The organism is Aureimonas fodinaquatilis (genome assembly GCF_008369445.1).
Lineage (GTDB): Bacteria > Pseudomonadota > Alphaproteobacteria > Rhizobiales > Rhizobiaceae > Aureimonas > Aureimonas fodinaquatilis.
Genome location: NZ_VTWH01000002.1, coordinates 458,866 through 516,536, shown reverse-complemented (window position 1 = coordinate 516,536; position 57,671 = coordinate 458,866). Strand labels below are relative to the sequence as shown.

The window sequence follows — 57,671 nt, the reverse complement described above, 5'->3', positions numbered from 1 at the left end:
GCTGGATGCAGACGGCATAACCTCATTTGCCAGCCATTCTGCAGATTTGTTTCAACTGGCAGCAAGAAGCGCTGACAACCTTGTTATAACGCCGCATGACGGCGAATTTGCCAGATTGTTTCCATCGCTGGCAAAAGAAGCTGCGCTTGGCAAAGTGGAGCGGGCCCGCCTTGCTGCTCAAAAACTGGCTGGTGTGGTTGTGCTGAAGGGGGCCGATACGGTTATTGCTGCGCCGGATGGCCGTGCAGCTATCAACACATCTGGAACACCAGCATTGGCAACCGCTGGAACGGGCGATGTTCTCAGCGGTATTATTGCGGCGCAACTGGCCAACGGAGTTCCGGCATTCGAGGCCGCCTGTGCCGCAGTGTGGCTGCACGGGGTTGCGGGCCGCGAGTTTGGCCCCGGCCTTATCGCGGAGGATATGCCGGGATTGCTACCCGCAGCGCTGCGCAAGCTTTATTCACTCTGCGGCTTCAGCTTTCCCGATGGATCGGCGTGACAAAAGATCCTTCATGAACTTGCCTGTCCACGAACGCTGTTCCTTGACGATCTGCTCCGGTGTGCCGGTGGCCACGATCTCGCCGCCGCCGTCACCGCCCTCCGGTCCGATATCAATGACCCAGTCTGCGGTCTTGATGACTTCCAGATTGTGCTCGATGACAACCACCGTATTGCCCTGGTCCACCAGCTCGTGCAGCACTTCCAGCAGCTTTGCCACATCGTGAAAATGCAGGCCGGTTGTCGGTTCATCCAGAATATAGAGCGTTCGGCCTGTTGCCCGGCGGGACAGTTCCTTGGCAAGCTTGACGCGCTGCGCCTCACCACCTGAAAGCGTGGTAGCCTGCTGACCAACCTTGATATAGCCAAGCCCGACTTCCTTCAGCGTCGCAAGCTTGTCCCGCACAGCAGGCACGGCGGCAAAAAACTCCACGCCTTCTTCCACTGTCATATCCAGCACATCAGCAATCGACTTTTCCTTGAAAGTCACATCCAATGTTTCGCGGTTGTACCGCTTGCCGTGGCAGACATCGCAGGTCACGTAGACGTCGGGCAGAAAGTGCATTTCAATTTTGATAACGCCGTCGCCCTGACATGCCTCACACCGCCCGCCCTTGACGTTGAAGGAAAAGCGGCCCGGCTGATAGCCGCGTGCCTTGGCCTCCGGCAAAGCCGCAAACCAGTCACGGATTGGCGTGAAAGCGCCGGTATAGGTAGCGGGGTTCGAGCGCGGAGTACGGCCGATAGGCGACTGGTCGATATCAATCACCTTGTCCAAAAGCTCCAGACCCTCAATCCGGTCATGTTCCGCCGGTACATCGCGCGCATTGGAAATTCTGCGTGCCGCGGCTTTAAACAGAGTCTCGATCAGGAATGTGGATTTTCCGCCGCCGGAAACACCGGTAACGCAGGTCAAAAGACCCATCGGCACCTCTGCCGAAACATTTTTCAGATTGTTGCCACGCGCGCCCACAACCTTGATTGCCTTGCCCTTTTGCGCCTTGCGCCGTTTGGCCGGAACCGGAACGCCAAGATCGCCGGAAAGATAGCGTCCGGTGAGTGAAGCCGGGCTGGCCATGATTTCAGAAGGTGTGCCGGAGGCAATAACCTGCCCACCGTGAATGCCCGCCGCCGGTCCGATATCGACAACAAAGTCTGCCGTCATGATCGCATCTTCATCATGCTCCACGACAATGACGGTGTTGCCGATGTCCCGAAGATGTTTCAGCGTTACCAGCAATCGCTCATTGTCACGCTGGTGAAGACCAATGGATGGTTCGTCCAGCACGTAGAGGACGCCAGTCAGGCCGGAGCCGATTTGCGATGCCAGACGGATGCGCTGACTTTCACCACCGGAAAGCGTGCCGGATGCACGAGATAACGTCAGATAATCCAGCCCGACATCGACCAGAAATTTCAATCGCTCACAAATCTCTTTCAAAATCCGTACCGCAATTTCATTCTGTTTCTGGCTCATCTGCCCAGGCAGATCAGCAAACCATTCGGCTGCATTTCTGATGGAAAGCGCGGTAACCTCGCCAATATGCTGCCCGGCAATTTTGACTGCCAGAGCTTCCGGCTTCAACCTGAAGCCGTTGCATGCCGGGCAGGGCGTGGAGGACATATAGCGCTCGATCTCTTCCCGCGACCAGGCAGAGTCTGTTTCCTTCCACCGCCGTTCGAGGTTTGGAACAATGCCCTCAAAGGTTTTGTTAGCTGCATAAGACCGCAGGCCATCGCTGTATTTGAACTCTATTTTGGTGCGTCCGGTGCCATGCAGAATGGCGTCCTGTGACTCCTGCGTCAGCGCCGACCATTTGTCGGTGAGCTTGAACGAATATTGCCTGGCCAGTGCTTCCAGGGTTTGTGTGTAATAAGGTGAGGTGGACTTTGCCCAGGGCGCAATTGCCCCGGCTTTCAAAGTGCGGTTTTCATCCGGCACAATCAATTTTGGATCAATAGCCCTTTGTGTGCCAAGGCCGTCGCAAGTGGGGCAGGCGCCAAACGGATTGTTGAAGGAAAACAGCCGTGGCTCGATCTCCGGAATGGTGAAGCCGGAAACCGGGCAGGCAAAACGTTCAGAGAAAATGATCTGGCGTGGCTTGCCGCCTTCATCTTTCTCGTCAGCAAACTCTGCAACGGCCAGGCCATCGGCCAGTTTCAATGATGTTTCGAGTGAATCCGCCAGCCGTGCCTGGATATCGTCCCGCACGACGATACGATCCACCACAACATCAATGTCGTGCTTGTATTTCTTGTCGAGCGCCGGCGCATCGGCAATGTCATAAAATTCGCCATCTATGCGAACGCGCTGAAAGCCTTTTTTCTGAAGGTCTGCCAGTTCTTTGCGATATTCGCCCTTGCGCCCCCGCACCATTGGCGCCAGCAGAAAGAACCGGGTTCCTTCCGGCTGATCCATGATCCGGTCAACCATCTGGCTCACGGTCTGGCTTTCAATCGGCAGGCCCGTAACGGGTGAGTAGGGCACGCCGACGCGCGCAAACAACAGGCGCAGATAGTCGTAAATTTCCGTAACAGTGCCGACAGTGGACCGCGGGTTCTTCGAGGTTGTTTTCTGTTCGATGGAGATAGCCGGCGATAGCCCGTCTATCTGGTCGACATCCGGCTTCTGCATCATTTCCAGAAACTGGCGTGCATAGGCGGAAAGGCTTTCCACATAGCGCCGCTGACCCTCTGCATAAATGGTGTCAAATGCGAGCGACGATTTGCCCGATCCCGAAAGACCGGTCATCACCACAAGCTTGTCGCGGGGAATATCGATGTCGATATTTTTGAGATTATGCTCGCGCGCACCGCGAATGGAGATGACGTTCTTCATCTAGCCAGCCGTTCCAGGGAATGATTTGTTTCGGTCACATATCGTGCTTCAGTGCGGCAGAGAAAAGGTGCCTCTGCAAAAACACTTGACGTGGCCTTTTGTATGTTCTTTCTTTGTTCACGTCAACGAAGCATATGAGCGTTGATAAGGTTCGTTGAAACAACAAACCGGCTTGGCGCTCGATGCACAAGGGGCTAGTTTCGCTCCTTCAAGAACATTTGGAAATTGAGGTTGAAGCATGGCGGGCAGCGTAAACAAGGTCATTCTGGTGGGCAATCTGGGTGCCGATCCGGAGATTCGCCGCTTGAACTCCGGTGATGCGGTCGTGAACCTGCGCATTGCCACATCAGAATCATGGCGCGACCGTCAGTCCGGTGAGCGACGTGACAGGACCGAGTGGCACAATGTCGTTATTTTCAACGAAAACCTTGTGAAGGTCGCTGAGCAGTACCTGAAAAAGGGCGCCAAAGTGTACATCGAGGGGCAGTTGCAGACCCGTTCGTGGGATGACCAGTCCGGACAGAAGCGCTACACCACAGAAGTTGTTTTGCAGCGCTTCCGCGGGGAATTGCAGATGCTGGATGGCCGTGGCGAAGGTGGCTCCGGCGACAGCGCCGGTTACGACCGCGGTGGCGGCTCGTCTTCATCTGGCGGCGGCGGCGGTTATGACCGTGGCGGTCGCTCCGGTGGCTCGGGTGGCGGCGGCTATGATGATCGCAGCGGCGGCGGTAGCCGGCCTGGTAACGATATGGACGACGAAATCCCGTTCTGATTTTTTGCAGCAATCTTCAACGCCGAAGCATTCACTGCATAAGCGGTGAGCGCTTCGGCGTTACATTTTGCCGCACAGTTCAATTCAGATAAGCGATTGATGCGTTGAGCAAGGTCGCAAAGGCGACCCAGCACGCATAGGGCACAAACAGCAGCGCTGCTGCCTTGTCATGCCTGCGTGCCTGAACCATGAACAGCAGTATTGCAATCAACATGGCCACTATGATCACCAGAGCCAGCCAAGGCGACTGAAGCGCGAAAAATGCTGGTGACCACATCCAGTTCAGCACCATCTGAACGACCCAAAGCTGCATTGCCGCGCTGTTGGGGGCCATGCGCCAGATGCGCCACCCGGCAATCGCCACAAGTATATACAGAATTGTCCATACCGGGCCGAAAACCCAGGGGGGCGGGTTGAAGGCAGGCTTGACGAGATTCTGGTACCAGGTGCCTGGCGGCGTCAGATAGCCGATTGTCAGACTGATGCCGACAACGGCAAGGACGAAAATGATCATGGGGACAAGCGGGGAGTGATGACCGCTTTTGCCGGATACGATGTTGTTCATGCGCGCACCTGCCTCGTGAAGAACTCTGTGTAAAATTAGCGCGGACGTCGGGTTAAAAAAGGCAGTCGTTGCCGCTGACACTCCTGACGGCCTCAGCAAATCCGCCGACAGATTTGAGCTGTGGCAGGGCCAGTGCAAATGTCCCTATGCATGCCCCGCGCCGCGAAAATCATCCGGAAGGCGATCAGCGCATTGAACGGTAGAGCTCCCAGGCGCCATCCGCCACAAATTGCACGGCCAGAGCGGCCAGAAGAACGCCCAGAAGCCGCGTCACAACGGCCCTGCCGGTTACGCCCATGAGCCTGTCCAGTGGGCCTGCCACTGCCAGAAAAAGATATGTGGTGGCGCAGGCTACGCCAATGGTGAGCAGTAGCAGTGTTTGCCCCACAAAGCCCGGCAGATTGCCGGACAGAAGAATGACCGCAGATATGGCGCCTGGGCCGGCGATAAGAGGGATTGCCAACGGAAACGCTGCGATATGCGGAGTGTCGCTTGGCTGTGTTACCGCGCCTTCCGCACTTTTTTCCTTACGATGCTGGCGGGTGCCAAACACCAGCTCGAATGCAATGGTGAACAGGAAAAGTCCGCCGGCCACACGAAATGCTCCAAGCGAAATGCCAATTGTTTCAATGACAACCAGGCCGACCAAAGCAAATGTGCCGAGGATGAGAAAAGCGATGAAACAGGCCTGAATGGCAATTTTCTGACGGTATTTCGGGGCCATGCCAGGCGTCAGCGTTAAAAACAGCGGCACCAGGCCCAGCGGGTCGATGATGACGAACAACGCTACAAAGCCCGTCAAAAGCATATCGATCATAAAATAATCCGATTCTTTAAATGAATTTCCCGATGACTGGGCCGAATTTTGAGGCTTTGAACAAGCCGGTCATGGATAAAATGTCGAAAAAAATATCAGAAAAATCCACATCGATTTTAAGCCATTGAAATTGAATGAATTTCTGTGATTGAAGCCGGTCGGCATATTTGCAAATTGGTTGGGTCTCGGGCTATAAGCGGGCCAAGTTTTACAGACCCAAGGAACCGTGTTGGTAGACGATCTTAACGACACGCCGCAGCCGGAACGCCCGCGCGGCATCGAATCCGTTTCCATCATCGAGGAAATGCAACGCTCCTATCTCGATTACGCCATGAGCGTCATCGTCAGTCGGGCACTTCCCGATGTAAGGGACGGTCTCAAGCCGGTGCACCGCCGCGTCCTGTTTGCCATGTCCGAGATGGGACTGGCATTCAACCGGCCATTCCGCAAATCGGCAGGTGTCGTGGGTGAGGTTATGGGTAAATACCATCCTCACGGTGACTCATCCATCTACGATGCGCTTGTGCGTATGGCGCAGGACTTTTCCCTGCGCGCTCCGTTGATCAACGGCCAGGGCAATTTCGGTTCGATCGATGGCGATCCCGCCGCGGCGATGCGGTATACAGAGTGCAGACTGCAAAAGGTCTCCGAAGCGCTCTTGCAAGACATCGACAAGGAAACGGTCGATTTTCAGGAGAACTATGACGGCCGGGAAATGGAACCGGTCGTGCTTCCGGCACGCGTTCCCAACCTTCTGGTCAATGGCTCCGGCGGTATTGCCGTGGGCATGGCAACCAATATTCCGCCGCACAATCTCGGCGAAGTCGTGAATGGTTGTATCGCCATGATCGACAATCCGGCCATCACCCTGCCGGAACTGATGGAAATCATTCCTGGGCCCGATTTCCCAACCGGTGCAATTGTGCTGGGTCGGGCGGGTATTGCTTCGGCTTATACCACCGGTCGCGGTTCAATCCTCATGCGCGGCAAAGTGCATTTTGAGCAGATCCGTGGAGATCGTGAAGCGATTGTCATCACCGAAGTTCCCTACCAGGTGAACAAGGCCTCGATGATCGAGAAGATGGCCGATCTGGTGCGTGAAAAACGCGTCGAGGGCATTTCCGATATTCGCGACGAAAGTGACCGCGAAGGGTATCGCGTTGTTGTCGAGCTCAAGCGCGACGCTGCTGCCGATGTCGTGTTGAATCAGCTCTATCGGTTCACGCCGTTGCAAACCTCATTCGGTGCCAACATTGTGGCGTTGAATGGTGGCAAGCCGGAACAGTTGAACCTGATCGACATTCTGTCCGCCTTCATCGCCTTCCGCGAAGAAGTGGTGAACCGCCGTACCAAGTTCCTGCTGCGCAAAGCGCGCGAGCGGGCCCATGTATTGGTCGGTCTGGCGATTGCGGTCGCCAACATCGACGAAATCATCAAACTCATTCGAGAGGCTCCGGATCCGGCAACTGCGCGTGAGCAGCTGATGGGCCGTGAGTGGGAAGCCAAAGATGTTGCCCCGCTCATCCGTCTGATCGACGATCCGGCGCACCGCATCAGTGAGCAGAACACGTACAGGCTTTCTGAAACCCAGGCCCGCGCAATTCTGGATCTGCGCCTGCAGCGGCTTACAGCATTGGGTCGGGATGAAATCGGTGATGAGCTCAACCAGCTCGGCGCCGAGATCAAAGACTATCTGGATATTCTTTCGTCACGCGCTCGTGTGCGGGACATCATCAAGGAAGAGCTGGCTGCTGCGCGTGACGAGTTCGCAACGCCACGTCGTACCGAATTGTCGGAAGGCGCTTCCGATCTTGATGATGAAGATCTTATCCCGCGTGAAGACATGGTCGTCACCGTCAGCCATGGCGGATATATCAAGCGGGTGCCACTCACCACCTATCGGGCACAGCGGCGGGGTGGCAAGGGCCGCTCTGGCATGACGTTGAAAGGTGACGAAGACTCCGTCACCCGGCTGTTCGTGGCCAACACCCATACGCCGGTTCTGTTCTTCTCTTCCCGAGGCATAGTTTACAAGGAAAAGGTCTGGCGTTTGCCTTTGGCAACACCGCAGTCTCGCGGCAAGGCCTTGGTCAACATGCTGCCGCTTGAAAAGGGTGAGCGGATTACATCGATTCTGCCATTGCCGAACGATGAGGCTGCAGCGGAGAACCTGAATGTGATGTTTGCCACGACGCGGGGAACCGTTCGTCGCAACAAGCTGTCGGATTTTGTTCAGGTCAACCGCAATGGCAAGATTGCCATGAAGCTGGAAGAGGCCGGGGATGAAATCCTGGCCGTGGCGACCTGCTCTGAAGATGATGATGTGCTGCTGACGGCAGCATCAGGGCAGTGCATCCGGTTCCGCACCACCGACGTCCGCGTATTTGCCGGTCGCAATTCCGTAGGTGTGCGCGGCATGTCGCTTGCCGAAGGTGACAAGCTGATATCCATGGCGATCATGCGGCATGTGGAAGCCACGCCGGCCGAGCGTCTGACCTATCTGAAGATGCGCAGGGCGGTTGAAGGTGATCCGGTCAGTGAAGACGTGATTGATGAAGAAAACGCAGAAGACGCGCCACTGTCGTCAGAGCGTTATGCCTTCCTCAGCGCCAATGAGGAGTTCGTGCTGACGATCAGCGAATTTGGTTTCGGAAAGCGGTCCTCATCCTATGACTTCCGCGTTATTGGCCGCGGCGGCAAAGGCATTCGCGCCACTGATGTTTCGCGCATTGGCGATATCGGTCCGCTTATTGCGGGCTTCCCGGTGGAAGATGGCGACCAGATTTTGCTGATTTCCGACCGTGGGCAGATGATTCGCGTTCCGGTCAATGGCATTCGCATCGCCAGCCGCGCCACCAAGGGTGTGACCATTTTCAACACCGCTGAAGGTGAGCGTGTTGTGTCGGTGGAACGCATTCCTGATCAAGGTGAGGGTGAGGTTGATGAGGACGAGCTGCCAGCAGAGGGCGGCGGTTCCGAGTAAACGGCTGCAAACAGAATCAGAAAGGCCGGGCGCATGCGTCCGGCCTTTTCTTGTTAGTAGTGATGTTGTCTGCGGATGAGCTTAAAGCCCGTCAATACATAACGCGATTGCGCCGGACGGCAGCTTTGACCCGCTTTTTACCAAGCTCATTGTGAAGTGCGACCGCGGTGGCCGTCAGCAGCGTAACGACCATGGCCAAGGATAGAGCAAATGCCAACATTCCAAGCCTCCTGATTGAGCGAGAAACGTAAAGCAAACTGCTTTGTTCCACATTTACCGCTATTGGCTGCTGGCGACAGGTCGCGCTAAGCCTTTTCCTGCGCTAAACATGCCATGAATTTTCTGGCAAAGCGGTTTCTGCATTGTCTCTAATTTTAATGATACGCCTTTGGCTGAAAAGAAGGTTACGAAGCGATGAACACGCCGCGGCGAGGTTTGTATTCCGGCTCATTCGACCCGTTAACCAACGGCCATCTGGATGTGCTTGCCAGAGGCTTGCAGCTTTTTGACGAGTTGATTGTCGCCATTGGCATTCACCCCGGCAAAACCCCGATGTTCAGCCCGGTGGAGCGAACCGAGATGATTGCAGCGGCGACCCGTGAACTGGCCGGGCATGAGCGCTTACGCGTGGTTGAATTCTCGGGCCTGGTTGTGGATGTCGCACGCAGTCAGGGGGCAGGTTTTCTGCTGCGCGGTCTGCGCGACGGAACCGATCTTGACTATGAGTTTCAAATGAGCGGAATGAACCGGCAGCTTGCCCCGGCCATTGATACGATATTTTTGCCCGCAAGCACCGGGGTCAGGCCCATAACGGCCACATTGGTGCGGCAAATCGCTCAAATGGGTGGTGACATTGGCGGGTTCGTTCCGCCAGTGGTTGCCAAAGCCATTAAAGAAAAGGTCCGGCGTGCGGGTTAACCTCCTCGATGCGTCAGGTTTGGAACGGAGTTTTTTCCATGAAGCTTTTTGCTCGTCTGGGTTTGGTTGCCGGCATTATTGCCTCCACCTTCACGTTGTCTGCTGAAGCGCAGGAGGCCGACTCTGAAAACAGGCTTGTGATCAGCCTTGAAAAGGGCGATGTGACAATTCAGTTGCGTCCGGACCTTGCGCCCCGTCACGTTGAACAGATCCGCAAACTGGCGGCGGACGGCTTTTACGATGGCATTGTTTTCCACCGGGTGATTGACGGCTTCATGGCGCAGACCGGCGATCCGACAGGCACGGGCAGTGGCGGATCGACCTTGCCGGACCTGCCTTCGGAATTTTCCAACGAGACGTTCGATCGCGGCACCGTTGGCATGGCGCGCACCAATGATCCCAACTCGGCCAATTCACAATTTTTCATCATGCTTGCGGATGGGGATTTTCTGGACGGTCAGTACACCGTCATTGGCGACGTTGTTTCCGGCATGGAACTGGTGGACCAGATCAAAAAAGGCGACGCGGCGACCAATGGTGTGGTGAACAACCCCGACAAAATGCTGAAGGTGCGCCTGGGCGAATAAAACTCAGGCAGTTTGTCCGTGAAAGTCCATCGGCGAGGCGTTTCCTCGAATCGCGAAACTTGATTAAACCAGTGGTTGTATTGCCGGAAGTGACCAGCTTGCGCTGGTATCTGGTTTCCATTGCCCGAATTTGAAAGGAACTGACATGACCTTCGAAAACCCGGAGGACACGCTTGTCCTCGAAACGACCAAAGGCCGCGTTGTCATCAAGCTGCGGCCTGACCTTGCCCCCGGGCATGTTGCGCGGGTCAAGGAGCTGGCGCGTGAGGAATTTTATGATGGCGTTGTCTTCCACCGCGTAATCGATGGCTTCATGGCGCAGACGGGCGATCCCACGGGCACCGGCATGGGCGGTTCCGACAAGCCGGATCTGAAGGCGGAATTTTCTGCCGAGCCGCACAAGCGTGGCACAGTTTCCGCCGCACGCAGCGGCAACCCGAATTCTGCAAACTCGCAGTTTTTCATCTGTTTCGAAACTGCGCCATGGCTGGACAAGCAATATTCGGTCTGGGGTGAGGTCGTTGAGGGCATGGACGTGGTTGATCAGATCAAGCGCGGCGAACCGGTTCGCGATCCTGATTCCATCACGACAATGCGCGTGGCGGCAGACCTGTAAGAACGGAATACAGACATGCGGGTCGATCTTTTCGACTTCGACCTTCCGGAAGAGCGGATCGCACTGCGGCCCGCTCTTCCGCGTGAGTCGGGCAGACTTTTGCAGGTTCCCGCCAGCGGAACCTTGCAGGACCACATCATTGCCGACCTGCCGGGCCTTTTACGCCCGGGAGACTGCCTTGTGTTCAATGATACCAGGGTCATTCCCGCCCGTCTTTTCGGCATACGCCAAAGGGGCGATACACAGGCCCGCATCGAAGCTCTTCTTCATATGCGTCAGGGTGCAGACAGCTGGCGGGCATTTTTGAAGCCGGCCAAGCGGGTGCAGGTTGGCGAGTGGTTGAGCTTTAGCGAAGCACTTTCAGCGCAGGTGGTGCACAAGGGTGAAGCGGGAGAGGCAACCCTGGTTTTTGACCAGTCGGGTCCGGCGCTGGACACCGCCATTGCGATTGCAGGCACCCTGCCGCTGCCGCCTTACATAGCCTCAAAAAGGGCTGTGGATGAGCAGGACCGCAAGGACTATCAGACAATCTACTCCAAGGACGCCGGAGCGGTCGCTGCGCCAACGGCGGGCTTGCATTTCACACCTGAACTCATGGCGGCTCTGGAAGCTCACGGGCTGGAAGAACTGTTTGTCACCCTGCATGTGGGGGCGGGCACATTTTTGCCGGTCAAGGCAGATGACACGCAGGAACACCGTATGCATGGTGAAATCGGCTCGCTGGATGCCGCCACGGCCGACCGGTTGAATGCTGCGCGGGCCGAGGGCCGGCGTATTGTGGCGGTTGGAACCACTTCTTTGCGGCTCTTGGAATCCGCCGCCGATGAAAATGGCGTCATACATCCGTATCATGCTGCCACAGAGATTTTCATCACGCCCGGTTATCAGTTCCGTGCAGTGGACGTTTTGCTGACGAATTTTCACCTGCCGCGGTCCACGCTTTTTATGCTGGTTTCTGCGTTCAGCGGCCTGGAAAAAATGCATGCGGCCTATGCACATGCCATTGCGACAGGCTATCGCTTCTATTCATACGGCGATGCGTGTCTTTTGGAACGATCATGACAAGCGAATTTACCTTTGAACTTCTGGCGCGCGATGGTCTGGCCCGGCGCGGAGAAATCTCCATGCCACGCGGTGCCATCCGGACGCCCGCCTTCATGCCCGTTGGCACGGCGGGCACTGTCAAGGCGATGTATCTGGAGCAGGTGCGGGATCTGGGCTCAGACATTATTCTGGGCAATGTGTACCATCTGATGCTTCGCCCGGGCGCAGAGCGGGTTGCCCGGTTGGGCGGCCTGCATGAGTTTGCCCGCTGGCCATGGCCGATCCTTACAGATTCCGGCGGTTTTCAGGTCATGTCGCTGGCCAGTCTGCGCAAGCTTACTGAAAAGGGTGTCACATTCCGCTCGCATATTGATGGTTCGGCTTATGAACTCACCCCAGAGCGGTCCATTGAAATCCAGGGACTGCTGGACAGTGACATTCAGATGCAACTGGATGAGTGCATCCGCCTGCCTGCAGAACGCAGTGAAATCGAGCGGGCCATGGAAATGTCGCTGCGCTGGGCGGAACGCTCCGCTGTTGCCTTTGGCAGCCAACCGGGCAAGGCAATGTTCGGTATTGTACAGGGCGGCGACCAGCCGGATCTGCGCGTCCGGTCGGCAGAGCATCTGGCAGCAATGAATTTGAAGGGTTATTCGATCGGCGGTCTGGCCGTGGGCGAGCCACAGTCCGTAATGCTGGCCATGCTGGGCGAAACGCTGCCCGCGCTGCCGGTGGAAAAGCCGCGTTACCTGATGGGTGTGGGAACGCCGGATGATATTTTGAAGAGCGTGGCGCTGGGCGTCGATATGTTCGATTGCGTTATGCCAACCCGGGCCGGGCGTCATGGCCTGGCGTTTACCCGCCATGGTCGCATCAACCTGAAAAACGCCTGTCACGCGGAAGATAGCAGGCCACTGGACGAAACGTCTGAATGCCCTGCCACCCGCGACTATTCACGCGCCTATCTTCACCATCTGGTGCGCTGTGACGAGGCTTTGGGCGGCATGTTGCTGACCTGGAACAATCTGGCTTACTATCAGTCGCTCATGGCTGGCATTCGCGAGGCAATATCCGCCGGGCGATTTGCCGATTTTGCTGCGGAGACGACAGAGGGTTGGCAAAAGGGCGAGGCTTTGCGAAAGGCCGCCTGAAAAATGCAGTATGCCATGGCGAAAGATGCACTCAGCATCCATATGTTCGTCGTGGCAGAGAGTGGTAATGACCCCGGAAAGGGCGTGGCGTGGCTTTCGAGAAATCTCCCGTTTCCGCTGAAGGCGTTGAGAATCTGGTGTTTGGCGCTCCTGGAACTTTGCGTGCGGAACGTGCGGTAGCAGAATTGCGGGCAGGGCGTCCGGTTGTTCTGCACTCTGAAAAGGGTGATGTGGCCGTTCTGGCGCTGGATACTGCTACCCCGGCAATATACGAGGCATTCATGGCCGCCTCGGCTGATCGGGGCATGCTTTATCTGACGCCACCGCGAGCGAAGGTTCTTGGCCTGGACGCTCCCAGCGGTGCCTTGGTGCCTGCCGCCGGGCTGGATTATCACAGCCTGTGCCAGCTTGGTTACATGCGCAGCAGCGCTGCCCCGATGAAGTGGAGCGCAGGTACGCCACTGGCTGCGCAGAGCGCATTGCTGGCGCGCGTTGCGCTTTTGCTGCCTGCCATTCTTGTCGCGGACATTCAACCGGATGAACCGCTGTTCTCTGCCTGCATTGTGGTTATGGCCGATGATGTCGAAGAGAGTTATCGAGGGGCCGCGCAACAGTTTCAGGAAGTGGCGCGTACACCCGTTCCGCTGAAGAATGCGGGCACTTGTGAGTTTGTCATTTTCCGCGGCGGGTTTGCGCAGCGGGATCAATTGGCCATCATTGTCGGCAAGCCGGATTTCAATCAGCCTGTGCCGGTGCGCGTGCATTCATCCTGCATAACCGGTGATCTGTTCGGCTCATTGAAATGCGATTGCGGTGACCAGTTGAACAGCGGGCTGCAAATTCTGGGCGAACTGGGTGGCGGCATTCTGCTCTATCTGGATCAGGAAGGCCGGGGAACCGGTCTGGCCTCTAAAATGCGGGCCTATGGTTTGCAGCATCAAGGGCTGGATACCGTGGATGCCGACGCGCATCTGGGCTTTGGTGGCGATGAACGTCGATACGAGGCCGCGGTTGCGATGTTGCGCGGGCTTGGTGTGCACTCTGTGGAGCTGCTGACCAACAATCCGGCAAAGATTGCCTATCTGTCAGCAAGTGGAATTGAGGTTTTGGCACGCGTTCCAGTTGAAGGCAGTGTCACTACAGAAAATGAAAACTATCTGCGCACCAAAGTGGCACGCTCCGGGCATATCATGGACGTTGATACGATGATCGAGCGCAACTCCTGAAACTCAGGAGTTCCCGCAACTTGGATACTGTCCCGTTGAATTGAAATCGCTTCACAGGAATACGACAACGCTGCGAGACAAAAAGCGCAGGCGATCTGCGGATCACCTGCGCTCTGTCAATGCCTAAAGGATTGCTCAGCCTTTCCGCTTTGGCTTCTTTGCGCCTGCGCCAAACTTGCCGGCTTTTTCCTTGTCGCGGGAAAATGGCGGCTTGCTGCGTCTTGGTGCGGCTTTGTCCGCAGCACCGGGAACGCGGTCTGACTGACCGATGGTGATATCGTCGCCATCTGTGCCAACGGCGGCAGAGGCGAAGCGCTGGGCGGCCTCCTGCGAGATTTCAAACTTGGTTTCCCGTTCGAAAATGCGAATGGCACCAATATCGTCCCGGGTGATGCGTCCACGGCGGCAAAGCATCGGCAGCAGCCATTTCGGGTCTGCATTGTTGCGCTTGCCAATGTTCATGAAGAACCAGGTTGTGGCTCCGCGCGGACCCGCAGGCCGCTCACGCCGCTCTTTCTTATCCTTGCCATAGTCCGGCTTGGCGTCGCGGGCAAAGCCGGGGTCAAACACATCTTCGGGCGCGGGCAATCTGGAACGATAAATCCTGACGAGGGCCGCTGCAATCTCTTCCGCCGAGCGGCTTTCCAGCAGAAACTGAGCCGTCGCAATGTCCTGCTCTGATGCAGGCTCCAGCAAAATCGGGTCAGAAGCAAGGCGCATGTCATCCAGCTTGCGGATCTCTTCCGGAGACGGTGCAGCACCCCATTTCGCGCTGACGCTGGCCTCTGCCAGAAGTCTTTCTGCCTTGCGGCGGCGGGAAACCGGAACCAGCAGCACCGAAACTCCCTTGCGTCCGGCACGGCCCGTGCGGCCACTGCGGTGCTGAAGTGTTTCAGCGTCATTCGGCAGCTCGGCATGCACCACCAGATCCAGGCTTGGCAGGTCCAGTCCGCGTGCAGCGACATCCGTTGCCACGCAGACGCGGGCACGTCCATCGCGCAATGCCTGCATTGTATGGTTGCGCTCGTTCTGGCCAAGTTCGCCAGAAAGCGACACGGCGGAAAATCCGCGCTCTATCAGGCCAGCATGCAGATGGCGCACTGTTTCACGCGTGTTGCAAAACACAATCGCGCTGGGTGCATCGGCATGGCGCAGCAGATTAACCACTGCGTGTTCCATTTCATTGGGCGCAATGCGCACCGCCCGATATTCGATGTCCGAGTGACCACCGGTTGCAGCTTCTACCTGCAGGCGTTGAGCCTGGCGCTGATACCGCTTTGCCATGGCCAGAACTGTCTTGGGCAGGGTGGCTGAGAACAGCAGCGTGCGGCGGGATGACGGGGTTGCCTCCAGCAAGAACTCAAGGTCTTCCCTGAAGCCGAGATTCAGCATCTCATCAGCCTCATCCAGAACCAGCACCTGCAAATTTGCAATTTTCAGGCGGCCACGTTCCAGATGGTCGCGCAGACGACCCGGTGTGCCGACAACAATATGCGCGCCAGCCTGCAATGTCCGCTGTTCGGCCCGCGGGTCCATGCCACCAACGCAACTGACAACGCGTGCCCCCGCTTCAGCGTACAACCATTCAAGCTCGCTGCGCACCTGCAAGGCCAGTTCGCGGGTTGGGGCAACCACCAGCGCCAAAGGCTCACCAGCAGGCGGCAGTGTGTCGCCGCTTTTCAAAAGGTCGGATGCAAAAGCCAGCCCGTAGGCAACCGTTTTACCGGAGCCGGTTTTGGCAGAAACAATCAGGTCCTTGCCGTCCAGCGCGGGATCCTGGGTCGCCGCTTGAACAGGCGTTGCCTGAGTGTAAGAGCGTCCGGCAAGAGCCTTGGCAAGGGCAGGGTGGGTAGAACTAAAAGGCAAAGAAGAATTCCTTGAGGTGTCGCTTTTGGATAAGCGCGGTATCTTGAGTTGCGAAAGTGCCCTAAGGGCAAGTTCAGCAGAAATTGGCAGTGGTTAGCAGTCGAAGTTGCTTTAAAACAATGGGTTAGTGCAATTTCGCTCTTTCATGAAATGCGAAGCTGCTCCTACTTTCAGTTTTTACGCAAGCTCGGGCGCAACACCACTTTGTATTTTGCGCGAATTGCTCTTGGGTTCGCTTGTTCATTTTGAACAAGGCTTCCAGAATGTTTGAAGCACTCGCTACGCCCCGCCACATGTTCCGTCAAGTACGCATGGAGCATAAATAACCTCAATAGGCGTAGTCATTTCCGCTATGGTTGAAATTGCTAAGCGCAATCAAACCCGGAATATATGGAATTACTGATTTTTGTGAGAGGCAAGTGGTCGACTTTATGGAACAGCCGAACAAGGTTCTCATCGTAAGTGAACACGCGTCCATGACTTTTGGCGGCGAAGCTTCTTTGCCCTGGCACTATTTTGTGCGCTTGCGCCAGCGCGGCGTTGAAGCGTGGCTGGTTGTTCATTCCCGCACTCGCGAAGAAATTGAGCGGGTGCTGCCCGAGGCGCTGGATCACATTCACTTCATTCCCGACACCGGGCTCAACGTACTTGCCTGGAAACTTAGCCGATACATGCCCGCGCAGCTTTCCTACATCACTGTGGGCTATGCCAGTCGGCTTTCCACCCAGTTAACGGCGCGCAAAATTGTGCGCAAGCTTGTGCGTGAAAACAATATTGATGTGGTCCATCAACCCATTCCTGTTTCCCCGCGCGAGCCTTCCATCATGTCGTCTCTTGGCGCCCCGGTGGTTATTGGCCCGATGAACGGCAATATGCGGTATCCACCGGCTTTTGAAAAATCCAGCCGGAGCTTGCGCGTGCTGTCTTCGGTGCTGGGCTATGCGCGCAAATTTTCCGAGGCGATGCATTCTGTCATGCGCGGCAAGCGCGAGGCGGCGTTTCTGCTGGTTGCCAATGAACGCACGCGGCTGGGCCTGCCACATGGGTGCCGAGGTCAGGTTGTGACATTGGTGGAAAACGGCATTGATACCGGCCTGTGGAAGCCACGTTCCTATGATCAGCCCGCGGCCCAAGGCACGCGCTTTGTTTTCATGGGGCGGCTGGTAGACTGGAAGGCGGTTGATATACTTCTGGAGGCCATGCATCGTATTCGGGACGTTCCTGGCTGCCGGCTGGACATTATTGGCGACGGCGACATGCGCCCGACGCTGGAAGCACAGGCCAGGAACCTTGGTCTGACTGACCGCGTGACATTTCTTGGCTTTCAAAGCCAGGAAAAATGCGCAAGCCTTCTGGCACAGTCCGATGCGCTGGTGCTTTCCAGTCTATATGAATGCGGCGGCGCTGTTGTTCTGGAAGCTATGGCTTCCGGTCTGCCGGTTGTTGCAACTGCCTGGGGCGGGCCGGCTGACTATCTGGACCCGTCCTGCGGAATCCTTGTTGAGCCAACATCACGTGAAACATTGATTTCCGGATTTGCGGACGCCATGCGGGCATTGGCTAACGATCCCGCACTTCGACAGAGGCTGGGCACTGCCGCTTACCAGAAGGCGTTGAGCCAGTTTGACTGGGAAGAGAAGGTTGATCAGATGCAACTGGTTTATCGTGCAGCATCGCAAGGAATTGCATTGGGCGAAACGCGATTGTCTCGCAAGGCAAACGACAAGGCACAGACCGCCAATTCACACGGGTTTTCATGATGCTCAAAACCTTGCCCCGCTCCGCAATCTGCATTTACGAAGACCGCCCGGACTGCTTCACGGGCGTTAAGTTGAGTGTGCTAAGTGCGCGCTCCCATATGCCTGACGCGCAGATTTTCGTTGGCTGTCGCTCGATGCCGCAAAGTTTTGCAGACTGGCTGACGGATTTTCCTGAAGTGCGGGTCTTGTCCTTTGCGGACTATCCCGCGCAGGGGTTCAACGTGAAGCCTGTGGCCTTGCTGCGTTTGCTGGATGAAGGATATGTCGAGGTTATCTGGATCGATTCCGACATCATCTGGGCAGAGGCCTCCGATATTTTCAGCCAGCTTGATCGGCAGACATTGCTGGCAACGCAGGAAACCTATTGGGGCCAACAGCAAGGCGGTATCAAACGCACTGTGAACTGGGGTCTGAAACCCGGCCGCAGCCTGAACGCGACGGTTAACTCCGGTATCTTGCGAGTAACATCTGCGCACCGGCACTTGATGGCAAGCTGGGCAGATATGCTGCAGCATCCATTGTACCGGCAGGCACAAGCCTTGCCCGCGTCGGAACGGCCCATTCACATGCTTGGCGATCAGGAAGTGCTGACGGCACTTGTCTGCTCTGAAGAATTCTCGCAAATGCCGCTGCGTCTGCTGCAAAGGGGCAGGGAGATTGCTCAGTGTTTCGGGCCGGGCGGTTTTACCCCGGCTGAAAGGCTGCAATCTTTGGTGAGCGGCAAGCCAGCCTTTGTTCACGCCATGGGGCCAAAGCCCTGGAACAGGGATATCAGTCCGCCATCCCTTGCGCAGGCCGCAAAGAGCCGGCAATTCCGGGCCCTGTACGACCAGATCGGGCTGGAGCTTTCACCCTATGTTGCGGCGGCCAAACCATATGGGCCACTGCTGGGGGAAAACATCGACTGGCTGTCTGCTCAAACAGCGCCCGGCCGGTTGCTGACGCGTCTGACCAGCGGAAACGGAACACTACAAGGCTTTCCTGTTGCCGTTGTCGATTCCCTGGTGCGGCGTGCCAGAAAGCATCTCGGTATTGCGCGCTACCATGACAGGGCGGAATATGTTCTAGCGCAGAGTCCGTTGGAAAATCCAGCTCGCGTTGCCGAGCGCACTAGTCCTCAATAATCTTTTTGACAAATTGAGATTTCAATCCGATCTGCCCGATCCCAGGGATCTTGCAATCGATGTCGTGATCACCGGGAACCAGCCGGATACCGCGCACTTTTGTGCCAACCTTGATCACGCTGGATGAGCCTTTAAGCTTCAAATCCTTGATCAGCGAAACCGTGTCGCCATCGGCCAGCACATTGCCCACGCTGTCTCGCACTTCTGCATCGGCGTTCTGCGAAGCGTCGGCAGCAGACCATTCATGTCCGCATTCGGGGCAGGTCAGAAGGGAATCCATCGCATAGGTATGGATGGAGCGGCATTCAGGGCAAGGCGGTAAACTATCGGTCATTCGGCGCCTATAGCAGGCGGCCATTCAAACGAAAAGGGCAACTGCCGGTCGGTGCTGACTTGAACAATCTGCGGCTGCGGAGTTGTCAGCCGTTGCAAACTTCAGCGGTCACCACCTGGTCGATGATTGTCTCCAGTTGCTTCTGATCATAGGGCTTGCCCAGCCGGGGCAGATCAATCTGGTCACCAGGCGGCAGTTCTGCATAGCCGGTTGCTAAAATGATCGGCAGGCCCGGCCTGATTTCTCTGGCCGCAATGGCAAGCTGGGCACCATTCATGCGCGGCATGGAAAAATCGGTGATCATGAGGTCAACAGTCTTGCCGCTGGCCAGATGTCGCAGGGCGTCTTCACCGGAATTCGCCTCAAAAACCGTATGTCCCAAGTCTTCCAGCATGTCGACGCTGCTCATGGCAATCAGAGCATCATCATCCACCATTAAAATGTGCAATGACGACGGTGATTTTGTTGCAGTTTCAATCTCTTTCATCGAAGCATCCGCCGACATCTGTATATCTTTATCTGTTGCCGGGAAAAGCAGTTCGGCCGTTGTGCCGATGCCTACCGTGCTGGAGAGCTTGAATTCTCCGCCCAATTGTTGGACCAGGCCGTGGATCATTGAAAGGCCGAGCCCGGTGCCCTTGCCGACGCCTTTGGTCGAGAAGAATGGCTCAGTTGCCTTTTCCAAGGTCGCCTTGTCCATTCCGTGGCCGCTGTCGGTGACAGTTAATCGAACAAAGGGCTCAAGATCCCCGAAATCCGATGGCCAGGTGCCGGAATCGACCCCGATACGCAGCGTGCCACCGTTCGGCATCGCGTCGCGCGCATTGATGACAAGGTTCAGAAGCGCTAGCTCCAGCTGGTTGGCATCCAGTTCGGCAAGGGCGGGCTCGGGCGCAATATCGAAATTCAGTTCAATCGTCGTATCGATTGTTCTTTCGATCAGATGCGTTATTCCGCGAACCAACTCACCCAGATCTGTGACACTGACACTCAGGTCCTGTTTGCGAGCAAATGCCAGAAGGCGCTGGGTTAAGGAAGAGCCTCGCAATGCGCCTTGCAAAGCGCCGTCAATCAGCCGTGCCGAGCGTGGGTCATCCGATATGTGTTTTTTCAGAAGGTCAAGATTGCCCAATATTGCCATCAGCAGATTGTTGAAGTCATGGGCAATGCCGCCGGTAAGCTGGCCAATCATCTCCAGCTTTTGAGACTGGCGAAGTTTTTCTTCCGCAACTTCGCGCCGCGAAATCTGCTCCAGCGTTACGCGGTGAGCGTTTTCCAGCTCTCGCGTTCTCGCAGCCACACGCGCTTCCAAAGTCTCGTTTTGCGTGCGCAACTGGTCTTCCGCGGCCTTGCGGTCGGTTATGTCCGAAGACACTCCGACAAGGCGCACCTGACCGTTTGAGCGAACCACACGTGCGCGAACTTCGGCCCAATGATGCGACCCATCCGGCCAGATCGTGCGATATTCAATGAGATAATCTTCATTCGTAGTGAGCGTATGGTGCACGCTCGCACGCATGCGATCCAGGTCGTCGGGATGTATGGAAGACAGCAGTTCGGAATAAGAAAATGGCTCGCCGGACTTTCTGCCGAACACGGCTTTGCAAGCGTCGGAACAGGTCAGATCGAAAGTGGAAACCTCCATTTCCCAGGCGCCGAGTCGCCCGGCAAGAAGAGCTGTGCTCAGTCGCTTGCCGCTCTCTCGCAGCTCTTCAAGCACCGACCGGCTTTCATACTGGCGTTTGCGCCCCTTCAATGCGGTTTTGGCAACGCTGAGGAACGTCATCGGATGGAACGGGCGCTCCATGAAGGTGACATTGCCCAGCGTTTCGGAAATTCTCGCGGCTGCCGGGTTTTTTTCCGGCCCGCCACCGTGTTGGGTTAATAGGACAAATGGCAGGTCCGACCAGCTCTGCTGCCCGCTGACCCATTGTGCAATTGGCCGCAGGTCAGTTGACCGCAATGCCTCTTCCGTAACGACTGCGAACAGCACATCGTCATTCAGATTGGCTGCAAGGTCGGCCACATTGGAGACTGCCCTTGCTGCAATCTGCATCTCGCCAAGAAGCGTGGATGCCACTGCGGCGTCTCGCCCCGATGGGGTCAGCAACAGAGCATGGGAGCCGGGAATTGAATTTGGCATGATTATTCAGCCTGATTCAGCAGCGCATCTGCGTCCTTGCCAACAAAGACTGGCACGCCCCGTAACACTCCCTGAAACTGATCGAGCGGTTCACCGACGGTCAGGCCCTTGTCTGTTATTCGATATTCCCGGATGGTGTCCTCATGCCGGCCGGTGCGCTTCTTAATAACCGACAGCGCACGTCGCATTGTACCGACCGCTTCAAAATATCGAAGCAGGATTACGGTGTCGGCCAGATATGTAATATCCACCGGCGCTTTCATATCTCCTACGAGTCCGTGCTGAGCGACGGTGAGAAATGTCGTGGCGCCCTGGCGGTTCAAAAACTGCAGCAATTCATGCATATGGAGGATAAGCGAATTTTCCTCCGGCATTGCGGCCTGATAGCCATTCAGGCTGTCAATTACGACGGTTTTTACATCGGCTTCGGTGATCACGCGGCGCACCCGGTGAGTAAACTCACCCGGCGAAAGCTCTGCCGCGTCCAACTGTTCCAGATGCAACTGGCCTTTGTCCACGGCCGCTTGCAGATCTATGCCCATCAATCTCATTCGTTTGAAAAGCAGAACGCTTTCTTCATCGAAAATAAAGAGAGCAGCTTTCTCGCCACGGGCAATTGCTGACATGGCAAACTGAATTGTAATCAGCGATTTGCCTGCACCCGCTGGGCCGAGAACTAGCGTGCTTGAACCCTGATCCACACCGCCGCCAAGAAGGTCATCGAATTGAGAGATACCGGTCGATACTGTTTTCCGCTCAAAGTTCGAGCGGTGCTCCAGCGCTATCAGTCGCGGATAGATTTCCACACCGCCAGTCCTGATTTTCATATCGTGGTAGCCACCGCGATAAGAAGTGCCGCGATATTTGGTGATGCGAACACGGCGACGCTCCGCACCATATTCCGGAGCCAGCTCCTGAAGGTGCACCACACCGTGAACAACACTGTGAACAGTCTTGTCCATCGTATCGGCCGTCAGATCATCAAGCAGCAAAACGGTCGCGCCGTTGCGTGCAAAATAATGCTTCAGCGCAAGAATTTGTCGACGATAACGCAATGAGCTTTGCGCAAGAAGCCGAATTTCCGAGAGGCTGTCCAGCACGATACGTTTGGGCTTAAGACGTTCTACCGTATCGAAGATCAGACGAGTGGTCTCTCCCAGCTCCAAATCCGATGAATAGAGCAGACTTTGTTGCTGGTCTGCGTTAAGCAGGCTTTCGGGCGGCACGAGTTCAAATACATTAATTCCCGATCCCAGATCCCACCCATGCGAGGCGGCACCGGCGCGCAATTCCTGTTCCGTCTCCGAGAGCGTTATGTAGAGGCACGTCTCGCCGTTTTTGACACCCTCAAGCAAAAAACTTAAGGCAATGGTTGTTTTGCCGGTGCCCGGGCTACCCTCAATCAGGAATACGTGCCCTTCGGTCAGTCCGCCGTTCAAAATGTTGTCGAGACCTAAAACACCGGTTCTCGCCCGTTTAATATTTACGTCAATCAACAACATCTCCATTGAGCAATGTGCCGCGTCATAAGTGAGGCACTTCTCCACACCGCACGGTGCGCTAATTCCGTTTAAACCTGCCACTGCTTGAATTGTTCAACAGTCTTGCCTTGACTGCTTCAAAGCTTCGAGCACGTATAGGTTGTTGATCGTTGTATATGGTATTATCCCGTCTGAAGGGAACCTTCGCAACAAACAGAATTTCAATTGCCGAGTTTCGTTGGCAAAGACGCTATCGCAACGCCATGGGCGATAGTTTCGTTAAAAGAGCTTCGAACAGCCGGGCACCTGAAGCCCTAACTGGACCCGGTCTGGGAATTGGCCGCGTTGACTGGCTTGGACTCAGGCGAACCACGATGCCGCAGAATAATTGAAAGCACAACCAAGGCTGCTGTCGACATGAATTCGGATTGCCAGTTCTGAAAAGATTCAAACCAGAGTTGGGCACTGAACAGATAGGCGATGAATGACTCGAGTTGCTCGCCATTCCGCAGAGCTTCATCATTTGCTGCCACCATGCTCGCCCACCAGTGCAGCGTGAAAGAAGTGATAAACAGCAGCGTCAGGGCAATGCCGAGTGAATGGGAGTAAATCCATGACCAATAGGGATTTCGCCTGCTCGTATCCGGTGGAAGCTGATCATCTGCGCGATCTGGCGCATCCGGCGAGCGTGATTCAGATGAACCGCGCTGAAACAGACTGGCCGTCAGCACAACATAGGCAGACATCTGCAGAAATTCGCTTTCCCAGTTTTCGAACAGCGCAGACAGGAACTCTCCGCTTTTCATATATGCGAAGAAGCGGATCGAGGGGAGGCCGTGACTGTGCAACTGCTTATCATAAACGAAATAGCCACTGCCGAGCATGCCTATGAAGCTCAGCATGAACAAAGTCATCAAGGCTATGGTCAGGCCGTTGTCTCGAAAAAAGCTCTTCATTTCGGTTTCTCCCGAAACCGGGCTCAGCGCCGACCTGAGCGCGGGGATCCAATGATATTCGCTATCAACGCGGTAAGACGCGCCGCGGTTCAGCCTTTGCTGGCAGCGTACTTAAAATTACAGCGGATATGCGAGTATCTGCGCAGACTTCGAATGCGAGATCTCGCTAACGAAGATGAACATGCGAACCAATAGACTGATCGAGGATTTGTGCAGTGACCGGGAGCAGCAAAATGTCACCTGTCACTTCCGTATGGACATTTGCAAAGTGGTCGGAGCGAGAGGATTCGAACCTCCGACCCCCTGAACCCCATCCAGGTGCGCTACCAGGCTGCGCTACGCTCCGACACTGTGCAAAGCTCTAGAAAATAAGGCTGCGTTGCGCAAGTCGTTTTTTCGCTGTTCACCGCCAGCGAATAAACAGCTTAGGGTTAATTTCAGTTCTGCCTGCGAGGAGCAATCTCAAGTTTATTTGCGGTCAAGAAGTCGCAGGGTCACGTCTGGAAATCATACATATTTGCTATATCGCGCGCTAAACTGCGATTGCGATGTTTGCACGGAAAGCACAACTGAATGTGATGAGATGTGTTGAAATAATTAATAATTTTTCTTGTAGGGTCTAAAAATATACTTTATAAAATCGATACTGTATTGAATTTATCCAGTGACACAAAGTTGACATAAAAAATTGATGGAAATTTTCAAAGTTTTTTCTTGTATCAATTTTCTACCCGTGGTTAACTTTTTACCAGCAATGTAGCTCAGCTACGGGATGGAGGTCTCGGTATGGCAACTGCAAAGCAGTTTAATATCGACGAAAATCTCTCTCCGGATGCAGTATCTGTGGACATGTTTGATGTCCGCAGTGCACCTGATCTGCTCCTGCGTTTGCAGGACAACAATCAGGCGTTGGAAAACCTTCTGCGTGAACTGGAAAGAGATGAAAGTGCCATGCTCAGAGACGAGCCGGGCATTTATAACAATCCATACAAATAAAAATTCAGGCGTTTCTGAAGCCGAAATCTGCTTCAACGCCTGAAGGTGTGTCCACATTACGATGTGGCATCCTCGCCGTTAATCCGGCGAAGATGCTTTCGCTTTGTTCTGCCGATGATTGTTATTGGCTCAGCTTGGCTGCAATTTCTGCAATGTGCTTGCCTTGAAACTGTGCGCCTTCCAGTTCGGTCTGTGATGGCTGACGCGAGCCGTCGCCACCGGCGATCGTCGTTGCGCCATAGGGTGATCCACCAACAATCTCGTCAAGGCGCATCTGACCCGCAAACGCATAGGGCAGGCCCGCAATCAAAAGCCCATGATGCAGCAGCGTCTTGTGGATGGAGAGCAGCGTTGCCTCATTGCCACCGTGCTGTGTGGCAGATGATGTGAACGCCCCGCCAACTTTGCCCAGCAGTTTCCCCTGTGCCCAGATGCCACCGGTTCTGTCCCAGAATGACTGCATCTGAGATGCCGGATTGCCAAAGCGCGTGGGTGCGCCAACAATAATGGCATCATATTGCGGCAGATCGTCTGGCGTGGCCTCCGGGTATTGCGACACCGTTTTGAATCCGGCTGCGGCCACCACGTCGGCCGGAGCGGTTTCTGGCACGCGCTTGATGTCGACAGTCGCCCCCGCCGACCTTGCACCCTCTGCTACAGCTTCTGCCATGGCTTCAATGTGGCCGTAGCTCGAATAATAAAGGACAAGGACTTTCGCCATTATTGCATGCTCCTGAATGATTGCGGTGTTAAACACTCGTGAGGAGCCATGTAGCTATCCGGCACGGTGAAAATCTATGCTATTGGCTTGAACGCACTGTCTACATTTGTTGAACCATCTCATTCCGGTCCGGGTATTGAGCAGTTTTGCGGGGCGAACATGATTGAATCAGCGGCGATGCTGGCTATTGGCGATGAATTGCTGTCCGGCCGGACAAAGGACCGCAACATCGGCTACCTTGCCGATGTTCTGACGCTCGCAGGAATAGACCTTAAAGAGGTTAGAATTGTCGCCGACGAGCCCGTGGATATTGCTGCTGCAATTAACGCCCTGCGGGCCCGCTACACATATCTGTTCACATCCGGTGGCATTGGGCCCACGCATGACGACATGACCGCAGATGCGGTGGGGCAGGCGTTTGGCGTACCCGTTGGCTATCACCCCACAGCCTATGAACTACTGGAAAAACACTACCGGCAGCGCGAGATGGATTTTACACTGGCGCGCAAACGCATGGCCCGCACGCCGGAAGGCGCATTGCTGATCGACAATCCCGTGTCTACGGCACCCGGATTCAAGATGGACAATGTTTACGTCATGGCGGGCGTGCCGGCGGTTTTTCAAGCAATGGTCAACAATGTCGTGGCCAGTTTGCCGCAAGGACCACAGATTTTGAGCGCCGCGGTGTTCTGCCCGTTTGGTGAGGGGGATATTGGTGGTCCACTTGCGCAGGTTCAGGCGAAGCACAAGAGTGTCGTCATTGGTTCATATCCAAAGTTTGATGGGAAAAGCTACAGCACCGAGCTTGTGGCACGCAGTCGTAATGAACAGGAACTTGAAGCTGCTCGTCTGGATATTGAGGCGATGCTGATTGCCGTGGGCAAAGAGAAAGCCGGATCAAGTCCGGCCTGAGGGCGCGAAAGAACACTTTACCACCGCGCCACACTTGCGAATGGCAGTTTCCCGCGTTATCGCCAAAGACACTTACACGGAGCAAATTGCATGACGAGCGAGAAGTCTTTTCCAGTCTCCTGGGACCAGTTTCACAGAGACGCCCGCGCATTGGCCTGGCGTCTGGCCGGAGTACGGGAAGATTGGAAAGCAATCGTGTGCATCACACGCGGCGGGCTTGTGCCTGCTGCCATCATTGCCCGTGAGCTGGGCACAAGGTTGATTGAAACTGTGTGTGTCGCGTCATACCATGCTTATGATACGCAGGGCGAGTTGCAGGTTCTCAAAGGCATAGCGCCGGAGTTGAAGCAGCATGAGGGCGACGGAATTCTCATCATCGATGATTTGACGGACACAGGCAAGACAGCCGCACTGGTTCGCGCCATGCTGCCCAAGGCGCACTTTGCCACGGTCTATGCCAAACCAAAGGGCCGGCCGCTGGTAGACACGTTCATTACGGAAGTATCGCAGGACACATGGATATTTTTTCCATGGGATCTGGGCCTTTCGTTTCAGGCGCCGATTTCCAAGAATGTTGCAGGCTAAACTGACTCAACGCAATCGCTGCGCAAATGCTCGAGAAGCGCTTGCGCGGTCATTGCGCGGCCGAAATGCCATCCCTGCATTTGATCCACGCCCAGCGCGCGAAGAAATTCAGCCTGTTCCGCCGTTTCCACACCTTCCGCGATAATGCCGATTCCGTAGCGTTTTGCCATTTCAACCATGAGTGGAATAAGCGACGAGCGACGTTCATCCCTGCCAATCGACATGATGAAGGTGCGGTCCAGCTTGATTTTATCCAGCGTCAGCCTGCCGAAATAGTCGATGTTCGAATAGCCGGTACCAAAATCATCCAGATAGATTTTGTAACCTCGCGAGGACAGGCTGTTTGTTGCCCTGCCGCCCTTGAGCCGCGAAATCTTGCGCCGCTCTGTCAGTTCAAAGGCAATCTGGGCAGGATTGATACCATTGTCTTCAATGGCAGATTTCAGACACTCATGAAAAAACGGGTCTGTCAGGTCGTCGGCCAGGACATTCAAACTCAGGGTGAATTCCGGCGCCTGTTTCAGCCAGATGGCGAAATCCTGACTGATAGCGCGTATGGCAATTTCCGTTATATGGCGAATAACCCCGATATCTTCAGCCACGGGTATGAAGGTGTTGGGGGCAACATGGCTGCCATCCACCTGCTGCCACCGCATGAGAGCTTCCGCGCCGACAATCCGGGCGGTCTGACTGTCAACGATGGGTTGATAGTGAACTTTCAGCCCATTCAGCTTGAGGGCAGCCCGCAACCTGCGATCAACGCTGCCGCGCATCCGCAGCCAGCGAACCAACCACACCGGAGCAATGCCGGAAGCGCTGGCCAACGATTCCGGCGAAGAAGGCTCGCTGGATGAAGTGTCGAAGTCCGCCGCAGTGAGGGGGTGAATCTGAGACAAGCTGATCAAACACTAAATAAATTTAACATTTAAAATCTACATGAATTAGGGCGGATTGCAATCATCCTGCCTGATTTTTATCAGTAAGCCGTTACCGCAATATGAACCAAGTTGCTTGCTCAACGTATAATAATATATACCCGTGGCAGCGTCAGTTTTGGGACAGGGAAGTCGCAGGTAGAATGTCGCTCGCATACAGCCTGCCCAAGTACTCTCTCGGCAAATGGTTGACGTCGATCGGGGCTGAAGCTCCGATTGAGGTTCGTGTGCGCCTGATGAATGGACTGTATGGCACGATGCCCATTTTTCTAGGCGGTGTGCTGAACACGACGTTTGTTGCGGCATTTGTTGCCGTGCGCCTGGGGGGCACCCAGTTTGTAGCCTGGCTGGCGCTTGAAGTGGCAATCTGCCTCATTCGTGTCGTGCTGCTGATTCATTCCCGCAAAAGGGCGCTTGCCGGTCTGCCCACCCCCACGGATGCGGTTATTCTGTTCGCAATATTGTGGGCGGCCAGTGTCGGATATGGCGGCTTCATCTCAATGGCTTCGGGCGACTGGGTGGTCGCAACGCTGGTGATGATGTCTTCTGCGGCCATGATTGGCGGCATCTGCATTCGCAATTTTGGCACACCGCGTCTGGCCGCGGTTATGATTATCCTGGCTTTCGGGCCGGTGTGTTTTGTGTTGCCGTTTGCAGGGCAGCCGCTTCTATATCTGGGGTTGATCCAGATTCCGTTCTATATTTTCAGCATGTGCCGCTCGGCCTTTGTTCTCCAGTCAATTCTGGTGGACACAATGATTGCCGAGCGCACCAACGAGGCACTGTCGCGTCAGGACACGCTGACAAACCTTTTGAACCGTGCCGGACTGGGCGTTGAGCTGGAAAAAATGCGTTCACAACCTGAAGATGGCAGGGTGCGGGCGTTCATGTATCTCGACCTGGATGGCTTCAAGTCGATCAACGATTCATTCGGCCATGATATGGGTGATCTGACACTGGTTGCAGTGTCCAACCGGCTTCAGAACCTGGCTCTTCCGGGATATTGTGTGGCCCGAATTGGCGGCGATGAATTTGTGCTGGTCGGCAGTTTTGCCAGCCACGCTCATGCGGAGCAATATGCTGAAACGGTGCGTTCGGCCATCAGCAGGCCCTACACTCTGGCAGGGCAGGCGATCAACACCATTGGTGTCAGCATCGGTGTAGCGTTTTTCGGCACAGAAAGCGCCGATCTTAAAAAACTGCTTCGCGCCGCAGATCGGGCTCTGTATTCAGTAAAGCGGGATGGAAAAGGCAAAACAGCGATTGCTTAATGACTTGGTATCTAACAGAGTTTATTTTTGTCTAGACAAGGTAGAGATATTCATCCTAGGCACGTTTTTCTCTTTTCTGCTGATATGTGTTTGTATTAAACTGTAGGTTCAATAATATTTGCAATACCTCATCAGGAGTGGTGAAGTGGGGCATGGAAGATCGAGAAGGCAATTGCGGACATGTCATTGATTGTTGTTGTTGATGACCAGGGCAGCAACCAACGAATTTATTCGCGCCTTTCGAAGTTGGCGGGTGATGACGTTAACGTCAAAACCTTTGCGAGTCCGTTTCGTATGCTGGACTGGCTTGAAGAGGGCGAGCCGGACCTGATCATTACCGACTATAAAATGCCAGGAATGGACGGCGCCCAATTGACCAGGCGCTTGCGGGAAATGCCCAATTCCGCTGATGTGCCAATCATCGTTCTCACGGCATATGAAGATTTGAGCTTCCGCCTGATGGCGCTGGAGGCTGGCGCAACGGATTTTCTTCAGACCCCGGTCAATCACGAGGAATTTGTGAGCAGGGCTCGCAATTTTCTGCGCTTTCGCAGGCAGCAGCAAAGCGTGAAGCTGAAAGCGCAGGCGCTGGAACGCCGACTGCTGGATAGTGAATACTTCCGGCAGATTGCAGTGCGCGACAGCCGTGAGCAACTGGCGCAGGTTATTGATACGGTTCCCGCGCTGATCAGCGCCACCGACCGCGAGGAACGCTGCGTCTTCGTCAACGCCATGTTTGCGGTTTATGCCGGGCGAGATCCCGGCGCATGCGTGGGTTTGCCCGCTGCCTCGCTTTTGTCAGGCAATGACCGTGAACGTGCGGAGCAGGCGGAGCGGAGTGTTCTGACGCGTGGCTTGCCACAGCCACCTTATGAAGAGGTTATCCGCTCGCCAGATGGCAGTGAGCGGTTCTTTCTGACCACCAAGTCACCATTGCTCGATACCAATGCCAAGGTTGTCGGAGTGCTGACATCCTCGCTGGATATCAGCGAGCAGAAGATGGCGCATGAGCGCCTGCGTGAACTGGCTCTGCATGATGGTCTGACGGGTCTGCCAAACCGAACCTATCTCAGCAACCGTTTGCAGACATTGCTGATGCAGCGGGAAGTGGAAGGTCGGTTCAGCGCGTTGCATCTTCTGGACATTGACCGGTTCAAGACCGTCAATGACACGCTGGGCCATTACATTGGTGACCAGCTTTTGCAGATCATATCGCAGCGCCTCAAATTGCTGGTCAATGAAACAATTTCTCTGTCCAGACTGGGTGGCGATGAGTTTGCGTTCCTGCAGGAGAATATTTCCTGCGTGGAAGATGCCGAAACACTGGCCCGCCGGATTGTGGATGCACTTGCCGAGCCGGTTGATGTGGCGCGCCACCGCGTGAATGCCACCGCCAGCCTGGGCATTTCGCTGGTCGGCCCACATGGCAATGATGTGAATGAAATTCTGAAAAATGCTGATCTGGCGATGTATCAGGCAAAATCCGAAGGCCGCAACCGTTACAGCATTTTTACCACCAGTCTGCAGGACAGGATCAAGGAATCCTCTTTGCTGGAAGCGGCCATACGCGATGCGTTGAGCCAACAGCAATTTGTTCTTTACTACCAGCCACAGGTGGACATTGCGACGCAGCGGATTTCCGGAGTGGAAGCACTTATTCGCTGGATGCATCCGACGCGCGGTCTTTTGCCTCCTTCCGAATTTCTAAGCGTTGCCGAGGAAACCGGCCTGATTGCGCCAATTTCAGAATGGGTGCTGCGGGAAGCGTGCCGCCAGGCGCAGAACTGGCGTCAACTGGGCTTCGAAGATTTGTCCATGGCGGTGAACCTTGCTCCGGTACAATTCAACTATGACGACGTGCCAGCACTGGTTGCCACCATTCTGGCAGAGACCGGTTTGCCGCCCGCCAATCTGGAACTGGAACTGACCGAGAACACTTTCTTTGATCCTGAGCAGGACCAGCCCGGCCGTATGGAGCAGCTCCAGGAAATGGGCGTGCGCATGACCCTGGATGATTTTGGCACAGGCTATTCATCACTGCTCCGGGTGAAAATATTGCCGATCGACGCAATCAAGATCGACCGCGGTTTCCTCACCCATATACCGAGCAATGATGCCGATGCGGAAATCGTCAAAGCCATAATCCGCCTTGCTCACGGTTTGAAACTGCAGGTTGTTGCGGAAGGCGTTGAACGGCAGGAACAACTGGAATTTCTGCAGCAGCAGGGTTGCGAGTTTGCGCAGGGCTTTTTCCTGGGCAGGCCACTTGCTGCCGATGACTGCCTGAAAGCGCTGATCGCAAACAGGCGAGAGATAGCTGACAGTTTGTCGTAGCACTGAACCAATCAGGCAAATGCGCGTAGCTGTATTGCGTCCAAAATTTCAACAGAACAAAGAGATGGAACCGTTGTCGCTATTTTCGGTAAAACTGTGTAAAAATTTTGCAGCCGAAAATGTGAGCAGTCCAGCGGCCATTTCTACTATGAAGCGACCGAACGTGTGGTGAAAACATTAAAAGGATGGATGGCGTGGCTGCGAGCCCGCCCCGATCGGGAGCACGAGATCACGTTAAACCGTTTCGTCATTTCAGTGGCGATCCTGGTGTTTACGTTATTCCTCATGCCGGTCAGCGATACGGCATTTGCCGCACGGCTGATTGCGGTCATCTATCTGGTTTCAGGCACGCTCCTGCTTGTCCATCTGATCTGGCGTCCGGGCATTTCGCACGCCCGCCGTGTCATCGGCATGTTTGTCGATCTGATATTGCTGTCATGCGGTCTTTCTATCGGCGGTGAATCCGTTTCCATCCTCTATCCGTTTTATTACTGGATCGTCCTGGGTAACGGCTTTCGTTATGGCGAGTCCTATCTGTATCCGGCAACCGTTATTGCCGCGGTTGGATTTCTGGCTGTTGTGCTGGAATCGCCGTACTGGACTCACAACTACATGCTGGCCATTGGCCTTCTTGGCGGCGTGGTTGTGGTTCCGCTTTATGCGGCAACGCTGATACGCAGCCTTTCGCGTGCCAAGGAAATGGCTGAACACGCAAACCGTGCCAAATCAGCATTTCTGACCAGCGTCAGCCATGAGCTGCGCACGCCGCTGAACGCGATCATCGGTTCGGGTGATTTGCTGCGAGATACGACTTTGCGGCGTGACCAGCGGGAAATGGTCGAGATCATCCAGCTATCATCCAGCGCGCTGCTATCGCAGATCAACGACCTGATTGACCTGTCCAGCATCGAATCCGGTGAAATGAAGCTAAAGCCGGGGCGGCTTGATCTCATAGCGATGATGAGCGGAGTGCGCGATGTTGGCGCGGTGCAGGCCCGTGCCAAGGACATCCGGTTTCACCTGCACATAACACCGCGAACACCGGCATTTATTGAAGCCGATGAGCGGCGCATCCGCGAGATTCTGATCAATCTGATTGGCAATGCGATCAAGTTCACCGAGCAGGGCAGTGTCACCCTTTCTGCGGACGCATTAACCAGAGGTGGCCAGCAGTTTTTGTATCTGGAGGTCAGCGATACCGGCATTGGCATCGCAGATGAGGAAATCGACCGGATCTTTCTGCGGTTTACCCAGGCCAACAGCACCATTCTTAACCGATTTGGCGGCACAGGGCTTGGTCTGGCAATCGTGCAGGAACTGGTCAAGCTGCAGAATGGCAATATCGAGGTGCGCAGCCAGTTGGGGCAGGGCAGCAATTTTTCTCTCACCCTGCCAGTGGCGTTTCTGGAGGAGCCTGTTGATGAAGGCTCTCTGCTTTCGGAAACGAAGGCCATCATACTCGATCCGCTGAACGTCCTGCAGAACGAAACGCGTGAAAAACTTGCATCTCTCTGCGGACAGGTGGCAACATGCGCCACACCGGAACAGGTGATGACTCAGATCATCTTGCCTGCTCCGGATGAAATTCGACACCAGGTGGTTCTTCTCGCTGGTCTGGATCTGGCATGGCCCAATGGCATGTCGCCCGAAGATGCTGTTGAAACCCTGCGTGCGGCTTCGCCTGCCGGAATTTTCGGCATTGACATGGTCAGTGATGAACTTCCCTCGCACGCGGTGCGGCGTCTGGTTAAGTGCGTCATCGGCCGCGACGATCTGGAAATGGAGTTGAAGCGCGCAATGCGAATGACTGGTCGGGTACTGCAGGCAGCGGTCGCCTCACGGCCCGGAATTGTCAAACGTGAGCGCGCACTGCGCATTCTGCTGGCCGATGATAACCGGGTGAATCAAAAAGTTATTGGCCGGATCCTGGAGGCGGGAGGCCATTTTGTTACCATTGCAACAAATGGCATGGAAGCGGTTGATGCAATGGAGGCTGGCGGCATCGAGCTGGTGCTGATGGATCTGAATATGCCCGGCATGGATGGGCTGGAAGCAACCAAGCTTTATCGCATGATGGCTCTGGGTCAGGCGCATTTGCCCATTATTGGCCTTACGGCGGATGCAACAGCCTCGGCTGCTGAAAATGCCCTTGGGGCGGGAATGGATGCCTGTCTGACCAAGCCGGTCAATGGCCCGATTCTATTGGACCATATAGATGAGCTTTATGAGAAACATGCGCCGGCGGCGACTGCAGGTCAGCAACGCGCCGTTGCCGGTGCTGCCCCGAGCTGGCCTGTCGCTGCGGCGCCGCCGCCACCTCCACCGCCGATCCAATCCAATGATGGTGGTGGGCATGTGGATACCGCAATGTTGAAAAATCTGGAAACGCTCGGCGGACCATCTTTTGTTGCCGCAGTCATTTCTGACTTTTTGACCGATGGCAGCGCATTGCTTCTGGAAATGCGCGAGGTGGTCGAAGCCGGCGATGTTGCTGGCTACGCCGAGAAGGCGCACGCTCTGCAAAGCGGTGCCGGCAATATTGGCGTTCTCAAGGTTGCTGAGGATTGCAGAAACTGGCGGCCGAAATCAGCCGAGGATCTGATGGCAAGGGGACCGGCCGTTGTTGAAGGAATCGAGCGGGATTTTGAAACGGCCCGCTCGATTTTGCTTCGTCAACATGCACGTCGTCCACTTCTTATATCCGATCGGGAAGTTGATCGCTGAGCTTCCCGAAACATTGAAAGTGACTGCTTGCTGTTAGTGACCGCGGATTACTCTGCGGCCATAAGGGCTTCGTCGGTTTCCTGCTGGTTGATGTTGCAGCGACGGTCCTGTGCTGCGGCCAGACGTTCCATCTTGCGCAGATCGGTGGCGGTCAGGCGCATGGCGGCATCAACCCAGATGTCGGTTACATTGCGCAATTCCTGCAAGGTGATGCCTGCAACCTGATTGCGAGTCTGGAACACGGCCTGCATGGCGTTCTGCATACGCTTGTGGCGTGAAACATAGCTGCGCAACGCGGCTTCGCCCTGACCATCTTCTGCCAGAACATCAACCAGGCCAATCCGGTGCAGTTCTTCAGCCGTGTAGATTTTTCCGCTCATGATCATGCGTTCTGCTTCCAAAGCGCCGATTCTGCGCGCAATAAGGCTGTAAGCGCCCATTCCGGGAAATAGATTGAACAGAACTTCCGGCAGGCCAAACTTTGCACTGCGCTCTGCAACGATAACATTGCACGACAATGCAGTTTCAAAACCACCACCCAAAGCATCGCCCTGAACCAGCGCAACAGTGACAACAGGCTGGTTGTAGCTTGTGAGATTGTTCCAGACGATATCAACGCAAGCGTGTGCATAGGTGCGCAGCAGCAGCTTCTGCTTCTTGCGAACGGCGTCCGCAAACAGGCGCAAATCGCCACCGAGGTTGAAAATTCCCTCTGACCGGGATGCAACCACAAAGTACTTGAACGGAATTTCCTGACCTTCTTCCTGGGCATCAGCGGTCTTTGCTCGCAGGAAGGACTGCATGGCAGTAACGTCGCGCAAAAGTTCTGGCGTAACGCTTGGCCGGGACTGTGGTTGCAGGTGGCACCAGTAAATTCCCTCTTCCCGATCCAGCGAAAGATCAATATCGGAGTAAAGTGGCGTCCACTCATCGCGCTGCGGCAAACCGATGTCAGCGGAGGTAACGAAAGAGTGCGAAACTGGCTGTGGGAATTGGATGGTCATGGGAGGCTCCTGAATCTGGGGGAGAATTGCAACTTTGGTTGATTTAAGAACAATAATACACCGACCACAATCTCTTGTAACTGTTACGGGTATCAATTCTCTGGTGCTTGGGCTCATTCAATGTCGGTCTGGTCGTTCGGCGGATGTACCACCGAAAGTAGCTGGTATTTGTGAATGCATTGAAAAAACAGCGCGGCGACTGCAAGTAATGGTTGTGTAAAGACCGCCAAACGGACGAAAAAAATAAAATTTTAATTAGATTGCCAGCAATTTTGATTAAAAAGAAAATCTTGTCGGAGACAAAATGCCCACGCCATTGCAGGGACTTCGCGTTGTGGAACTCGCCAGAATTCTGGCCGGTCCATGGATAGGTCAAACGCTTGCCGATCTGGGGGCGGATGTGATCAAGGTCGAAAGCCCGGCCGGTGATGACACAAGAGGCTGGGGTCCACCCTTTGTTCAGGGTGTTGCCGGCGAAAACCTGGACGCGGCCTATTTCCACTCCTGCAACCGGGGCAAACGATCCGTTATTCTGGACTTCACCACCGAGCACGGGCAGGAGGCTGTTCGGCGATTGGTGGCGAACGCCGACGTGGTGATTGAGAATTTCAAACTGGGTGGCTTGAAGAAATACGGGCTGGATTATGAGAGCCTGGCGGCGATCAATCCGCGCCTGATCTATTGCTCCATCACCGGCTTTGGCCAAAGCGGCCCATATGCGCATCGTGCCGGCTACGATTACATTGTGCAGGGCATGAGCGGCATCATGGATCTGACGGGCGACCCGGAAGGCGAGCCGCAGAAAATGGGCGTAGCTTTTGCCGACATATTCACCGGGCTGTACGGTGTTATCGGCATCCAGGCCGCGCTGGCCCAGCGTGAGCGCACCGGCACCGGGCAGCATCTCGACCTCGCGCTTCTGGACTGCATGACAGGTGTTCTGGCCAATCAGGCCTTGAACTATCTTGTTTCGGGCCGTTCGCCCCATCGGCTTGGCAATGCGCATCCCAATATCGCTCCTTACCAGGTCTTCGAAGTGGAGGATGGTCACGTCATTCTTGCAGTGGGAAATGATAGTCAGTTTGCACGCATGTGTGGTCTGATAGGCGCTCGGGAACTTGCATCTGACCCGCAGTTCATTACCAATGCGGGGAGGGTGAACGATAGAGACCGCCTGACTGCCAGCCTGCGGCCATATATCGCAGGCTACCGGCGCGACGATTTTCTTACCCTCATGGAAGAAAATGGCATTCCGGCAGGCCCGATCAATACTGTGGAAGATGTTTTTGCCAATCCGCAGGTTCAGTGGCGGCAAATGCAGGTCAACGCGCAAAACGATGCCGCGGCTGGCGGAAGCGTGCCAGGCGTGCGCACACCGATCAGTTTTTCAAAAGCACAATTGGCATTGGAACGTGGCGCACCTGCCCTAGGTGAACACACAGAGCAGGTACTTGCTGAAATCGGCATGGGCGACAACCCGTCCGGTTAAAGCTTTCAATGTTGCAGGAGAGGCTTCCCTGCAGCACGAAGCTTCGCAGGTGAAGGAGCTGAACGGTTTTGCTGGTGCAATATTCTGGCGATATCTATACAGCTTCGCGTGCTTGAACGGATCGTTCGAGTGCTCAAAAATTTCTGCCATTGAATGCGCGGAACTCTTGCGGCTCAGCCCGCCTGCAGGAGCTCTGCCGCTTTGACGGTCCCGTATGTGTAAGGAGGCGCGGCAATAATGGATGATTCGAACCGCGAGCCTCGCGTGCAAGTGGAACGTCGTTCTCTTTATGATGCGGACGGCAATGTTGTACCGGCTTTCATTGACGCTGTTCGCCATGCGGTTGCAGATCATGACGCCGTGCAACTCAAGGCCGAAATTGAGGGTCTGCACGAGACCGAACTGGGTGAGGTGCTCGAGCACCTGACCACGGATGAGCGTAAGCGGCTCGTTGGCCTTATGGGCGGCGATTTCGATTATACGGCGTTGACCGAGGTGGACGAAGCAATCCGCCTTGAGATTATCGACGCAATGTCAAATGAGCGCATTGCCGAGGCAGTTTCGGAACTGGCGTCGGATGACGCTGTGTATATTCTGGAAGATCTGAGCGAGGGAGACCGCAACGAGATCCTGGAGCGTTTGCCGTTCCGGGAAAGGCTGCGGTTGCGCCGTGCGCTCGATTATCCTGATGAATCCGCCGGCCGTCGCATGCAGACGGAGTTCGTCGCAGTGCCGCCTTTCTGGACAGTAGGCCAGACCATCGACTACATGCGTGAGGATGACGACCTTCCGGAGACGTTCTCGGAAATTTTCGTCGTCGATCCTTCGTTCAAACTGCTCGGGGCGGTGGGTCTGCATGAAATTCTTCGGGCCAAGCGGCCAGAGAAGATCGATTCAATCATGCATCCCACCCGCCATGCCATTCCTGCGGAGATGGATCAGGAGGAGGCTGCCCAGATATTTGAGCAATATGATTTGCTCTCCGCGGCTGTTGTTGATGAAAACGAGCGGCTGGTCGGCGTTCTGACCATTGATGATATCGTCGACGTTATCCAGGAAGAGGCGGAAGAAGACCTCTTGCGGATGGGCGGCGTTGGCGATGAAGAGATCTCCGATACCGTTGTGACAGTAGCGCGCTCTCGCGTGGCCTGGCTGTTCGTGAACCTGTTTACGGCGTTTCTGGCGGCGTCGGTCATTGGGCTGTTTGATGGCACAATTGAACAAATGGTGGTGTTGGCCGCTCTGATGCCCATTGTCGCCTCCATGGGTGGGAATGCCGCGGCCCAAACCATGACGGTGACGGTGCGCGCCATCGCCACGCGGGACATCAACATACACAATTCCGGGCGCATCCTGCGGCGCGAGGTGCTTGTCGGGCTTTTGAACGGCACAGCAATCGCGCTGTTGATTGGCGGCGTCACATGGGCGTGGAGTGGCAATTTTGACCTGGGCGTGGTCATTGCTGTCGCCATGGTGGTGAATATGCTGGCTGCCTCGCTGGCGGGTCTTCTCATTCCACTTCTGCTCAACCGCGCTGGCGCAGACCCGGCCATTGCCTCCGCCGTGTTTGTCACAGCCATCACCGATGTCGTCGGCTTCTTAGGATTTCTGGGCCTGGCAAGCTGGTGGTTCGGCCTCATCTGATCATTCGAATTGACTTTTACGTAAATATTGGAAGAAAGATATTCGGGCCAACCGGAATTGAGGCCATGAGGGATTACTACAGCATAACAGAGCTGACGCGGGAGTTTGGCATCTCCACGCGGACCATTCGCTTCTACGAAGACGAGGGGCTGATTTCGCCTATACGTCGTGGGCGCACACGGCTTTTCCGGCATTCAGACCGCCAATTGCTCAAGAACATCTTGCGCGGCAAACGTCTCGGCTTTTCCATTGCGGAAATTCGCGAGATCATGGGCATGTATCGCTCACCGCCCGGTGAAGCTGGGCAACTGCGCGCTATCATTCGCAAGGTCAATCTGCGCCGTGCCGAACTTGAGCAGAAGCGCCGGGATATTGATGATCTGTTAAGCGAGCTTGAACAGACCGAAGAGGCTTGCTTAACCAGAATGGCCGAGCTGGGAATATCGCCAACGGCATAATATCAAGGGCTTAGGGGATTGTTTTGGCAGAACAGGTGAGGATTTTCTCTTCAAACAGTTGCAGCTTTTCGCCGCTGATTGAATTGGCAAGATAAGCCTCCAGAAGATTTGTTCCAGCAATTTCACCGGCAACGCAGCCACAATATTGCTGGCAGATTTGCGCATCCTGTCCCTGGTTGCCGCAGACAGTCTGGCATTCACTGACAAATTCCTGCGTTCTGTCTGGCGGAAAAACAGCCGCATAGGTGCCTATCAAAGCCAGCGAGACCGGCTGATGAAGCAGATAGAACGCCAGTGAGTGGCGGCCTATCCAGCGCAGAGGGGAAAACGCTCCCGTGGAAAGAATAGCAGGGTTGAGAGCCTTAAGGCGCAACCAACCGCCGGTTTTGCCAAGCCACTGGCCAGCGGCAATGCCCAGCAACACAATCCCCGTCCAGGGAAACACGGGTACAATGTCGTTGGAAAAGGGTTCACGAGCCGCAAAGCCGATCCATGCAAGATAGCGCGGGTTCATGAGATCTGTGCTGAACAGATTTGGCAAAGCAATGACAACGAGGCCCGAGATCAGGGTGATCCCGAAAGGCAGGCGCAGAAAAAAAAGTCCGATCAGGCTGGCAATGGCGATTTGATGCAGTATGCCAAAAAACACGAAACTGTTTGGCATGATGATGTAGGTAACAACAGTTATCGTGAGGGCGGCTGCCACGATTTGCGCCAGACGCTTGAGAAAACCCGGCCAGTGCAGGCCGCGCATATTGGCCAGCACCAGAGACATGCCGACAATCAGCAAAAAGCTGGACGCAATGCCTCGCGCGAAAAGTCGCCATGCGCCGGAATTGGCCGTGCCACTCGCTACATAGCCGAAAAATTCCAGATCCCAGGTGAAATGGTAAATGGCCATAGCCACCAACGCCACGCCACGCGTGAGGTCCAGCACTTCGATGCGGCCACGTTTGGCTTGCTGCTTTTCAACCATTCCGACTCTATCCTGTTGCGCTTCTTGTCATGGCCTGACTTCGGCCCGGGTTCAATAGGATGTGTTCGTCACCCTCGGACCAGCATTGCCCACTAATAAGTGGTCAATTGCCCGGCAACATTGAGCCATCGAGATCATGTTTTTCGTTCTGTCCAAAATCTTCTGGTATCTGGTGCAACCGCTTGTGGTGGTTCTTCTGGCGTTGGCGGTTGCGTTCGTACTGCTGTTGCTGGGCAAGCAAAGACTGGCGGCAACTTTCCTTGGCGGTGGTCTGGCGCTTCTGGCGGTTCTGTCGCTGACGCCGCTTGGCCTGTTGATGATGAGCCCACTGGAAAATCGGTTTCCACAGCCAGAGCTTCCTGACAACATTGCTGGCATCATTGTGCTGGGCGGCGCGTTGGACACAAGGGTGGCCAGCACGCGCAGCGAGCCGGAGCTGAATGATGCTGCAGACCGGATAACGGCCGGGGTGACCCTGGCTCGGCTCTATCCCGAGGCGCGGCTGATCTTTTCCGGTGGTTCGGCAGAGTTGCTGACGACGGACATCGCCGAGTCCGTGGTGGCCGGGCAACTCTTCGCTGATCTGGGGCTGGAAGGCGAGCGCCTGATTTTGGAAGATCAATCACGAGATACGTTCGAAAATGCCAGATTCACGAAGGCACTGGCAAAACCGGAGAAGGGCGACGTCTGGGTTCTTGTCACTTCCGCTTATCATATGCCCCGTTCGGTTGGCAGTTTCCGGCAGGCCGGATTTGATGTGCTGCCATATCCGGTGGACTATCGAACACCGTCCGGGCCAAAAGTCTGGCAGCCTTCCAGTGCCAGCATCCGCAATGTGGAAAAGGTCCATTTCAGCATTCGCGAATATATTGGCCTTGCCGCCTACTGGCTGACGGGGCGGACAAACGCACTGTTTCCCGCGCCTTGATTCAAGGATTGCTGGTTGGGTGAGTGGCTCCCAGAGAGCGGCGCGCTGGCGAGAAATATTGCCGGTGAATCAACATGATGCACAGTATCACAGTGGTTATCATCAGCACTTCCGGGCCGAGAAACCAGCCAAGATACGCAATGCCGAAAAAAATGGAACGCAGGCCTGAGTTGAAGCTTCTTCCGGCAATGATGTTCATATGTGTTGCACGTTCGATGGCCAGATCGGCCGCGCTGGAATCCGCATCTGCTTCCATGCGCATTGGTACGGCACCTATGAGTATCGAGCAGTAGTTGAAAAGGCGGTAGGCCCAACCGAACTTGAAAAATGCATGGGCAAAAATCATCATCAACCCCAGCAGTTTCAGCTCAACAAGCCCGCGATCCCGAATGCCATCCAACGGCAGATCACTGGCGATAATCGCAATTTGCTCGGCAGATCCCATCAATGCAAAGCAGCCACCAATGGCAAAGATGCAGCTCGAAGCAAAGAAACCGGTGCCCTGTTGAAGCCCGGCCATGATGGCGGTGTCGATCATTCGCAGGTCGCGCCGCAAAAGGGTTTGCATCCACACCTTTCGCTGCTGGTTCATTTGATAGGTCAGGCCAAGCTTTGAAAGGCGACTGTGGTCGACGACCAATGTGTAGATTGCCCAAACGGCGATGAAAAAGCCGAATGCTACAGCATTGCTGACGTCCAGATAGTTCAGAAAGGTCATGTCGTCCCGCCCGGTCGCCTGTCGCATGTCATCTGATCAGTCGATCAGATGACACATTTTCACAATTCGCATTGTCGCATTGTCCGGCAGTTGAAACATGAACGTTCCAACGGGAAATGCTCCGCGCCCTAACAATACCGGCTTGACCGAAGAAGGCCACAGCGGCAAGAACATGTCATGAGTTTACACATTATAAAGTTGTGTGTCGGGGTGGAAACGGTTGAAGACCTTGAGGCCTATGTGGCCGAAAGGCTTGAACTGGCGCGTCGGTCTGGCCAAGCTGCCGAGCAGAGCCACGTTACCCGCATGACGCCACGCCGAACGGCGGAGGTTCTGGACGGCGGTTCGCTTTATTGGGTGATAAAAGGGCAGGTGCAATTGCGGCAGCCGATATTGCGGCTGGACGAATTTGTCGATGCCGAGGGAATAGACCGCTGTCGTATTGTGCTGGATCCGGTGTTCATTCGTACACGCTGGCAGCCGCGCAGGCCTTTTCAAGGATGGCGTTACCTGAAGCCGGAAGATGCGCCGCCGGATATCGCGGCCGAGGATGACTGGTCAACCACCATGCCGCCGCAACTGCAGCGCGAACTCGCGGATTTGGGGCTCCTGTAACAGAACCCGTATTGCTACTTGAGCTTAAGCGAAACCGAGTGGCCACCAAGCGGCGAGCCGACACGTATACGAATGCTTGCCACCGGCTGCGATGCGCGCCAGGCCCGTGCGCCATGGCACAGAAGCAGGCTGACCAGATCTTTGGCACGCAGGCGTGACCAGCCGTCGCGATGCTCTTTCAAATGTTCCGCCGCATCCTGCAAAAACAACGAAGAGTTCGCATTTTTCGGCGAATTCAACCCTTGGTTGTGTTTTTGGGTAAGCGAATTTGTATCGGCCGTCAGCATGATAAGACCTCTAAATCTGGCAGTGGCAGCGACTGGTCAAAAATTAATTAGCGACTGAATAACAGGCGAATGAGCGGCTTCTCAAAGCCGTGCAGGCATCATCAGCTTCTGCCTGGGTTGAAAAACCGGCAAAGCGTGCGCGATAGAGTGTTTCGGGGCCACTGGAGACGACTTCCGTCAGCGCCTGCGCATTGGCCAGGACATTTCCGGTCTGTTGCCGAGCCTCGTTCAACATCGCAATGGCCGTTGACTTGGCGGGCGTGGAAGCAATCTGCACCATCCAGCCGCTGGACTGGGCGACAGAGCCGGTTGGACGAGCGTCCAGCGAGGCCGATGGAATTGCAGCGGGTGGCCGTGGCGCGTTGGGTATTGAAGCGCGCGGTATCGGTGCAGTTGGCAAGGAAGGCCGACGTGCTGCCGGTGATGGCGCAACAGTTTCCGGCGCCAGGGCATTTGCCGTTGGGACTGTCAGGCGCTGTGCCGGAGCCCGCTGGTTCAGAGCATTGCGCAATGCATCCTGCCCGATAGCTGGGCGGCTGGCCGGGGCTGCGATGGCCTGGTTGACAGCGCCAGCGGCATTGGAGCCATAGGCAGAGGCAACCCGGGCATCGATGGAGGCTGCCCGCATGGTTGGTACCGGGACCCTGTCTGGCAAGGCTGCAACGGTGCGACGTCCGGCAGACGGTGCTGCACCTTTGCCACCCGGTGTCCACGATGCAATCAGAGGTCCGCTTTTGCGGGTGGTTGCCTGCGGCAGATATTCCTTGATCAGCTCTGCCATATGGGCATCACGTGTTGCGCCGGTGCGCCCACCCATGACCACGGCAACCAGCCGTTTGTTACCGGTGGAAACGGACGATACAAGATTGTAGCCGGAGGCGTTGATGTAACCGGTTTTGATGCCATCCACTCCTGCAATACGGCCCAGCAGGCGATTGTGTCCGCGAATGGTCTGGCCGCGGAAGTTGAAGGAGGAGGCAGAGAAATATTTGTAATACTGCGGGAAATGCTCACGCAGAGAAATGCCCAGCGTTGCCATGTCGCGTGCGGTGGTGGACTGGCCAGGGTTGGGCAGGCCATGCGGGTTGCGAAATGTGGTGCGCGACATGCCAAGACCGCGAGCCTTGGCTGTCATCATTTCAGCAAAGCGGGCTTCACTTCCACCAAGATATTCTGCAATGACCGCTGATGCATCGTTGGCAGAGCGGGTGATAAGTCCGTAGATGGCCTCTTCCACGGACAGTGTGCTGCCGGCCCGTACGCCCAGCTTGGTCGGCGGGCGAGAAGCGGCAAAGGCCGAAACCTTCATGGGGGTGGAAAGCTTCGCACGCCCGGTCTCAAGTGCCTCGAACATCATGTAAAGCGTCATCATCTTCGTCAACGAGGCAGGGTAACGCTTGTCATCCGCATAGCGGTTGAACAGCACCTTGCCATTGTTGGCATCAATAACGAATGCCGCGTATTTTTCATTGGCAGCAGCCTGTTGGCCCATAGAGCCGAGAGCAAGGCCTGTACCTAAAGCCGCAATGCCGATGCAGCGGGTGAAACCTTTGAAGACTGATGTCAGACGCAAACGAAAAGATGGCACGTTTGAGGCTCTCTTGCTTTGAGTGGCGAATCGCCGATTCCCCGGAAGGAATGGCAATTTTGCAACGGGTCTTCCCCAACCGTAGCCGCGGAGCCTTACCAATCCGTTTATGGTTGCTGATTTCTTGTCTTCAAATTGAATCATTATTCAGGCGGTTACCAACAACCGGTAATTGGTCAAGTTTGGCGCAGTGCAGCATGACTTGCAATAAATTGTGCAATGCAATATATTGGGGCCAATGAAGAAGACGGGCTTCTTCGATGGTAATAAAAATGGGGAGTGGAGCATGACCATTATCGACGAGACCGGCCGCGTTGGCAAAGAAGCTGTTGATGGCACGTTGAAGTCAGTTTCGGCTGTAACCAAGGGTTTTCAGCAGCTGGCAGCGGAAACAACCGACTTCACAAAGCGCTCGTACGAGCAGTCTGCACAGCATTTTGAAAAGCTGAGCCAGACACGCACGCTTGATAAGGTGATTGAGCTGCAGTCGGATTTTGCCAAATCGGCATATGAAAACTGGGTGTCGCAGGCCACCAAGGTCGGCGAGATCTACAGCGAAATCGCCAAGGAAAGCGTCAGGCCTTTCGAGGGCCTGTTTGCCGGCTTCAAAAATGTGGATCCTTTCAAGGCATCCTGATTTTTCAGGCAAGCGGTCTCCTGATCACCTTCAGGGGTGGCTGACCTGGCTTTGTCAAATGACCCCGACCGTCCGGTCGGGGTTTTTTTATGTCCGATTGGCTCTTGCGCTTGTGAAAAATCGGCGCAAGCTTCAATCAGGTGAAAAAATCCTGGCTGAATGCAATAGCTGTTTCGTCAGCTCCCTTAAAATGACGACAGCAGCCATTACATAGCAGTCTATGACGGTGGCAGTGAGAATGACCAAATTGCAGATTCAGAGGCATAGCAGTCCGCAACGGCTTCAGTCCGGGCAGGAGGATGGTGGCGATACCGATCGCGGCACCTCTGTCATTACGCGTACGAAAACCAAGACACAGCGGCCAAGTCTTTACAGAGTGTTGCTTCTGAATGACGATTACACTCCTATGGAGTTTGTCGTGCATGTGCTGGAACGCTTCTTCCAGAAGGATCAGGAGGCAGCGACGGTGATTATGCTGCATGTGCACAAGCATGGTGTCGGTGAATGTGGTGTCTACACGTATGAGGTCGCGGAAACCAAGGTCACACAGGTCATGGATTTTGCCCGTCAGCATCAGCATCCGCTGCAATGCGTGATGGAAAAGAATTGAGGTGAAACTTGCCGACATTTTCCCAAAGTCTCGAAAGATCGCTTCATCAGGCTCTGACCTTCGCCAATGAGCGTCAGCAGGAGTTCGCAACGCTGGAGCATTTGTTGCTTGCGTTGCTGGAAGACAGCGACGCGGCGGCGGTCTTGCGCGGTTGCAGCGTTGATATGGTGACGCTGCGCCGGGTCCTGATCGAATATATTGATACGGAACTGGCAAATCTGGTGACGAGTCATGAAGAGGACTCAAAGCCGACTGCCGGTTTTCACCGCGTTATTCAACGCGCGGTCATTCATGTGCAATCATCCGGGCGTGATGAGGTTACCGGCGCAAACGTTCTGGTTGCCATTTTCGCTGAACGTGAAAGCCATGCGGCGTTTTTCCTGCAGGAGCAGGAAATGACGCGCTATGATGCGGTTAATTTTATTTCCCATGGAATCTCCAAGCGTCCCGGCGGCGCCGAAAGCCGAACTGTTCGCGGAACCGAGGACGAGCAATCGACAATGGGCCAGGCACAGGATGAGGACGGGCGCCGTAAGGAAAAGCAGGATGCGCTGACTGCTTATTGCGTAAACCTGAACGAAAAAGCGCGAACCGGGCGCATTGACCCGTTGATTGGTCGTGCCGAGGAAATCAACCGCACCATCCAGGTGCTCTGCCGCCGGTCCAAAAACAACCCGCTTTATGTGGGCGACCCGGGTGTGGGCAAAACGGCAATTGCCGAAGGTTTGGCAAAGCGCATTGTTGAGGGCGACGTGCCCGAGGTGCTTGCGGATGCCACCATATTCTCGCTGGATATGGGGACGCTTCTGGCCGGCACTCGCTATCGCGGCGATTTTGAAGAACGTCTGAAACAGGTGGTCAAGGAGCTGGAAGATTATCCTGGCGCCGTGCTGTTCATTGATGAAATTCACACCGTCATTGGCGCTGGGGCAACATCCGGCGGAGCGATGGACGCTTCCAACCTGTTGAAACCTGCCTTGTCATCCGGGGCCATTCGTTGCATTGGATCAACGACCTACAAAGAGTATCGCCAGTTCTTCGAGAAGGACAGGGCGCTGGTCCGTCGTTTCCAGAAAATTGACGTCAAAGAACCCAGCATTGAAGATGCCGTTTCCATCCTGAAGGGGTTGAAGCCGTATTTCGAAGAGTTCCACCACGTCAAATTCACCAATGATGCCATTCGCTCTGCAGTTGAACTGTCCGCTCGCTATATCAACGATCGCAAATTGCCGGATAAGGCGATTGATGTGATTGACGAAAGTGGGGCATCGCAAATGCTTTTGCCGGAATCCCGGCGCAAGAAGCAAATCGGCGTCAAGGAAATCGAGGCTACCGTTGCCACCATGGCGCGCATTCCGCCCAAATCGGTTTCCAAAGACGATGAAGCGGTCTTGCACAACCTGGATGCCCAGCTCAAGCGGGTTGTTTATGGCCAGGATGCTGCAATCGACAGTCTGACATCAGCGATCAAGCTTTCGCGTGCCGGGCTGCGTGAGCCCGAAAAGCCAATTGGCAGCTATCTGTTCTCCGGACCGACGGGTGTGGGTAAAACCGAAGTCGCCAAGCAATTGGCTTCGGCGCTTGGCATCGAGCTGCTGCGTTTCGACATGTCGGAATATATGGAGCGTCATACCGTTTCCCGGTTGATCGGCGCGCCGCCCGGCTATGTCGGTTTCGATCAGGGTGGTCTGCTGACAGATGGTGTGGATCAACACCCGCATTGCGTGTTGTTGCTGGATGAGATCGAAAAAGCCCATCCAGACCTGTTCAACATTTTGTTGCAGGTCATGGATCACGGCAAGCTGACCGATCACAATGGCAAACGAATTGATTTTCGCAATGTCATATTGATCATGACCACCAATGCCGGTGCATCTGAAGCCCAAAGGGCGGCAATCGGCTTCCACACCAATCGTCGCACGGGCGACGATGTGGAGGCGATCAATCGGTTGTTTACACCGGAATTTCGCAATCGACTGGATGCGATAATTCCGTTTGGCGCTCTGCCGACTCCGGTAGTGCATGATGTTGTGCAGAAATTCGTCATGCAGTTGGAAGCCCAGCTTTCAGACCGCGGCGTTACGTTTGACCTGGCACCGGAAGCCATCAAGTGGCTGGCTGAAAAAGGCTATGATGAAACTATGGGTGCACGCCCGCTGGGTCGTGTCATTCAGAAATACATCAAAACGCCTTTGGCGGACGAGGTGTTGTTTGGCAAGCTGAAGCGCGGCGGAACCGTGAAAGTGACTGTGGCTAAAGGTGAAAACGGCGTTGCAGAGCTGAAGCTGGAAGCCATTGCCGACCAGCCACTGCCAAAAGCGCGTAAAAACGCCGAGCCGAAATCACGCAAAGGCAAGGCAGCGCCGGCGGCCAGTGACGAGGCGCTGGATTTTGACAATGACGGTGATGTTGCTCTGGCACCACCGCCCAAAGCTGAGTCCCGGCAGACCAAACAGTCCCGGCGATCGGGCACGGTGCCGAAGGTGCCGCGCAAGCCGGAGTAGAAGCATCGCTGACAGCTCAAGGGCCGGAGATCAATGTCTCCGGCCCTTTTTCCATGGTGAGAGCTTCGGGCAAAGATTCTGAAATCCAGCGCGCATCTGCTTTCCATCGGGTTACAAAAATGCTCTAACTCTGGTTGTAGCATCTTCGGACCTTTATTGCCGTGTTCTCGCGTCTCAATCTGGACAGCAACTCCAATCTCTACTGGCTTTTGCGCGGCATGTCGGGCATTGCCAGCGTTCCGGCGATTATCCTGACCATTTCCATGATCGGCTTTACAGGCCTGGCGCGGGAGGCTGGGCTGGACTGGATGCAAACCACCTTCATGGTGTTTTCAATCTGGGCGCTGCCGGCCAAAATCATCATCGTGGGTTCCATCGCCGCCGGGCTTTCATTGCCTGCCGTTGCGCTGGCTGTTTGCCTGTCTTCCATGCGGCTTATGCCGATGATCGTTTCCCTGATGCCGGAACTGCGCACACCGCAAACGAGCAAATGGAAACTGATTGTCCTCTCACACTTCATCGCCATTACATGCTGGGTGTTTGCGATGGAAAACCTGCGCTATGCGCCAAGGGAAAAGCGACTGGTGTTTTTCGCCGGTTTTGCATTGACGCTGAATTTCCTCAATCTGGTCGTTGTCGCATCGGCCTTTCATCTTCTGGGTCAGTTTCCGCCACTGGTAACGGCTTCGCTGGCCTTCCTGACGCCGGTCTATTTCCTCATGTCATTGTTTGGCTCTGCCCGTGAACATGCTGGAAAATATGGTTTATTCATTGGAATGGCCTTGTTGCCCATAGCGCATTGGATTGCGCCGGATCTGGACATTCTCGTGGCAGGCATTGCAGGGGGCATCCTGGCGTTTGCCGCCGGGAAAATGGCTGAAAAACGAGATTCCGCGGCATGACTGAATGGACGTTTTTCAGCTATGGCGTGCCGTGGTGGCCTTACCTGTTCATTCTTCTGGCAGGCTGGCTGCCAACGGATATCTGGCGCTTTCTGGGCGTTGTTTCGTCCGGGCGGATATCTGAAACTTCACCCGCGATTGCGCTTGTGCGGGCTATCGCCACGGCGCTGGTGGCGGCGGTGATAGCTCGCCTGGTGCTCTATCCTGGCGGTACTTTGGAAGCCATTCCCATGATTGCGCGCGTCGGCGCAGTGGCAGGCGGTTTTGCAGCTTACCTGTTGTTTCGTCGCAGCGTTATTCTGGGAATCATCGCCTCACAATGCGTGCTGCAATTTGGTGCCTGGTGGGCTGGTCTCATCTGACCTTTCACGAAGGCGCTTCAAAAGCTGTCCGGATAAGGTCGGCCTGGGCCGACAGTTCGCCAAAATCTGCCATTTTTCCAGCGTGGGATGTCAGGTCCTTACCCGCATAGATTGGCACTATATGGATATGCAGGTGGAAAACCGTTTGGCCCGCCGGTTCCTCATTATACTGCTTCACAACTATTCCGTCGGCATGCATGGCCTGTTTGACCGCCCGTGCAAGCCTTGACGTCAGCGGCAGCAGAGTTGCAAGCGTTTCTCCATCGGCATCCAGCAAGTTGCGCGACGCGGCTTTTGGAATGACAAGGCAATGCCCCGGAGACTGTGGCATGACATCCATGATGGCAATGGCTTCCGGCAGATCAAAAAGTTTGATGCTCGGAATTTCACCCCGCAGAATCCGCGCAAATATATTGTCGTCCTGATAGGCCGCCATGTCTTTTTCCATCTGTTGACCAGCTCTCAACCTGAGCCGGATTCGTCGATGCCATTTTTGCGGAATGGCGCATGATCCGCAAGCAATTCGCTGATGCGGCTGACATCTCTTCGCTCTCGTTCCAGGTAATTGGCAACTGCCTGTTTCAAGCCTGGATGGGCAATATAGTGAGCGGAATGCGTTGTTACCGGCTCGTAACCGCGTGCCAGCTTGTGGTCGCCTTGGGCGCCTGCCTCGACAATGCTGATGCCATTGGCCAGCGCAAACTCGATGGCTTGATGATAGCAAAGCTCAAAATGCAGATAGGGGTGGTGTTCGATGCAACCCCAATATCTGCCGTAGAGCCTGTCTGCGCCAATAAAATTCAGGGCTCCGGCAATATAGCGGCCGTCACGACGCGCCATCACCAGCAGAATACGATCCGCCAGTCTTTCGCTGACAAGGCTGAAAAACTGGCGATTCAGATAGGGTCGGCCCCATTTGCGACTGCCGGTATCCATGTAGAATCTGTAAAAGGCGTCCCACGCGTTCTCGGTTAAACTCTTGCCTGTCAGCAACTCGATCTGAATATCGTTCTGCAGTGCCTCCCGGCGCTCACGCTTCAAAGCCTTGCGTTTTCGCGATGCCAGACTGTCAAGAAATTCCGAATAGTTGCGGTAACCAAGATTTCGAAAATGAAACTGCTGGTCTATGCGGTGCAGAAAACCCTGTTCAACCAAGGCTGTCAGATCGCCTTGCTCCAGAAATGTGGCATGGGCAGAGGAAACGCCGGTTGTGGTGACATAGCTTTTGATCGCGCTTGCCAATAGAGGCTTTAAAGCGTCATTTCCGATGCCGGTTAGAAGTCGCGGCCCCGTGGCCGGGGTGAAGGGAACGGATATCTGCAGCTTGGGGTAATAGTCCACTCCGGCACGTTCCAGCGCATCTGCCCAGCCCTGGTCAAACACATATTCACCCTGGCTGTGGCTTTTCAGATAGGCAGGTGCGGCGCCGCAGAGCTGACCGTTTACCTCCAGCAGAAGATGCTGCGGCAGCCAGCCGGTGCGTTCATCGACACAACCGGAATCTTCCAGAGACTTCAAAAATGCATGGTGCAGAAACGGATTGCCCTGCCACTGATCCTCCCGATCGGAACTGATCCCGGCAAGTGCATTCCATGCTTCCGCACTGATGTCATCAATGGAATTGACAACCCTGACAATGGCCGTCGGCTGATCTGACTCGTCTTTTAAGTCCGTCGTTTCGGCCATTTAAATTCCATAATTGCTTTAGGAATGCGGCGTAAACCCTTCAAAAGTAATCTGATCTGCAAAGGGTCGACTTCGGTCTGCTTCTTCCTGATTGCGCACTGTCCAACATATGACGGGTAAATGGCGATCCTGCCGGACATGTTCAATGAACATGTTTGGCAAGTGGTGGACATTGTAGGAAACAAACGAGCAGCCCAGGTTCAGAACCGCCATATGCTGCTCAAGACATTCCGGCCGCAGGCTTTCTGCTACCAGACCCACAGGAAATGGCAGTTCCGCGGCCAGTGCCTGCTCAATCAGCCAGCGGTCGAAAGACATCAACGCCAGTGGACCATCATATCCCGCCAGAACGGGTGCCAGATTCGATACAAAGGCGCCGTCTGCCTTTTGGTCCGTTCCCTTGATCTCCACCACCAGAGGCACGCGCCCTCGGGTCATTGCCAACAGGTTGGCCAGGGTGTCGATGCGGTCATCCGTCCCGGCCAGTTTCAGATTTGCAAGTTCCAGCGACGTTTTGCCCGATACCAGAGCATCCACCCCTGTCAGGCGTTGCAGATCATTGTCGTGGAAAACCACCGGCACGCCATCGGCGGCGATGTGAACATCGCACTCAATGGCGTAACCGGCGTCTATGGCAGCACGAAATGCCGAGGCGGAATTTTCTGCCACGCTGCCATTTCCGTCGTGCAAACCGCGATGAGCGATAGGACGACGGGTTACATGCGCCAGAACTGACGCTATGTCAGATTGATCAGGCAATCTCGAACACCGCCTCGATTTCAACCGCGGCATCCATCGGCAAAGCTGATACGCCGACTGCGGAACGCGAATGCTTGCCGGCATCGCCCAGAATTTCGACCAGAAGGTCGGATGCGCCGTTTGCAACCTTGTGCTGATCCGTAAAGGCAGGATCACTTGCCACAAAGACCGTGATCTTCAGCAGACGTTTTACACGGCCGAAATCGCCACCCAATGCAGCCTGAGTTTGCGCCAATATGTTCAAGGCGCAATGGCGCGCCGCTTCCAGCCCCTGCTCAAGCGATACCGTGGAGCCAAGTTTTCCGGTTACGGCAATCTTGCCGTCTGCCATTGGCAATTGCCCGGAAGTTTGCAGAATATTGCCGTAGGTCACGTAGGAGACATAATTGGCTGCAGGTGTTGCTGCTGGGGGCAGGGTCAGGCCTTTTGCGGCCAGGCGGCTTTCGATTGACAAGGTCATGAAGACTCCGGCTGTTGTTTGCATATCAATAAGCGGTGGCAGCGGGTTTTCGCAAGATAGCCGGCACCACTGTCGTCAATGGGGGACTCCAGAATGCCGTATCGCCATATCAGCTCAGTGATTCTGGCAATGGCCACTCTGATGTCCAGTGCGCACGCAGCATGGCTGCGCCCACATCAGGCGGTTTACGATCTTTCTCTCGCAACGCAAACAGATGAAATCATCGCGGTGGAAGGGCGAATCGCCTACACGCTGAAGGCCGCAACCTGTGATGAATATGAGATCGATTATCGGTTTGCTGCGCGCTTTCACCAGCAGGATGAATCCACGCTGACAGATCAGCGAACGCTTTCAAAGGAAAGCGACGGGGGAAACAAATTCGATTTCGAGATCCACACATTTGTCGACGGTCAGGATCAGGGCATCGTCAAGGGAACGGCAATCAACGAGGCTGACAGCACTGCGGTGGCCATGGTTGAGCCGGTGCAGCGCAAGTTTGAACTACCGCTTTCCAGATTTCCGCTTGCGCATACCAGTGACCTGATTTCACGCGCGCAAAAGGGCGAACGGTTCGTGGAAAGCCGATTGTTTGATGGGGATGTCGAGGCGGAAAAGCTGGTGACAACCACATCCGTCATTCTGCCGGCAGCACCGGGGCGCGAGGAAACCGTCAAGAACCTTAAATCCTGGAGAATTGACGAATCCTATTTCAACAATGACAGCAATGAAAACGGCATGCCCGTGTTTCGTGCACGCTATCGCCTGTATGAAAACGGTGTGTCCGATGAAATGCGCCTGGATTTCGGTGATTATGAGCTTAAGGGAAAGCTGTCGGATCTGACCTATCTCAACGGTCCTGCATGCTAGAGGGTGGCGGGCTCACAGCTCCAGGTTCCGGCACGTCACCAACACGCTGCTTTTAGGCCTTGCTCCGCCGGTCCAGCGGTTTTGCTGCAATGGTAAACGCTTCGGGATGCTTTCTTGCTTTCCGGGCATAATTGTTGTAATGGCCGGTCCATTCCACACACGGAAGTCGGGTTCGGTGCCGGTTTTGCTGGTGCTCTTCCCTCCGGTGGCAGGTTTTTTCCTGCTTCGTTCCGTGGAGGCTAACCGGTTAAAGGACGATCGATATGGCTTTGCCAGATTATTCAATGCGCCAGCTGCTTGAGGCAGGCGTGCACTTCGGGCACCAGACACACCGCTGGAACCCACGTATGGCGCCTTACATCTTTGGTGCGCGCAACAACATCCACATTCTTGACCTTGGTCAGACAGTGCCTTTGCTGCACCGTGCGTTGCAGGCTGTGTCCGACACGGTTGCCCGCGGCGGTCGCGTGCTGTTCGTCGGCACGAAGCGTCAGGCATCGGAAATCGTGGCAGATGCGGCAAACCGTTCGGCGCAGTACTACGTCAATTCTCGTTGGCTCGGCGGAATGCTGACCAACTGGAAGACCATTTCCAATTCCATTCAGCGTCTTCGCAAGCTGGACGAGCTGCTTGCCGGTGAAGCACATGGCTTTACCAAGAAAGAGCGTCTGACCCTGCAGCGTGAGCGCGACAAGCTTGATCGCGCTTTGGGCGGCATCAAGGACATGGGCGGCGTTCCTGACCTGATCTTCATCATCGACACCAACAAGGAGTCGATTGCAATTGATGAAGCCAAGCGTCTGCACATTCCGGTTGTTGCGGTTGTCGACTCGAACAGTGATCCGTCTCGCATTGATTTCCCGGTTCCGGGCAATGACGACGCAGCGCGCGCAATTTCACTCTATTGTGACCTGATCGCACGTTCGGCCGTAGACGGCATCGCGCGTCAGCAGGGTTCCATGGGCGTTGATATTGGCGCCATGGAAGAAGCTCCGGTTGAGCCTGCGCTGGCTGACGCGGCAGAGGTTGCTCCTGAGGGAGACGGACAAAGCGCCGCTGCCTAATTCGGCTGCGATTTGTTCAGCTAATGATAAACAAGGCGCCTTGCAGATTGAAATGCAGGGCGCCTTGGTCAAAGTGAGGCTGTTATCGCGGCGTCATTATTGGAGTGCACCCTTCCGGAGTATTTTGCTGTTCATCGAATCGTGAAAATACTCTGACTCCACATTGTGCGGCAGATCCAGACGCAGAACCGCTTCGCATTCTTCTGGAATTGCTCATACAGAGTTGGTGCGCCAGATCGTTTTCAAATTCGGTTGGCAGTCTGGCATCCGGTCAGAGCGTACCCCGACCTTCAATTTTGTTTTTGCAGGGCTTTTCAGGGCAGGTGCCCATCAGCCCGTGCCCTAGTTCAAAGGCCAATCCATGACAATCTCCGCTGCAATGGTGAAAGAACTGCGTGAAAAGACCGGCGCAGGAATGATGGACTGCAAGACCGCGCTTTCGGAAACCGGTGGCGATATGGAAGCAGCAATCGACTGGCTGCGTGCCAAGGGTATTGCCAAGGCAGACAAGAAGGCAGGACGCACTGCTGCTGAAGGTCTTGTTGGCGTTGCTTCGGGCGACAACCGGGCAATCGTTGTTGAAGTCAATTCCGAGACTGACTTTGTTGCGCGCAATGAAGCCTTCCAGACGCTGGTTCGGGAAATTGCCACTGTTGGTCTGAACACTGACGGCAATGTTGATGCCGTAGGCGGCGCAACTGTTCCTTCCAGCGGCAAGTCGGTCACCGACACCGTTCGTGATGCGGTTGCCACGATTGGTGAAAATCTAGGTCTTCGCCGTTCCAAGGTTCTGTCGGTCGAGAACGGCGTTGTCGCAACCTACATCCACAATCAGGTTGTTGATGGCCTGGGCCGTCTGGGCGTTCTGGTGGCAATTGAGTCTGCCGGTGATAAAGCGGCTTTGACCCAGTTCGGCCGCCAGATTGCAATGCATGTTGCTGCGACCAATCCTCTGGCGCTCAACGATTCGGATGTTGATTCTGACACGGTTGACCGCGAGCGTGCGATTTTCTCCGAGCAGGCACGTCAGTCGGGCAAGCCGGAAAACATCATTGAGAAGATGGTGGAAGGGCGCATTCGCAAGTTCTACGAGGAAGTTGTTCTGTTGAAGCAGGGCTTCGTCATGAACCCGGACCTTACCGTTGAGGCTGCGCTGAAGCAGGCAGAAGAAGGCTTTGGTGCACCAGCCCGCATCACCGGTTTTGTTCGTTTCGCGCTGGGCGAAGGCATCGAGCGCGAGGAAAGCGACTTCGCGGCAGAAGTTGCTGCTGTTGCCGGCAAAAAGTAATCTGATTGTCATAAATTCCGCTGGCGTTTCCTGAAACGTCCAGTGGATTTGGCATTAAGCAAGGGCGTCCGGCTTGAGAAGCGGGCGCCCTTGTTGTATCGCAAACCAGGATTTCAGAGCTGGCAGTAAGATGTCCTGCTGTGCGGGTTTGCGTATGGCTGCCAACCTGGCGGGGTTTTGCTGGCCTGAATGCAATTTCAGACAGGGTCGCGTTGGCGAGCTTGCGCTTGAAACTGCACAAGATAGAAGCTGGGGACTTTTTGGCGCTTCGCAGAAGAGCTGAAATGATCCAGACCGAAATACTGGCTCAATAAGGATAATGTGCCTTGCGTTACAAGAGCGTTCTTTTGAAGGTTTCGGGCGAGGCCCTGATGGGGGCGCAGGGCTTTGGTATTGATGTCACAATCGCAGACAGAATAGCGGGTGACATTCGGCAGGCCCGCGAGCTTGGTGTCGAAATATCGGTGGTCGTGGGCGGAGGCAACATCTTCCGCGGTGTGGCGGTGGCCTCCAAAGGTGGGGACCGCGTCACTGGCGATCATATGGGCATGCTTGCCACGGTGATCAACGCTTTGGCGCTGCGCACATCACTGACCAAGCTTGGTATTGATGCGATTGTGCTTTCGGCCATCGCCATGCCGGAAATTTGCGAGAGCTTTTCGCAGCGCGCTGCACTGGCGCATGCCAGAGCCGGGCGGGTGGTGATTTTTGCCGGTGGCACCGGCAACCCGTTCTTCACAACTGATTCCGCTGCAGCGCTGCGTGCCGCAGAAATGGGTGCGGAAGCCCTGTTCAAGGGAACGCAGGTGGACGGTATCTACACTGCCGATCCCAAACTTCATCCAGATGCAGAGCGTTACGACAGCCTGACACATGACGAAGTTCTGCAAAAAGGGCTTGCCGTCATGGATACTGCTGCAGTGGCCTTGGCACGTGAGAATAATATACCCATAGTTGTGTTTTCGATCCATGAGGCGGGAGAATTCGCAAGAATTCTGACGGGTTCAGGTCGGGCAACTGTGGTTTCTGACTGAACGCCCAGACTGGTAGAGAGAGGCACGATCATGTCCGATTTTGAACTGAATGAGCTGAAGCGTCGCATGGATGGCGCAGTATCTTCCTTTAAGGGTGACCTTGCAGGTTTGCGCACAGGCCGCGCATCTGCAAATCTTCTGGACCCGATTGTGGTGGAAGCTTACGGTTCGCAAATGCCTCTTAATCAGGTTGCCAATGTCACCGTGCCGGAACCGCGCATGGTTGCGGTTTCCATCTGGGACAAAGGCATGGTCAGCGCGGTGGACCGTGCCATTCGTGAAAGCAATCTTGGCCTGAACCCGATTGTTGACGGCACCACATTGCGCATTCCATTGCCAGAGCTGAACGAACAGCGCCGCAAGGAACTGGTCAAGGTTGCGCATCAATATGCTGAAAGCGCCCGCGTCGCAGTTCGTCATGTGCGGCGAGATGGCATGGAAACTTTGAAGAAGTTGGAAAAGGACGGCGATCTCGGGCAGGATGAAAGCCGCCAGTCTTCTGAAAAAGTTCAAAAAATGACAGATGAAATCGTGTCTGAAATTGACCGTCTGCTGGTGGCCAAAGAAGGCGAAATCATGCAGGTTTAGGCAGCACCGCTGTTGGTTGGTTCTGGGATAGGGCGGTTCACTTTGCGACAGCTACGACACGTCGCCATTATTATGGACGGCAACGGGCGGTGGGCTAAAGCTCGCGGTTTACCGCGAAGCATGGGCCACCGGCGCGGGGTTGAAGCCGTAAGAGAGGCGGTTCGCGCGGCAGGAGACCTTGGCATCGAGGTTCTGACGCTCTTTGCTTTTTCCTCAGAAAACTGGCGCCGTCCCGAGGATGAGGTCGGCGAATTGATGACGCTGCTGAAGCTGTTCATTCGCCGCGACCTTGCCGAACTGCATGAAGCAGGCGTGCGGGTGCGCATTATCGGCGCGCGCGATAACCTGAAACCGGATATTCTGGCGCTTCTTGAAGAGGCGGAAAACCTGACACTCCACAACCGCGGAACGCAGCTGATCATTGCCTTTAATTACGGTTCGCGCGATGAAATTGCCAGGGCGGCCAGGCGGCTTGCAGAGCGCGTTGCCAGTGGCGCAATCTCTGCCAGCCAGATTGATGCGCAGATGCTGGATCAGCATCTGGACACCGTTGGAATTCCTGACCCGGATCTGATCATCCGCACCAGTGGCGAGCAGAGGCTTTCAAACTTTTTGCTTTGGCAATCTGCCTATACGGAATTTGTGTTCCTGCCCTGCCTGTGGCCAGACTTTGACAGGCACGCACTGCAGGAGGCGATTGAGCAGTTCTCTGCACGCGATCGCCGCTTTGGTGGCGTTTCTCAAGAAATCGCGTCTTGATCATGGGTCTTGGAATAGGGCGTTTAACGCGTGCACAATCCTGGGAAGATCTGAAGCCTCGGTTGATATCAGCAGTCATACTTGGTCTGGCAGTGCTGGGTCTGGCAATTGCCGGCGGCACATTGTTCCGGCTGCTTTGTGTGGCCACTGGCTACATTGTCTTTGATGAATGGGCGCGAATTACCGGGGCCAAGCGGGCTGGTCCGTTGTTTTATCTGGCGCGGCGCGCGCTTGTTCTGTCGCTTCTGGCCTTTCTGTTTCACTTTGAGCTGGCGGCCATCCT

The 57,671-nt window shown here is 55.3% G+C and carries 54 protein-coding genes and 1 tRNA gene (2 of these 55 only partly in view); 34 read left to right on the top strand and 21 right to left on the bottom strand.

Translation table 11 applies throughout. The features are described 5' to 3' along the window. Nucleotides 1-502, top strand: the end of a protein-coding gene (locus FPY71_RS08535; protein ID WP_149299601.1) for an NAD(P)H-hydrate dehydratase. It extends 1,028 nt beyond the left edge of the window; the window shows 502 of its 1,530 coding nt (coding positions 1,029-1,530); its start codon lies beyond the left edge, outside the window; its stop codon occupies nt 500-502. Here the strand turns inward: FPY71_RS08535 and uvrA are convergent. Beyond that, on the bottom strand, nt 464-3,340 hold the full coding sequence (gene uvrA / locus FPY71_RS08530; RefSeq protein ID WP_149299599.1) for an excinuclease ABC subunit UvrA: 2,877 nt from the start codon (nt 3,338-3,340) through the stop codon (nt 464-466). The genes FPY71_RS08535 and uvrA overlap by 39 nt on opposite strands. Nucleotides 3,341-3,578: 238 nt before the next feature. Here uvrA and ssb point away from each other — a divergent pair, with 238 nt between their 5' ends. Further along, nucleotides 3,579-4,112, top strand: a complete 534-nt coding sequence (gene ssb, locus FPY71_RS08525; RefSeq protein ID WP_149299598.1) for a single-stranded DNA-binding protein — start codon at nt 3,579-3,581, stop codon at nt 4,110-4,112. Between the two features lie 79 nt (nt 4,113-4,191). Here the strand turns inward: ssb and FPY71_RS08520 are convergent, their stop codons facing one another. Both FPY71_RS08520 and FPY71_RS08515 read right to left on the bottom strand, forming a co-directional pair. Beyond that, nucleotides 4,192-4,677, bottom strand: coding sequence for a TspO/MBR family protein (locus tag FPY71_RS08520; protein ID WP_246160236.1), 486 nt, complete (start codon nt 4,675-4,677; stop codon nt 4,192-4,194). Nucleotides 4,678-4,861: 184 nt separating this feature from the next. Continuing rightward, nucleotides 4,862-5,494 (bottom strand): MarC family protein, encoded by a 633-nt coding sequence (locus tag FPY71_RS08515; RefSeq protein WP_149299597.1) that lies wholly within the window; start codon nt 5,492-5,494, stop codon nt 4,862-4,864. 226 nt (nt 5,495-5,720) lie between these two features. Between FPY71_RS08515 and gyrA the strand changes: the two genes are divergently transcribed. Further along, nucleotides 5,721-8,477 (top strand): DNA gyrase subunit A, encoded by a 2,757-nt coding sequence (gene gyrA / locus FPY71_RS08510; protein ID WP_425457872.1) that lies wholly within the window; start codon nt 5,721-5,723, stop codon nt 8,475-8,477. Nucleotides 8,478-8,568: 91 nt separating this feature from the next. On the opposite strand, the gene FPY71_RS18755 is transcribed toward gyrA, so the two are convergent. Further along, nucleotides 8,569-8,697 (bottom strand): hypothetical protein, encoded by a 129-nt coding sequence (locus FPY71_RS18755; protein ID WP_281287490.1) that lies wholly within the window; start codon nt 8,695-8,697, stop codon nt 8,569-8,571. A gap of 194 nt (nt 8,698-8,891) precedes the next feature. Between FPY71_RS18755 and coaD the strand changes: the two genes are divergently transcribed. The 6 genes from coaD (at nt 8,892) to ribA (ending at nt 14,019) form a co-directional block, all read left to right on the top strand. Continuing rightward, the gene (coaD, locus tag FPY71_RS08505) at nt 8,892-9,395 is read left to right on the top strand and encodes a pantetheine-phosphate adenylyltransferase (RefSeq protein ID WP_149299595.1); all 504 of its coding nucleotides are present in this window, start codon (nt 8,892-8,894) and stop codon (nt 9,393-9,395) included. Nucleotides 9,396-9,433: 38 nt separating this feature from the next. Then, entirely contained in the window at nt 9,434-9,982 is a 549-nt protein-coding gene (locus FPY71_RS08500) for a peptidylprolyl isomerase (protein ID WP_149299593.1), read from the top strand. A gap of 145 nt (nt 9,983-10,127) precedes the next feature. Further along, complete coding sequence (locus tag FPY71_RS08495; protein ID WP_149299591.1) at nt 10,128-10,598, top strand: peptidylprolyl isomerase; 471 nt, start codon at nt 10,128-10,130, stop codon at nt 10,596-10,598. 15 nt (nt 10,599-10,613) lie between these two features. Beyond that, nucleotides 10,614-11,660: a tRNA preQ1(34) S-adenosylmethionine ribosyltransferase-isomerase QueA gene (gene queA / locus FPY71_RS08490; RefSeq protein ID WP_149299589.1), complete on the top strand. Its 1,047-nt coding sequence runs from the start codon at nt 10,614-10,616 to the stop codon at nt 11,658-11,660. Next, nucleotides 11,657-12,793, top strand: a complete 1,137-nt coding sequence (gene tgt / locus FPY71_RS08485; RefSeq protein ID WP_149299587.1) for a tRNA guanosine(34) transglycosylase Tgt — start codon at nt 11,657-11,659, stop codon at nt 12,791-12,793. The genes queA and tgt overlap by 4 nt, the downstream gene beginning before the upstream one ends. Before the next feature lie 89 nt (nt 12,794-12,882). Further along, nucleotides 12,883-14,019 carry a GTP cyclohydrolase II RibA gene (gene ribA / locus FPY71_RS08480; protein ID WP_149299585.1) on the top strand — a complete coding sequence of 379 codons (1,137 nt, stop codon included), beginning with the start codon at nt 12,883-12,885 and terminating at the stop codon, nt 14,017-14,019. Between the two features lie 135 nt (nt 14,020-14,154). On the opposite strand, the gene FPY71_RS08475 is transcribed toward ribA, so the two are convergent. Continuing rightward, nucleotides 14,155-15,885, bottom strand: coding sequence for a DEAD/DEAH box helicase (locus FPY71_RS08475; protein WP_149299583.1), 1,731 nt, complete (start codon nt 15,883-15,885; stop codon nt 14,155-14,157). Between the two features lie 419 nt (nt 15,886-16,304). Here FPY71_RS08475 and FPY71_RS08470 point away from each other — a divergent pair, with 419 nt between their 5' ends. Both FPY71_RS08470 and FPY71_RS08465 read left to right on the top strand, forming a co-directional pair. Beyond that, nucleotides 16,305-17,645: a glycosyltransferase family 4 protein gene (locus FPY71_RS08470; RefSeq protein ID WP_246160234.1), complete on the top strand. Its 1,341-nt coding sequence runs from the start codon at nt 16,305-16,307 to the stop codon at nt 17,643-17,645. Next, nucleotides 17,642-18,769, top strand: a complete 1,128-nt coding sequence (locus FPY71_RS08465) for a nucleotide-diphospho-sugar transferase (protein WP_188052273.1) — start codon at nt 17,642-17,644, stop codon at nt 18,767-18,769. Before FPY71_RS08470 ends, FPY71_RS08465 begins: the two co-directional genes overlap by 4 nt. Here the strand turns inward: FPY71_RS08465 and FPY71_RS08460 are convergent. From FPY71_RS08460 to FPY71_RS08440, 5 genes are all read right to left on the bottom strand, one after another. Beyond that, a complete protein-coding gene (locus FPY71_RS08460) occupies nt 18,756-19,103 on the bottom strand; it encodes a zinc ribbon domain-containing protein YjdM (protein ID WP_149299579.1) in 348 nt (115 codons plus the stop codon). The genes FPY71_RS08465 and FPY71_RS08460 overlap by 14 nt on opposite strands. Before the next feature lie 85 nt (nt 19,104-19,188). Continuing rightward, the gene (locus tag FPY71_RS08455) at nt 19,189-21,246 is read right to left on the bottom strand and encodes a hybrid sensor histidine kinase/response regulator (protein ID WP_149299577.1); all 2,058 of its coding nucleotides are present in this window, start codon (nt 21,244-21,246) and stop codon (nt 19,189-19,191) included. Between the two features lie 2 nt (nt 21,247-21,248). Next, nucleotides 21,249-22,748, bottom strand: coding sequence for an ATPase domain-containing protein (locus tag FPY71_RS08450; RefSeq protein ID WP_149299575.1), 1,500 nt, complete (start codon nt 22,746-22,748; stop codon nt 21,249-21,251). Nucleotides 22,749-23,041: 293 nt separating this feature from the next. Next, on the bottom strand, nt 23,042-23,683 hold the full coding sequence (locus FPY71_RS08445; protein ID WP_149299573.1) for a DUF6766 family protein: 642 nt from the start codon (nt 23,681-23,683) through the stop codon (nt 23,042-23,044). A gap of 269 nt (nt 23,684-23,952) precedes the next feature. Then, a tRNA-Pro gene (locus FPY71_RS08440) sits at nt 23,953-24,029 on the bottom strand. A gap of 440 nt (nt 24,030-24,469) precedes the next feature. Here FPY71_RS08440 and FPY71_RS08435 point away from each other — a divergent pair. Then, nucleotides 24,470-24,679 (top strand): hypothetical protein, encoded by a 210-nt coding sequence (locus FPY71_RS08435; RefSeq protein WP_149299571.1) that lies wholly within the window; start codon nt 24,470-24,472, stop codon nt 24,677-24,679. A 121-nt stretch (nt 24,680-24,800) separates the two neighbouring features. Here the strand turns inward: FPY71_RS08435 and wrbA are convergent, their stop codons facing one another. Further along, nucleotides 24,801-25,400, bottom strand: coding sequence for an NAD(P)H:quinone oxidoreductase (gene wrbA / locus FPY71_RS08430; RefSeq protein WP_149299569.1), 600 nt, complete (start codon nt 25,398-25,400; stop codon nt 24,801-24,803). Between the two features lie 159 nt (nt 25,401-25,559). On the opposite strand from wrbA, the gene FPY71_RS08425 reads away from it, so the two are divergent. Both FPY71_RS08425 and gpt read left to right on the top strand, forming a co-directional pair. Next, nucleotides 25,560-26,312: a competence/damage-inducible protein A gene (locus tag FPY71_RS08425; protein ID WP_246160230.1), complete on the top strand. Its 753-nt coding sequence runs from the start codon at nt 25,560-25,562 to the stop codon at nt 26,310-26,312. Nucleotides 26,313-26,402: 90 nt separating this feature from the next. Beyond that, complete coding sequence (gene gpt / locus FPY71_RS08420) at nt 26,403-26,897, top strand: xanthine phosphoribosyltransferase (protein WP_149299567.1); 495 nt, start codon at nt 26,403-26,405, stop codon at nt 26,895-26,897. On the opposite strand, the gene FPY71_RS08415 is transcribed toward gpt, so the two are convergent. Next, nucleotides 26,894-27,721 carry an EAL domain-containing protein gene (locus FPY71_RS08415; protein WP_210246265.1) on the bottom strand — a complete coding sequence of 276 codons (828 nt, stop codon included), beginning with the start codon at nt 27,719-27,721 and terminating at the stop codon, nt 26,894-26,896. The genes gpt and FPY71_RS08415 overlap by 4 nt on opposite strands. A 254-nt stretch (nt 27,722-27,975) precedes the next feature. On the opposite strand from FPY71_RS08415, the gene FPY71_RS18750 reads away from it, so the two are divergent. From FPY71_RS18750 to FPY71_RS08400, 3 genes are all read left to right on the top strand, one after another. Further along, nucleotides 27,976-29,103 carry a GGDEF domain-containing protein gene (locus tag FPY71_RS18750; RefSeq protein WP_149299563.1) on the top strand — a complete coding sequence of 376 codons (1,128 nt, stop codon included), beginning with the start codon at nt 27,976-27,978 and terminating at the stop codon, nt 29,101-29,103. A 180-nt stretch (nt 29,104-29,283) separates the two neighbouring features. Further along, the gene (locus FPY71_RS08405; protein ID WP_149299561.1) at nt 29,284-31,437 is read left to right on the top strand and encodes a two-component system response regulator; all 2,154 of its coding nucleotides are present in this window, start codon (nt 29,284-29,286) and stop codon (nt 31,435-31,437) included. A 189-nt stretch (nt 31,438-31,626) separates the two neighbouring features. Beyond that, entirely contained in the window at nt 31,627-34,161 is a 2,535-nt protein-coding gene (locus FPY71_RS08400) for an ATP-binding protein (RefSeq protein ID WP_149299560.1), read from the top strand. 47 nt (nt 34,162-34,208) lie between these two features. On the opposite strand, the gene FPY71_RS08395 is transcribed toward FPY71_RS08400, so the two are convergent. Beyond that, the gene (locus tag FPY71_RS08395; protein ID WP_149299558.1) at nt 34,209-35,165 is read right to left on the bottom strand and encodes a crotonase/enoyl-CoA hydratase family protein; all 957 of its coding nucleotides are present in this window, start codon (nt 35,163-35,165) and stop codon (nt 34,209-34,211) included. 304 nt (nt 35,166-35,469) lie between these two features. On the opposite strand from FPY71_RS08395, the gene FPY71_RS08390 reads away from it, so the two are divergent. The 3 genes from FPY71_RS08390 (at nt 35,470) to FPY71_RS08380 (ending at nt 38,756) form a co-directional block, all read left to right on the top strand. Then, a complete protein-coding gene (locus FPY71_RS08390) occupies nt 35,470-36,654 on the top strand; it encodes a CaiB/BaiF CoA transferase family protein (protein ID WP_149299556.1) in 1,185 nt (394 codons plus the stop codon). Nucleotides 36,655-36,891: 237 nt separating this feature from the next. Further along, a complete protein-coding gene (gene mgtE, locus FPY71_RS08385; protein WP_149299554.1) occupies nt 36,892-38,298 on the top strand; it encodes a magnesium transporter in 1,407 nt (468 codons plus the stop codon). A gap of 65 nt (nt 38,299-38,363) precedes the next feature. Continuing rightward, nucleotides 38,364-38,756: a MerR family transcriptional regulator gene (locus tag FPY71_RS08380; RefSeq protein ID WP_149299552.1), complete on the top strand. Its 393-nt coding sequence runs from the start codon at nt 38,364-38,366 to the stop codon at nt 38,754-38,756. Between the two features lie 10 nt (nt 38,757-38,766). Here the strand turns inward: FPY71_RS08380 and FPY71_RS08375 are convergent, their stop codons facing one another. Then, complete coding sequence (locus tag FPY71_RS08375) at nt 38,767-39,732, bottom strand: heparan-alpha-glucosaminide N-acetyltransferase (protein ID WP_149299551.1); 966 nt, start codon at nt 39,730-39,732, stop codon at nt 38,767-38,769. 136 nt (nt 39,733-39,868) lie between these two features. Here FPY71_RS08375 and FPY71_RS08370 point away from each other — a divergent pair, with 136 nt between their 5' ends. Continuing rightward, entirely contained in the window at nt 39,869-40,660 is a 792-nt protein-coding gene (locus FPY71_RS08370) for a YdcF family protein (RefSeq protein WP_149299549.1), read from the top strand. A 1-nt stretch (nt 40,661) separates the two neighbouring features. On the opposite strand, the gene FPY71_RS08365 is transcribed toward FPY71_RS08370, so the two are convergent. Next, the gene (locus FPY71_RS08365; RefSeq protein WP_246160222.1) at nt 40,662-41,405 is read right to left on the bottom strand and encodes a DUF599 domain-containing protein; all 744 of its coding nucleotides are present in this window, start codon (nt 41,403-41,405) and stop codon (nt 40,662-40,664) included. A gap of 150 nt (nt 41,406-41,555) precedes the next feature. Between FPY71_RS08365 and FPY71_RS08360 the strand changes: the two genes are divergently transcribed. Then, the gene (locus tag FPY71_RS08360; RefSeq protein ID WP_149299547.1) at nt 41,556-41,993 is read left to right on the top strand and encodes a DUF1489 family protein; all 438 of its coding nucleotides are present in this window, start codon (nt 41,556-41,558) and stop codon (nt 41,991-41,993) included. 14 nt (nt 41,994-42,007) lie between these two features. Here the strand turns inward: FPY71_RS08360 and FPY71_RS08355 are convergent, their stop codons facing one another. Then, complete coding sequence (locus tag FPY71_RS08355) at nt 42,008-42,280, bottom strand: hypothetical protein (RefSeq protein WP_149299545.1); 273 nt, start codon at nt 42,278-42,280, stop codon at nt 42,008-42,010. A 43-nt stretch (nt 42,281-42,323) separates the two neighbouring features. Further along, on the bottom strand, nt 42,324-43,868 hold the full coding sequence (locus FPY71_RS08350) for a serine hydrolase (RefSeq protein WP_425457871.1): 1,545 nt from the start codon (nt 43,866-43,868) through the stop codon (nt 42,324-42,326). Nucleotides 43,869-44,154: 286 nt separating this feature from the next. Here FPY71_RS08350 and FPY71_RS08345 point away from each other — a divergent pair, with 286 nt between their 5' ends. The 5 genes from FPY71_RS08345 to FPY71_RS08325 all read left to right on the top strand — a co-directional run bounded on the left by FPY71_RS08345 (nt 44,155) and on the right by FPY71_RS08325 (nt 48,883). Further along, the gene (locus FPY71_RS08345) at nt 44,155-44,505 is read left to right on the top strand and encodes a phasin family protein (protein ID WP_149299543.1); all 351 of its coding nucleotides are present in this window, start codon (nt 44,155-44,157) and stop codon (nt 44,503-44,505) included. A 238-nt stretch (nt 44,506-44,743) separates the two neighbouring features. Continuing rightward, complete coding sequence (gene clpS / locus FPY71_RS08340) at nt 44,744-45,115, top strand: ATP-dependent Clp protease adapter ClpS (protein WP_149299541.1); 372 nt, start codon at nt 44,744-44,746, stop codon at nt 45,113-45,115. An 8-nt stretch (nt 45,116-45,123) separates the two neighbouring features. Further along, nucleotides 45,124-47,619, top strand: a complete 2,496-nt coding sequence (clpA, locus tag FPY71_RS08335; protein ID WP_149299539.1) for an ATP-dependent Clp protease ATP-binding subunit ClpA — start codon at nt 45,124-45,126, stop codon at nt 47,617-47,619. Nucleotides 47,620-47,780: 161 nt separating this feature from the next. Then, complete coding sequence (locus tag FPY71_RS08330; protein WP_246160210.1) at nt 47,781-48,521, top strand: AzlC family ABC transporter permease; 741 nt, start codon at nt 47,781-47,783, stop codon at nt 48,519-48,521. Then, complete coding sequence (locus FPY71_RS08325) at nt 48,518-48,883, top strand: AzlD domain-containing protein (protein WP_149299538.1); 366 nt, start codon at nt 48,518-48,520, stop codon at nt 48,881-48,883. The genes FPY71_RS08330 and FPY71_RS08325 overlap by 4 nt, the downstream gene beginning before the upstream one ends. A gap of 4 nt (nt 48,884-48,887) precedes the next feature. Here the strand turns inward: FPY71_RS08325 and FPY71_RS08320 are convergent, their stop codons facing one another. Genes FPY71_RS08320 through FPY71_RS08305 form a run of 4 tightly spaced genes read right to left on the bottom strand, consistent with a single transcriptional unit; the run spans nt 48,888 to nt 51,788 of the window. Continuing rightward, nucleotides 48,888-49,319 (bottom strand): HIT family protein, encoded by a 432-nt coding sequence (locus FPY71_RS08320; protein WP_149299536.1) that lies wholly within the window; start codon nt 49,317-49,319, stop codon nt 48,888-48,890. A gap of 26 nt (nt 49,320-49,345) precedes the next feature. Continuing rightward, nucleotides 49,346-50,569, bottom strand: coding sequence for a GNAT family N-acetyltransferase (locus tag FPY71_RS08315; RefSeq protein ID WP_149299534.1), 1,224 nt, complete (start codon nt 50,567-50,569; stop codon nt 49,346-49,348). Nucleotides 50,570-50,587: 18 nt separating this feature from the next. Further along, the gene (locus tag FPY71_RS08310) at nt 50,588-51,328 is read right to left on the bottom strand and encodes a glycerophosphodiester phosphodiesterase family protein (protein ID WP_246160208.1); all 741 of its coding nucleotides are present in this window, start codon (nt 51,326-51,328) and stop codon (nt 50,588-50,590) included. Beyond that, complete coding sequence (locus FPY71_RS08305) at nt 51,321-51,788, bottom strand: RidA family protein (protein WP_149299531.1); 468 nt, start codon at nt 51,786-51,788, stop codon at nt 51,321-51,323. Before FPY71_RS08305 ends, FPY71_RS08310 begins: the two co-directional genes overlap by 8 nt. 93 nt (nt 51,789-51,881) lie before the next feature. Here FPY71_RS08305 and FPY71_RS08300 point away from each other — a divergent pair, with 93 nt between their 5' ends. The 7 genes from FPY71_RS08300 to FPY71_RS08270 all read left to right on the top strand — a co-directional run. Continuing rightward, nucleotides 51,882-52,655 carry an EipB family protein gene (locus FPY71_RS08300; protein ID WP_188052271.1) on the top strand — a complete coding sequence of 258 codons (774 nt, stop codon included), beginning with the start codon at nt 51,882-51,884 and terminating at the stop codon, nt 52,653-52,655. A gap of 263 nt (nt 52,656-52,918) precedes the next feature. Beyond that, the gene (gene rpsB / locus FPY71_RS08295; RefSeq protein WP_149299527.1) at nt 52,919-53,719 is read left to right on the top strand and encodes a 30S ribosomal protein S2; all 801 of its coding nucleotides are present in this window, start codon (nt 52,919-52,921) and stop codon (nt 53,717-53,719) included. Between the two features lie 361 nt (nt 53,720-54,080). Next, a complete protein-coding gene (gene tsf, locus FPY71_RS08290; protein ID WP_149299525.1) occupies nt 54,081-55,007 on the top strand; it encodes a translation elongation factor Ts in 927 nt (308 codons plus the stop codon). Nucleotides 55,008-55,333: 326 nt separating this feature from the next. Then, the gene (gene pyrH, locus FPY71_RS08285; protein ID WP_281287489.1) at nt 55,334-56,041 is read left to right on the top strand and encodes a UMP kinase; all 708 of its coding nucleotides are present in this window, start codon (nt 55,334-55,336) and stop codon (nt 56,039-56,041) included. A gap of 30 nt (nt 56,042-56,071) precedes the next feature. Further along, a complete protein-coding gene (frr, locus tag FPY71_RS08280) occupies nt 56,072-56,629 on the top strand; it encodes a ribosome recycling factor (protein WP_149299523.1) in 558 nt (185 codons plus the stop codon). 42 nt (nt 56,630-56,671) lie between these two features. After that, entirely contained in the window at nt 56,672-57,388 is a 717-nt protein-coding gene (locus FPY71_RS08275) for an isoprenyl transferase (RefSeq protein WP_149299521.1), read from the top strand. A 2-nt stretch (nt 57,389-57,390) separates the two neighbouring features. Then, nucleotides 57,391-57,671: the beginning of a phosphatidate cytidylyltransferase gene (locus FPY71_RS08270; protein ID WP_149299519.1), read on the top strand. The gene runs 571 nt beyond the window's last position; 281 of the gene's 852 nt are visible here — the first part of the coding sequence; it begins with the start codon at nt 57,391-57,393; its stop codon lies beyond the right edge, outside the window.

Coding starts and splice junctions, on each gene's coding strand:
- FPY71_RS08390 (WP_149299556.1), top strand. CDS start 35,470: ATGCCCACGCCATTGCAGGGACTTCGCGTTGTGGAACTCGCCAGAATT.
- FPY71_RS08380 (WP_149299552.1), top strand. CDS start 38,364: ATGAGGGATTACTACAGCATAACAGAGCTGACGCGGGAGTTTGGCATC.
- mgtE (WP_149299554.1), top strand. CDS start 36,892: ATGGATGATTCGAACCGCGAGCCTCGCGTGCAAGTGGAACGTCGTTCT.
- gpt (WP_149299567.1), top strand. CDS start 26,403: ATGACGAGCGAGAAGTCTTTTCCAGTCTCCTGGGACCAGTTTCACAGA.
- FPY71_RS08370 (WP_149299549.1), top strand. CDS start 39,869: ATGTTTTTCGTTCTGTCCAAAATCTTCTGGTATCTGGTGCAACCGCTT.
- clpS (WP_149299541.1), top strand. CDS start 44,744: ATGACCAAATTGCAGATTCAGAGGCATAGCAGTCCGCAACGGCTTCAG.
- wrbA (WP_149299569.1), bottom strand. CDS start 25,400: ATGGCGAAAGTCCTTGTCCTTTATTATTCGAGCTACGGCCACATTGAA.
- FPY71_RS08495 (WP_149299591.1), top strand. CDS start 10,128: ATGACCTTCGAAAACCCGGAGGACACGCTTGTCCTCGAAACGACCAAA.
- FPY71_RS08375 (WP_149299551.1), bottom strand. CDS start 39,732: ATGGTTGAAAAGCAGCAAGCCAAACGTGGCCGCATCGAAGTGCTGGAC.
- FPY71_RS08365 (WP_246160222.1), bottom strand. CDS start 41,405: ATGCGACAGGCGACCGGGCGGGACGACATGACCTTTCTGAACTATCTG.
- FPY71_RS08465 (WP_188052273.1), top strand. CDS start 17,642: ATGATGCTCAAAACCTTGCCCCGCTCCGCAATCTGCATTTACGAAGAC.
- FPY71_RS08315 (WP_149299534.1), bottom strand. CDS start 50,569: ATGGCCGAAACGACGGACTTAAAAGACGAGTCAGATCAGCCGACGGCC.
- FPY71_RS08360 (WP_149299547.1), top strand. CDS start 41,556: ATGAGTTTACACATTATAAAGTTGTGTGTCGGGGTGGAAACGGTTGAA.
- FPY71_RS08520 (WP_246160236.1), bottom strand. CDS start 4,677: ATGAACAACATCGTATCCGGCAAAAGCGGTCATCACTCCCCGCTTGTC.
- FPY71_RS08345 (WP_149299543.1), top strand. CDS start 44,155: ATGACCATTATCGACGAGACCGGCCGCGTTGGCAAAGAAGCTGTTGAT.
- FPY71_RS18755 (WP_281287490.1), bottom strand. CDS start 8,697: ATGTTGGCATTTGCTCTATCCTTGGCCATGGTCGTTACGCTGCTGACG.
- tsf (WP_149299525.1), top strand. CDS start 54,081: ATGACAATCTCCGCTGCAATGGTGAAAGAACTGCGTGAAAAGACCGGC.
- uvrA (WP_149299599.1), bottom strand. CDS start 3,340: ATGAAGAACGTCATCTCCATTCGCGGTGCGCGCGAGCATAATCTCAAA.
- FPY71_RS08320 (WP_149299536.1), bottom strand. CDS start 49,319: ATGGCGGCCTATCAGGACGACAATATATTTGCGCGGATTCTGCGGGGT.
- FPY71_RS08445 (WP_149299573.1), bottom strand. CDS start 23,683: ATGAAGAGCTTTTTTCGAGACAACGGCCTGACCATAGCCTTGATGACT.
- ssb (WP_149299598.1), top strand. CDS start 3,579: ATGGCGGGCAGCGTAAACAAGGTCATTCTGGTGGGCAATCTGGGTGCC.
- tgt (WP_149299587.1), top strand. CDS start 11,657: ATGACAAGCGAATTTACCTTTGAACTTCTGGCGCGCGATGGTCTGGCC.
- queA (WP_149299589.1), top strand. CDS start 10,614: ATGCGGGTCGATCTTTTCGACTTCGACCTTCCGGAAGAGCGGATCGCA.
- FPY71_RS08460 (WP_149299579.1), bottom strand. CDS start 19,103: ATGACCGATAGTTTACCGCCTTGCCCTGAATGCCGCTCCATCCATACC.
- FPY71_RS08500 (WP_149299593.1), top strand. CDS start 9,434: ATGAAGCTTTTTGCTCGTCTGGGTTTGGTTGCCGGCATTATTGCCTCC.
- FPY71_RS08435 (WP_149299571.1), top strand. CDS start 24,470: ATGGCAACTGCAAAGCAGTTTAATATCGACGAAAATCTCTCTCCGGAT.
- FPY71_RS08305 (WP_149299531.1), bottom strand. CDS start 51,788: ATGACCTTGTCAATCGAAAGCCGCCTGGCCGCAAAAGGCCTGACCCTG.
- FPY71_RS08405 (WP_149299561.1), top strand. CDS start 29,284: ATGTCATTGATTGTTGTTGTTGATGACCAGGGCAGCAACCAACGAATT.
- FPY71_RS18750 (WP_149299563.1), top strand. CDS start 27,976: ATGTCGCTCGCATACAGCCTGCCCAAGTACTCTCTCGGCAAATGGTTG.
- frr (WP_149299523.1), top strand. CDS start 56,072: ATGTCCGATTTTGAACTGAATGAGCTGAAGCGTCGCATGGATGGCGCA.
- FPY71_RS08300 (WP_188052271.1), top strand. CDS start 51,882: ATGCCGTATCGCCATATCAGCTCAGTGATTCTGGCAATGGCCACTCTG.
- FPY71_RS08425 (WP_246160230.1), top strand. CDS start 25,560: ATGATTGAATCAGCGGCGATGCTGGCTATTGGCGATGAATTGCTGTCC.
- FPY71_RS08355 (WP_149299545.1), bottom strand. CDS start 42,280: ATGCTGACGGCCGATACAAATTCGCTTACCCAAAAACACAACCAAGGG.
- FPY71_RS08325 (WP_149299538.1), top strand. CDS start 48,518: ATGACTGAATGGACGTTTTTCAGCTATGGCGTGCCGTGGTGGCCTTAC.
- coaD (WP_149299595.1), top strand. CDS start 8,892: ATGAACACGCCGCGGCGAGGTTTGTATTCCGGCTCATTCGACCCGTTA.
- FPY71_RS08400 (WP_149299560.1), top strand. CDS start 31,627: ATGGCGTGGCTGCGAGCCCGCCCCGATCGGGAGCACGAGATCACGTTA.
- rpsB (WP_149299527.1), top strand. CDS start 52,919: ATGGCTTTGCCAGATTATTCAATGCGCCAGCTGCTTGAGGCAGGCGTG.
- FPY71_RS08395 (WP_149299558.1), bottom strand. CDS start 35,165: ATGACCATCCAATTCCCACAGCCAGTTTCGCACTCTTTCGTTACCTCC.
- FPY71_RS08455 (WP_149299577.1), bottom strand. CDS start 21,246: ATGCCAAATTCAATTCCCGGCTCCCATGCTCTGTTGCTGACCCCATCG.
- FPY71_RS08450 (WP_149299575.1), bottom strand. CDS start 22,748: ATGTTGTTGATTGACGTAAATATTAAACGGGCGAGAACCGGTGTTTTA.
- FPY71_RS08515 (WP_149299597.1), bottom strand. CDS start 5,494: ATGATCGATATGCTTTTGACGGGCTTTGTAGCGTTGTTCGTCATCATC.